The organism is Flavobacterium sp. ABG (assembly GCF_001027725.1).
GTDB classification, from domain to species: Bacteria; Bacteroidota; Bacteroidia; order Flavobacteriales; family Flavobacteriaceae; genus Flavobacterium; species Flavobacterium cupriresistens.
On the sequence record NZ_LEKS01000002.1, the window covers coordinates 1 to 57671 of the forward strand.

Consider the following 57671-nt stretch of genomic DNA (forward strand, 5'->3'; position numbering starts at 1 on the left):
TTATTATTGTTTTTTCATTTGACAGTTATTCTCAGCAGTCGGAAGTAAATTCCGGCGATAAAAAATACGATCATTATGCCTACGATGCCATAAAGACTCATGAACGTGTGGCCAAAAAAGGATACAAGTCTGAAGATATGTTTAAAAAACTAGGTAACTCCTATTATTTTAACTCTGAATTTGAAGGTGCGGCAAAATGGTACGGCGAATTATTTGCCATGAATACCAATGTAGAATCGGAGTATTATTACAGATATGCTCAATCTTTAAAGTCAACCGGACAAATAGATAAAGCAAACAAAATTTTGGATGAATTTGATTCAAAATTCAAAAATGACAGCAGAGGTAAACTTTATGCCGGAAATTTAAACTATCTGGATCAGATTAAAGAAAACTCCGGTCGTTATACCATTGAAAACGCAGGTATTAATTCAAAATATTCAGACTATGGAACTTTTGTACACAACAATAAAGTCTATTTTGCTTCGGCTAGAGACACCGGAAATTTTTCACAACGCAAACACAAATGGACAAATGAATATTTTACCAACATCTACATGGCCGATGTGGATTCTGTTAAAGTATCAAAAATAAAAAATGCGTTAAACACCAAATTTCATGAATCTTCACCGGTCTTTACCAAAGATGGTAAAACCATTTATTTTACAAGAAACAATTATCTAACAGGAAAAAAAGGAAAAGATGTCAATAAAACTACTTTAATAAAAATATACAAAGCGACTCTTGAAAATGGTAAATGGGCCAATGTAACACCATTATCTTTTGATAGTGACAATTACAGTACTGCTCATCCTGCTCTGAGTCCGGACGAAAAAACATTATACTTTGCTTCTGATATGCCCGGAACATTGGGACAGTCTGATATTTTCAAAGTAGCCATAAACAGTAACGGTGATTTCGGAACGCCTGAAAACTTAGGAAGGAGTATCAATACCGAGGGCAAGGAAACTTTCCCGTATGTGACCAATGAAGATGAAATCTATTTTGCCTCTGACGGGCATCCCGGACTTGGTGGTCTGGATGTTTTTGTGGGTGAAATTACAAAAGACGGAACCATCCGTAACATTCAAAACCTCGGAAATGATGTTAATTCACCAAAAGATGACTTTGCTTACATCATTGATCCTGTTTCGAGAAAAGGGTATTTTAGTTCCAATAAAGACGGCGGACAAGGTTCTGATGATATATATAAATTTCTGGAAACCAAAAGGCTAAGATGCATCCAAGAACTAAGCGGACTTATTACTGATGCTGAAACCGGAGTCATTTTACCCGGAGCAAAAGTAACTTTGTTTAACAATCAAATGGAAGCAGAAGGTACAACAATTGCAGATGCTAAGGGATCTTATAGTTTTCCTGTCGAATGTGGTAAAACTTATAATGTAAGAGCCGAAAAAACCGATTATACCACCAGAGAAGTAAGCATTACTATCGAAAAAACAACCGGAAAAACAACCTTATCTATTGCTCTTGAAAAATCTACCTGTAAAGTAACTGTGGGAGATGATTTAGGAAAATGTTTTGGTATAAAAATGATCTATTTCGACTTGGACAAATATAACATCCGTCCCGAAGCTGCTTTGGATTTAGAAAAAATACTGGCTACATTAAATGATTATCCAACAATGAAAATCGATATTCGTTCTCATACCGATAGTCGTGCCTCTTTTAAATACAATGAAGTTTTGTCAAACAACAGAGCTAAATCTACTATTAGCTGGTTAATTAAAAACGGTATTGCACCAAACCGATTAACCGGAAGAGGATATGGAGAAACAGAACTCGTAAACAAATGTGCTGATGACGTTCCTTGTACAGAAGAAGAACACCAACAAAACAGACGAAGTGAGTTTATTATTACGGCATTGTAATTTGAATTACAATAAGATGATCACGTTTCTAAAAGCTGTCTATTCGTTTAGACAGCTTTTTCTGTTTAAGAACTAGTCTTTTGCTTATTTCTTTTTAGAATTTTAGTACTAACTATTATTTTCAATTGTTTTGAAATTAAATAATAGATACCAACGAATACTAAAAACATGATTATTTTCGCCAACAAAGCTAAAACGAAATTTGAGGGAAAGATTTCAAGATCATTATACATTGTCCATGAACCAGGTAAATAATCTCGATGAAAAGTAACCGTTAATATTACAAATTTCTCAATTGATACTATCAGTAAAAAGCTAAATAGTATTCTCAATAAAACATTTTTTCTAACTCTTTTTATCCGAAGTAATTGTGTAACTGCAAACCATAAAATAGACTGCGTCCAAAATCCAAACCAATATTTCCCAAACATCCTATGTATCATTTGATTTTGTTCCTCCACATCGCCTACTGCATAAAAAAATATAATTCCAGTTACCCAAACGAGCAAATATAGTATACCAACAAACGAAATAAATTTTGAAGTTTCTTCGTCTAATGCAAATAAAATTGGTTTCTTGAAAAATATAGAAACTAATAGAAACAACAAAGAATACAACCCAAACGCTGTAAAAAAATCAACTGTAATTATTTGAAGTATAAGAATAATATTATTTTGCATTCATTCTGGATTAATTTTAAAAACGAGCATAAAAATTCTGCTAAAGTAAATCTTTCTCCCTTCAGAAAAGACAAAAAATGAGCGTAAATCTTCAAAATCTGTATTAGACTATAACCGTAATCTCGTTCTATCAAACCAAGAATAAAATGTATTTAATTGTTTGCGAGTTTCGTGTGCCCTTTCTAAGAAGGAGAAATCACATCCAATATTCCATGTAGTGTCTACTCAGCGTGTGTGATTTCTCCTTCGTCGAAAGGACAAAAATGAGCCTAAATCTACGTAAACCAAAGTCATTTTTAACAAAAAAAGCCGCTGCAACTTAGAGCTACAACGACTAACTAATCCAATTCAATACATTTATATTTTCGCGAATATATTCGTGTAATATTTATAACCTGTAGCGGAATCTGTCGAAACAGAAATCCCAAAGTGAGTAAAATTTCCTTCTATATTTTTCTTATGCCCTGGGCTTTCTAACCAGGCTTTTAGAGCAGCTTCAGAAGATTTGTAATTACGAGCTACATTCTCTCCAACATTTTTCGCTGCCAACGCTTTCATAATACTTTCTGATCTCGAAACAAAATCGTTATGATCCGCAACATTGTTCGCAATCATATACACATTGTGCTGTTCGCATTTATTCGAAATAAAATTTATTTTTTCTAATGCATTTAAACCAACACTTACACGATAGTTATTTATAAGTTGCATTAATTCCAACTCAGAAGGATTGTAGGTGTAGTTTGAAGTCAAGGCTTCAGCTGTAGTAGTATTATCTGCTTTACCGTCTGCGGTATCAGCAGAACATGAGTTCATTGCGATTACTATCACAACGAACATCATGCCGCGCAAAATCTTTTTCATAGTCATTAGCATTTTAGCGTCTTAAAGTAGATGTTGGGGCAAATCCTTTAAAATTATTTTAATAAAATAGTTATCACTTTATAGATCAAACATATTTAAAATATCGCTAAAAAGCAAAAATACTCGATGAAATACGCAATAAAATTTCAATTCATTGTAATTTTCTTACATTAAGAAGACAGTCTTTCTATTTTCCATGAGAAATCCGACTGAATTTTGTATCTAATTCTGTCGTGCAACCTGTTGGGTCTTCCTTGCCAAAATTCTACTTCCAAAGGAGTCACTAAAAAACCTCCCCAATTTTCAGGTCTTGGAATTGGCTTTCCTTCAAACTCTACTTCCAGTTTTTTGAGGTTTTCTTCCAAAAATACTCTTGACGGAATTACTTCACTTTGATTCGAAACAATAGCGCCCAATTTACTTCCGTCTGGTCGGGAATCAAAATAACCGTCAGAAATGTTTTCAGACGTCTTTTGCGCAATTCCTTTTATGATTACCTGTCTCTCCATCTCCTGCCAGAAAAACGACAAACAAACGTTTGGATTCGCCGCGATGGCCTTTCCTTTCTCAGAATTATAATTCGTATAAAAAATAAAGCCTTCCTCAGAAAATTTCTTCAGTAAAACAACTCTCGATTTCGGAAAACCATCTAAACCAATTGTAGAAACGGTCATGGCATTAACCTCCCCATTTGCTCCAAAATCTTCTACCTCATGAAACCATAGGTTAAAAAGATTAATCGGATCTTCGGGGATCGTGTTTTCAAGCAATTCGCTTTTTTCGTAAGATTTTCTATAATTACTTAAATCATTCATATTTTTTGATTTTAGATTGTGGATTGTAGATTTTAGATTGCTGAATTAGGGATGAATAATCAAAAATTAGGGTACACCTCCCCCGTAACTCATAACTTCCTTTAAAATTCAAAACTTCTTCCATCATCAGCAAGAAGTACATTGGGAAAAATTGTTTCGGCTTCTTCTTTAAAAACTGTAATATCGCCATAACGCGTAGAATAATGCCCCAAAACCAACTGTTTGACATTGGCTTTTAAAGCAATTGTCGCTGCTTCTTTGGCAGTACAATGAAGCGTTTTTCCCGCCAAGCTTTCTTCAGAATCCAAGAAAGTGGACTCATGGTATAAAACATCTACATTTTCTATTATTGGGATTACTGCCTCATGATAACCAGTGTCTGAACAGAACGCATAACTCATTGGCGGAATCGGATCAAATGATAACTTTTCGTTCTCAATAATAGTCCCATCCTCAAGTGTAACATTTCCACCACCTTTTATTTTCTGATAGTAACAGGTATCTATATTATAATTTTGAACAGCATCGACATTCAGTTTTCTGTCTCCCGGTTTCTCCTGGAATAAAAATCCATTGGTATAAACACGGTGTTTTAACGGAATTGTTTTTACAATAACCTTTTGATCTTCAAAAATAATTTCACTTTCTTTTGACTCCAGCTCATGAAAAAACAATTCATAAGTGGTCCACGAATTTGAAAGTCTTAATTGCAAAGTGATAATTTCTTTGATTCCTTTTGGTCCGTAGATGTGTAAATCTGTAGTACGTCCTAAAAGCGCAAAAGTCGAAATAGTACCAATTAATCCAAAAAAGTGATCCCCATGTAAATGCGAAATAAAAATGTGGTTGATTTTCGAGAATTTGATTTTATTCTTGCGCAGCTGAACCTGAGTTCCCTCTCCACAATCAATTAAAAACATTCTGTTTTTAATTTCTAAAACCTGTGAAGTAGGATTCGTAATTGTTCTTGGAGTGGCTGCATAACAGCCTAGTATGGTTAGTTTCATTTTAGATTGCAGATTGTTGATTTTAGATTTTAAATTGCCCATTAAGGCAATACTCAATCATAATTTATTCAAAATTAAATCTAAAAACCGAACTCTAAACTACCAAATCATTTTTATTTTGAAAATAACATTCTAAACTGTTGCTAAAAGATCAAGCCAAAAGTTGTGGAGTAATTTGTGTAGACCCTTTCCATTATTAGAATTAACAGATTTCGAGGTTTATTTTACCATTAGTTGGTAAGTTTTTTTTTTGATCTTTGGATGGGCATTATTTCTCGCAAAGACGCAGAGTCGCTAAGTTTTTTATTTTAAACTTAACGAAATAAATGCTTTATAAAAAATAGTGTTCTCTCCGATTTAAATCTAAAATCTGAACTCAAAAATCTAAAATCCCAAGTCTCTTTCGATTTCTTCCATTTCGATAATATCATGTGCTTCCAATAAAGAAGGAACCACAATTAACTTATCTGAAATAGCATTAAAGTCAAGATCAGAAACTACAATTACAAATGATTTTTTCGCCTTTTTTTGCTGTTTCGAAAGTGGTAAAAACAGCTTTACATCTTTTTCAGAAAGTTCGGTATCTGCGGATAAATCTATTATAATATTTTGTTTTTCAAAGGTTTTAAATTGTTGCGTTACTTTTTCCAGGAAAGAATTAAAATCTCCCTGAGTATCTTTAATTGTAACGGTATGTCCTTTTTGATCTACTTTCATTTTATATTTTATAGAGGCTTGTATAATAAAATAATAATCCTGACCGCTAAGGTACGAAGATTTTTTAGAGTTTTGTGAATTGTAAAATGTGAACTGTAACTGCCTGCTGAGACCGTAAACTAAAGCTTAAAGCTTAGACGCTAAAAGATAAATTACAGCCATTCTGATTGCAACCCCATTCTCTACCTGATTTAAAATCACAGATTGATTCGAATCTGCTACTTCACTGGTAATCTCTACTCCCCTGTTTATTGGACCCGGGTGCATGATGACAATTTCTTTGTTTAGCGAATCCAATAACGGCTTGTCAACTCCGTATTGCTGTGCATATTCTCTTGTAGAAGGGAAAAAGTTAACATCCATACGTTCGTTTTGTACCCGCAACATATTGGCCACATCACACCATTCTAATGCTTTTCTCAAATTGGGTTCGACTGTCACTCCAAGCGATTCGATATATCTCGGAATAAGTGTTTTGGGCCCACAAACTTTTACCTCAGCACCTTGCATTTGCAGAGCATATATATTCGATAATGCTACTCTGGAGTGCAAAACATCACCAACAATAACTACTTTTTTACCGGCAACGTCTCCTAATTTTTCTCTGATAGAATAACTGTCCAACAAAGCCTGAGTCGGGTGTTCGTGTGCTCCGTCTCCGGCATTCACAATACTTGCTTTGACATTTTTAGACAAAAAATAAGCCGCTCCGGGATTGGAGTGGCGCATTACGACCATATCCACTTTCATCGAAAGGATATTATTTACAGTATCAATCAGCGTCTCTCCTTTTTTTACAGAAGACTGGGCTGCAGAAAAACTAATGACATCGGCTGACAATCGTTTTTGAGCTAACTCAAAAGAAAGTTTGGTTCTGGTACTGTTTTCAAAAAAGATGTTGGCAATGGTAATATCTCGTAACGAAGGAACTTTTTTAATTGGTCGGTTGATGACTTCTTTAAAATGATCGGCAGTTTCAAAGATTAGGTTAATATCATTCTCATTGATATATTTAATTCCTAATAAATGATTTACGCTTAATTCTTTCATTTTGTTTCGATTATATTTTTTTAATTGTACTTTTTATAATGAAGAATAAACTAGCTCGTTATTAAATGAACAACATCTTCTCCCTCATTTTCTTTCCAGCTTACTTTTACTTTTTCACCATTAATGGCATCTACCTGACGACCTCGATAATCAGGCTGAATAGGTAAATTTCGGCTAAAACGCCTGTCGATTAACACTAACAATTCAATTTCTGACGGTCTACCAAAAGACTGAATGGCAGTTAAAGCCGCACGTATACTACGTCCGGTAAACAAAACATCATCTATAAAAATGACTTTTTTGTTTTCGACGATAAAATTGATTTGAGTTTTATTGGCTTCAAGCGGTTTATCAGTTCTGCGAAAGTCATCTCTAAAGAAAGTGATGTCTAAATATCCCAAAGGAATCTCGGGTGTTTTATACTCGTTTTCTAATAATTGTTTCAGACGTTCTGCTAAGAAAACACCTCTTGGTTGTATTCCAACCAAAATAGTATCCGAAAAGTCTAAGTGTTTTTCAATCAACTGACAAGCCAAACGATGGAGTATGATAGTAACTTCTTTTGAATTAAGTAATACTTTTTGGCTCATAGTAAAGTGTAATGTTTGGTTGGGCAAAAGTACAATAATTTTATGAATCTGTTGTTTTGATTATTTGAAAAATAAAAGATCACTTATCATTCTATTTAAATCACGTCTTTGATTTCGCATTTCAAGCAAAAAAAGCCCCTGCAATCGCAGAGGCTCTTAAACTTAAAAATCTTTATGTAAACCCTAATTAATTCACTACCAACTTAGCAGTAAACAATTTACGGGAATGTATTTTTAGAATGTAAACTCCTTTTGGCAAATCCTGATTTATTAAAGAAAATTGATTGTTGTTTACATTTTTTGTAGCGTACAATAATTTTCCCTCCATATTGTAAATTTCAATTTCGTCAATAGGATATTCCGATTGGATAAATGTTTCTCCATTACTACCCGTAGGATTTGGATATACTTTTAAACCATTATCAATTTTAAATTTATCGTTACCCAATTTCGTTTCGATTACTTCAAAAGAAACTCGGTTTGACACTTCGTTATAAGAATCATTTGTAAACATAACCAAAAAGTACTTTCCTTTTTCTGTCGGCAATTCAGGAGCTACAATGTTTTTAGTTCCTTGAGAAAGTCCTTCAAAATAAGTATAACTCACCAATGGTTTACTGTTTGGATTATCTCCGTCATGATAAATTCCTAACCAGTCTTTTACAATTCCCGGAGCGTCTGTCCAGGAAGCGGTGATTTGTTCTCCAAGATCATACACGGGTTTGTTGATCCATAATTCGGTAACAACAGCTCCAATTTTAAAGTACACTTTATTGCCAATAGCGTTAAAACCATCTTGCAAATAATACTCGGCATAATAATATCCTTTTGGCAAATTAGTGAATGATTTAGCGCCTGTAGCAGTTGTAACATATTGCCAGCTTGAAGCGGCAACGCCTGATCCCGGGTTAACTCCCATCTTGTATATTCCAATCCAATCTTTCGCTAATTCCGGTCCATTGCTGTAATTTACAACTACTGGAGTTCCAACAGAATATTCGGTCTTATCGGTCGTTAAGACCGGAACTGGTCCAACATAAAAATATTTACGTGGAGCAATTTCTGTGTAACCGCCATTGGAGAATATAACGGCATAATAACGTCCTTTATTCGCTAATCCTTTTGGGAAATTAATAAACCCACTTGGATTCCCGTCGGTATACTGCCAGCTTAACGAAGGCGTTATCGCTCCCGGTGTCTGCCCCTCTTTGTATAATCCTACCCAAGTTGATGTACTCGCCGGAGCATCTGTAAAATTAACTTTGATAGGGGCATTTTGTGAATAGGTTAAAGCATCAATAATTATCTCTGTATTTATAGTAGTACTTCCCGTAACAGTAAAGGTCTGCACATCACTCCAGGGAGACCATTCCAGATTGCGATCTCTGTATCTTAATTTCACATAATACTTTCCATTTGGAAGTGAATTAGAAGCCAAATTCATTTTGGTAATATCCACACCCAGATTTATATTAACCGTAGAGTCTTTTTTAGTACCATATTTACCGTACAAATTTTCGAAGTCACGGTACACTTCTTTCTTAACGATATCAAATGTCGGTGTTTGTGAAATTAAAAACTGACTGGTATTCAATAACTCATTTGTTGTGGTACTATAGGCTGAACCGGATATTGCTAATGGCAATGTCACATTTCCTGTAAAGGTATTCGTGATTGATGGTTTTACTGGAGCTGCTTTGTTTTTATATCTGTGGAACTCATCCATTAATTGGTTATTTTTCCATTTATCAACGCTTCCGATAGAATAACTTTCAATGTCCATTTTACCATTTGCCACATCGATGTCAACAATTTGATAAATCCAATTACAGATTGTTTTTTGTACATCATCAAAATCCTGTTCAGTCGAAGACCCCCAATATTGATCCCAGGCAGTACCTCCCGAAATGATATTATAGGTCGGTGTATTTTTTAATTGTCCTCTATGGTAAAGATGGTGATGTGCTCCAATATGCATCGAATATTTCGGTGAAGTCACCAACAAAGGAACTGCGGTATTACGAACCCAAGTAGAAATATCACCCACGTATTGCTCTGCCTGATACGGTCTGTGGCTCAAAGAAAAAATCCACTCTACCGTAGTATCCGTATTGGCAGCTGCCACAACCTTTTGTAACCACGCTAACTGCTCTGCTCCTGTATGTTCTGAACTTAAACTAATAAACAAAACATTACCTGCTTGTTGTGCATAATAATTCTCTGTCCCTGATGAAATTCCTTTATAAGAAAGCTCACTAATGTAAAAATGATCGTAATACGAATTCATTCCAAGTGTTCCGTAAGTCTCATGGTTTCCTACTGTTGTCTGAATAGGAATATTACCCGATAAACCTCTGTTCTTTTTAAAATGTACATTCTCATAATGATCCAAAGTACCAACATCGACCTGATCGCCCACCATAAATGTCATCGCAATATTATCGTCCGGAGATAGGGTTGCCCCCCATTTCTGTCTGATTTTCCTTTTGGCAGCCGACACTAAAGAATCGTAACGAGGTACTGCTTTCAATTGATTATCACCCATAATCAAAAAGCGAATATGACCATCTTTTGTAGCGGCTTGCCCCGGATTAGGCAGGGTTTTAAAAGAATAAACCGAAGACACTTCAGCTCCGGTTTTTATTCTGTAATAATATTTAGTATTAGGCGAAAGATTCATCAGCTTCGCACTGTGATAAAAATAATTCCCCGGATAACCTGAATCTGTAAAGACATTCGTATTACCCGTAACGGTTACATTAAGACTGGTTGCAGCCGTTCCGTACTCTACAATAGATTCGGGATTACTGTTGGTTTTCCAGTTAACATAAATAGAGGTCGGTGTTGCATTTTGCAAATAAGGAAATAGCGTTTGTGCGTGTGAAGCTAAACTTATTCCTAAAAATAGTAGTAGATAGTAAAGTTTTTTCATAAGTTGTTTTTCGTTGTTTAGACGACACAAAAGTATTCTACCAAAATGCAAATACTTTTAAGACAACATTACCCTTCTTTTATCTTTACTTCTCTTTATTGTAAAGTTAACTATTAAAATTACCGAAATCTATTCCAGTCAATACCAGCACAATTATGCTGAAACCGGCTTCTTTTCTTTCGCAAAAGAAAACCATGTAAGTTTGTGCCAAAGCGACTCCAATGGTCCTTGTCGGTGTGTTTTAAGCCACCACGTACAAAAACTCAATTGCAATAAAAACAAAACAATACCGATCAACAATCCAAATGTTGCTCCGGTATATTGGTAAAGCCCTAAACCAAAACGATAGTAGATAAAAGAGCCTAAAATAGATTGTGTAAAATAACAAGTCAAACTCATTTTTCCAAAAGGAATCAATTTTGTTAAAACCTTATTTACAGCTTCTTTTTGGTATAACAACACAAATGTGCTTACCAACACCACCATAAAAGTAACATTTGACCACGAAGTAAAAATAATTAATAAGCTGTTTACTAAATCCTTATTAGCAACAACATCCGGCAAAAAAGTTTTGAATCCAAAAATCGGAATAAACAATATTGAAGCATATAGTAATGCTTTTTTCCAAAACGCATTATTCGCCGGCGAGGCTACAAAAAGTTGTTTTCTTCCCACTATCATTCCAAACATGAATAGCGCCGGAGCTTGAAAAAATCTTCCATTTTCCCAAGACCAGAACACAGAAGCCCATCTGCCTATTGTTACATTACCTACCGCGTGATCCATAAACGAGCCGTCTCTTAAATACGTATACATATCGCCATAATAGGCATTTGACCTATTAGCAGGAAGTACATAATCAGGGTTATAAAGAATATTAAAAAAATTGTACCATTCTAAAGGCAATGTCATTAAAAAACTTGCTATAATCAATACATATTTCGTTTTCAGATTACAAACCGGAATCAAAATCAATCCTAAAACCGCATACATCATTAATATATCACCAGAAAAAAAGAGGGTATTTACCAGTCCAAAAACAAACAATATAACAAGTCTCCAGACAAACCTTACTCTAAAATCATTTCCTTTTTTAGCCTGATTATCATTTTGAATAAAAAAGCTAAATCCAAACAGTAGCGAAAAAATAGCATATGATTTTCCTGCAAAAAGAAAAAATAAAGTATCCCAAATCACCTTATCTAATCTTTTTATAGATTCGGGCAAATACTCCGGCAAATGATAAAAATCAAAATGTTCTAAATTATGAAGTAACATAATAGCCATGATGGCTAAACCACGTAAGGCATCTATCACTTCTATTCGAGGTGACTTTAAACTAAAAGCGTTTTCTGACATAGGATATAAAGGATTTAATTAAAGGTATATCTCTCAAAAATAATTTTATTTCATCAAAATCTACAATCTAAATCCTCAATTATCAAGCATTTATAAATCTAATTTTTAACTATTCTCAATTAAGTTTCATAAATAATAGAAATTAAATAATAAAACAATTTCGGAAAATTATGTAACACCTAATTTCATAACAGTCAGTAACTTCATGTTAGAATAATACTTGTTTTTTTAAAGAATTAAAATAATAAAATCATGAAAAACAAAACACTACAATTGACACTAGTATTCGTTATACTATTGACATTTACAAGCTGCGAAGTGATTGGAGATATTTTTAAAGCAGGAATGGGATTTGGTATTTTTCTAGTTGTTCTTATCATTGCCCTAGTTGTTTTTATAATCAGTAAATTCCTTGGTGGAAAATAAGCATAAAAAAACCTGTTCAACAACGGAACAGGTTTTATCTTTTTATAGTAGAAAGTCCTTCTTTTTTCAAGACGAACTCTTTTCAATTACAAATTGTACATTTTCTTTCTTTGTTCTTGAATTTTTTCATCATCCAAATACTCATCAAAAGTCATGTAACGGTCGATAACGCCATTTGGTGTTAACTCTACTACTCGGTTACCAACTGTTTGTGCAAACTCGTGGTCATGAGTGGTAAAAATCACCGAACCTTTAAAGTTTTTCAATGAGTTGTTAAAAGCAGTAATCGACTCCAAATCCAAGTGATTCGTTGGCTCATCCAGCATTAAGATATTGGCACGTTCCATCATCATTCTAGACAACATACAACGTACTTTTTCTCCTCCTGATAATACACGACTAGTTTTTAACGCTTCTTCTCCTGAGAAAATCATTTTCCCTAAGAATCCTCTAATAAATACTTCATCACGCTCTTCTTCTGTTTTTGCATATTGACGCAACCAGTCTACTAAACTTAAATCATTTTCAAAAAACGAATGATTTTCAGCCGGTAAATACGCTTGGTTGGTTGTAATTCCCCAATCAAAAGTTCCGGAATCTGCTTTTTGTTCATTGTTTAAGATTTCATAGAAAGCAGTGGTTGCACGTGAATCTTTAGAGAAAAGAACGATTTTATCGCCTTTTGCCATGTTCAAGTCCACATCTTTAAACAATAATTCTCCGTCTACAGAAGCGCTTAAATTTTCAACATTCAAAATTTGATCTCCTGCTTCACGATCCTGATCAAAAATAATAGCAGGGTAACGACGGCTTGAAGGTTTGATCTCTGAAATATTCAATTTACTAATCATTTTTTTACGAGATGTAGCTTGTTTAGATTTTGCTACGTTGGCGCTAAAACGACGGATAAATTCTTCTAATTCTTGTTTCTTTTCTTCTGCTTTTTTGTTTTGCTGTGCACGTTGTTTTGCAGCCAATTGGCTTGACTCGTACCAGAACGTATAATTTCCTGAATAATGGTTTATTTTTCCAAAATCAATATCAGAAATATGAGTACAAACGGCATCTAAAAAGTGACGGTCGTGAGATACTACAATTACAGTATTTTCATAATTTGCTAAGAAGTTTTCTAACCAAGCGATGGTTTCAAAATCCAAATCGTTGGTAGGCTCATCCATAATCAGCATATCCGGGTTTCCAAAAAGAGCCTGCGCCAAAAGCACACGAACTTTAATTTTTCCCTCAAGATCGCCCATTAAAGTATAATGATGCTCTTCATTGATTCCTAAGTTAGACAACATTGACGCTGCATCTGAATCGGCATTCCAACCGTTCATTTCTTCAAATTGAACTTGAAGCTCCCCTATTCTGTCTGCGTTTTTATCGTTGTAGTCTAAATAAAGTTCATCCATTTCTTTCTTAACAGCGTACAGCACTTTATTTCCCATCAAAACGGTTTCCAAAACAGTATGCTCATCGAACATGTTGTGATTCTGGTTTAAAACCGACATACGTTTTCCCGGCTCTAAATGAATATGGCCAGAAGTTGGATCGATATCACCTGAAATGATTTTAAGAAAAGTAGATTTCCCAGCACCATTGGCTCCAATAACTCCATAAATATTTCCGTGCGTGAAAGTGGTATTTACTTCGTCAAACAAAATTCGTTTGCCAAATTGAACTGATAAATTATTGACTGTTAACATGAATGTCTTTTTAATTAATTTTGTGCAAAAGTAAGGAAAAAGGTTCAGAGCTGCAAAGAAACTAAGAGGCTAAGTTTAGATATGTATTTTTTTAAACCATATAAGTTATAGAAGTCCATTTTAGCTAACCGTATCGTTTAACTTCTTGCTAAATTCTAGCTCTCGCAAAGGCGCTAAGTCGCTAATTTTTATATTTTCAATGCTTCTTTTTTTGGAAAAAAACTCAACCAAAACCTGAATTTAAATAAAAGTTATATTTTCTTAAATATGCTTTTTTTTAAACCATATAAGTTATATAAGTCCATTTTAGCCAACCGTATCGTTTAACTTCTTGCTAAATTCTAGCTCTCGCAAAGGCGCTAAGTCGCTAATTTTTATATTTTCAACACTTCTTATTTTGAAAAAAACTCAACTACAAGCTGAATTTAAACAAAACTTATATTTTCTTACATAACTTATATGGTTTAAAAAAATCACATTTTGCTCTCTTTCGCTAAAGCAACTTCCAAACTCTCATAATTCGAGACTACTTTTTTGATTAAACCCTCTTTATCGAGAATAAAATGGGTTGGAAAAGCATTTAATTCTAATGTTTCATTCATATAAATTTTCATATTCGGAACCACAGAATACGACAAAGGTCTCTTAGTCAAAAATGCTTTTAACTGCTGTGGATTATCTTCGGCCAAACTCACAAAAACAATATCTTTTCGGTCTTTGTATTTTGAAACTAATGCATTGACATGCGGAAATTCTTTAATACAGGCTGCACAATGAATATACCAACATTTAATGACAACTATTTTACCCTTCATTGTCTCATTTGAAACTATATTCCCGTCTAAATCTTTAAAAGAAAATTTTGGAAACGCGGTTCCCTCCATTTTTAAATTCTTGTCCGCATCAAAAGCCTCCTGAACGATTGTCGCTTTTATACTGGTATCCGAATCCGGTTTAATTTTAAACAACTTATAATTGTAAATAGCTTCTTCTGAAAGCAAACGTATCGGAATAAAATTTCCTTTTGTAAGCTCTTCCAGAAAAGCTTCTTTTGTCATTGTATTAGAAAGAGAATCAAGTGGTGTAAAATCTCTGGAGAGCATTATTTTTTTATTTTGATACGCCCACCAATCCGAAAATTTGCTTTGAATGGCTATAGGATCTACTTCAGGATTTCCGTATTTTGACTGCGCGAAGCAAGAAATAGAAATAAAAATTGCAGTAACAATACTAAGTAGTTTTTTCATGAAATTGTATAAAATAAATCGAATTCAAAAGTACTTAAAATTCTAAAAACTTTATTAGTACTTTTGAATACAATAGGATTCGCTATTATTTACATCTTCACTATTATAAGCCTTTTTTAAATGAAAAAATTATTTACTTCATTTCTAATCATAAACAGTTTGTTTGGCTTTTCACAAACGGAAAAACTTTTTTATTATACCGAAAAGGACAGTTTATTAGGAGTAAAAAATCAAAACGGAAAGATTATTATTCCCTCACAACCTTCCCATTTTGCAGATTCTTATCTTAATGGACAGGAAATAAAAACTAAGATTTTCAACCTGAATTTTCATCAATACTACAATCGAAAAGGAGATTTTTTATTTGATGTTTATTTAACTTCTGAAGGTCCGGATGATATTAATGAAGGTTTTATTCGGTATACTGAAAATAAAAAAAGTGGTTTATACAGTGATCAGGGCGAGAAAATTATTCCGGCCAAGTACGATTGGATTTCGCGAATAAAATTTGGCTTTGCTCAATTTTGCAACGGCTGTCATTTTGATTATTCAAAAGACCCTGAGCATCCGCAATTAGTTGGTGGAATCTGGGGATATGTTGGTAAAAACGGAGTTGAAATACAACCAACTGAGAAACGAAATCACCTTAAAGATTTTGAAATAGAAAACCATCTATTTATCCCATATCAATTTGAATACAATGAAAAGGAAAAACAGATAGTCGCTTTTTTTGAAAAAAGAAAAAAGCAAATCCTTCAAATAAATGGTTCTGACTGTAAGGCCACAGAAATCTATTTTGAAATTGTTGGAAAACCGTCTGAACTTGACCCTTTTTATAAGATAGCAACCTTTGAATTATGTGGTTCTTATCTCCACAGCTCTAATGAGAGCTATGATGATTTTAAGAATTTTAAAGTCTCTGAAGACGGGAAAAAATTCTACGCCGTTTACTTCGATTCTTTTCATAGTAAGGAATATCTGGAATATGTCGAAAAAAAAATCCTTGTAGACAAATGGATTAAAAAGAAAATTAAGCAGTAGAAATACTTAAGCGTTCAATCCGCTTTGTCCTTTAAGTTAATTCTTCATCGCAGGCAAAAAAGAAATATCCATATAGTATTTCTTTGGATTTTTTGGGTCAATCATAACCTTAATAGGTTCGGTTCCTATAAAATCGGTAGGGTCAAACCAAATGTTATCGCTTTTAAACACATACAATTCATTTGTATTTGTATCAAGCCACTGACTATAAATCAGAAAAGGGTTTCGACCATTTACGGCCAGTCCGTTATTAAACTTCACGTGAGCAAATTTTGTCGAAATACGTTTTCCATTTTCACGCAGGTATCGAATTTCTCTTTGTTTTAATTCATTACTTAGAACAATAAAAAAACCTATTAAAAAGAAAATTATCCCCAAAACCCCGCAGATTAAAGGGCCAAGCCATAAAGATGTAAATCCATTAATAGAAGCAGAATTGGGTTCGGCAGGATCGTATAACACTTCAACACTTTCTCCCACGCTATAACTTGGTGGACTAGTACTAAAAGAAGTAGTAAACTTCACTTCTTTACCTTCCTTTGTCTTAAATAAAACGAGCGGCTTATATACGATACTATTATCAGATGTTGACTCTAATAATTCAATAACTGTGCCTTGTGCTGTAACTGCTTTTTCCTGAAAAGCATGTTGCTTTTGGTAGAAATAAAGAGCTGCGGCGATTAAAGCTAAGCCAATAGTTAAAAAGGTATATTTAATAAATGATAGCGCTTTCATACTTCGTTGTTTCTTGATACTGTTACAAAATTATTCGAAAATAAATTACAATTATTACTTTCTCACTATTTTCCATAAAAAACCCGACAATACAATTGTCGGGTTCATAATGCATTCCTTCAGGCGAAAACCAAATAACAAATCACCTCAATTCGCAGCATTTATTCGAAATATAAAAACCAGATTAAAAAATAAATAACCAAACTCAATTTTAACCGTCCCAATTTTTTTATTTCTAAATTTTCCATTCTTTAGTTCTAAACCTTAGTTTAAAAAGTTCATCACTTTGAATGATTTTTTATTTCCTGCTCTGTCCGTTACTATAACGACAAACAATTGTTTAGTCGTAAAGTTTCTGTTCTGAATCAGGATTTCTTTATTATTTTGAATGTTTTTATGACTTACTAAAGGTTGTCCAATAGTATTAAATACATCCACCTGAGCAATATCTTCTGTTTCATTTGAAACTGACAAAGCATCATTTTTAAAATAAGCTACTGTACTGCTCTTCGCTTCAATTTTATCCAGAGATAACGTTTTTGCCGCTGCTTGTGAGGCAAAGTATGCTGCGTAAGCTTTAGATAATTCAGATGAATTACCGCAAGAAGAAGCATCCCAGTTTACAGACCAAGTCATTAAACCTCTTAAAGAAGGATAAGGTCCGCCTGGCTGCATCGTGTATGTTCTTCCTGTAAAAGTCGTTCCGGTTCTTAAATAATGCATCGCATTAATTCCTTCTGCCGGCGTTATAAAACCGCTACCTGCTGCACTTGGACAAGCGGGTAATGCAATAAGAACTTTTGAAGCCGGTAAACCATCAAAACGCATTCCGGTTCCAGCAATGTTATACCCTTTTATTATCATATCCGTTAGGGCAGTTACCATGTTTGCTCTTTTAGCTGAACCATAATATTGGCCATCTAATCCGTTTTCACCACCTGTATTATACAATTGTACAGCTAACAAATCCAATTCATTACGCAAGTTTTGAATGATTGGCAGGAAGGAACCAAAAGTATCATTATAGGTAGAATATCCTCCTTGTACGTATTGTGTTTCCGGAGCTGCAGTTAATAAGAATCCAGGGCCATAGTGCGCTTTTAATTCTTTGCAAGCATCTACTACGTTTTTCAATCTTGGATAAGCAGAAATACCCGCATAAGAAATATCTCTTAAACCTCCTGCATTAAAATTCATCGATCCGCCTTCAAAATCAATATCAACTCCATCAAATTGATACTCATCAATAATTGCTTTTAAACCATTAACAAAAATATTTTTTTGAGTTACATTGTCCAAAACAACATGACCATTTTGACCTCCAATAGAAACAATAACAGGAACGCCACTATCTCTTAAGGATTTTATATCGTTTTTCAACAATTGCTTATTGAAAACATTATTCGTCAAATATCTAGTATCATTTGTAGTTAATACTGGTGTATAACCATCACGGTTAACAGTTTCTACGAAAGCATAATCAACTACGTTAAACTTACTTCCCACCATTTGAGAAAAATATAAAAATGGAGCACCGGCATTTTCCCAAGAATGCGCATATCCTAAAATAACTTTTGGAGGAAGCGGAATAAATCTGTTGGTGCCTATTGGAGCAATTTTAACCGTATTGTTTAATGTAGTTACGGCAGATCTATTATCAGTTGCTTTGATTACAACCGGATAATCCTGATAAGCAGTAGGTGTAAAATTATACGTATAGGTATTATTTGCACTTGCCGTCATGTTAAACGTACCACCATTGATGGTAATAGTAACACCTGAAACCGATCCGTCACTATCAACCGCTGTAACCGAAATTGGCACAACTTGGAAAGTACTTTGGTATACAGTAGTATTCGATGGTGAACTCCAAGTAATTACAGGTAATTGATTTGGGCAGTTTGCGCCTGAACAAGTTAATGTAAAACTATATGTTTTTGAATCTGTTGTTCCGTTTGATGCAGTAGCCGTAACAGTTAAGGTATGACTAAGCGAAAACTGATTTGCTACTGGTGTCCAAATCGCTGTATAAGTTCCAGAAGAATTGGTAGCATTCAAGCTTTGCCCATCTAAACTAAATGCAACAGATGAGATTGTAGTAGCATCAGCAGCACTTAATCCAACACTAGCAACAAAATTAATCGCTGCTCCTAAATTTATAGCAATCGCCGAAGCTGTTGGCGCAGTAATAGCAACCACCGGTTTAGTCACAACCACCGCTTGTGTATTGAAATTATAAACTTGTGGCGTAGTTGGCATTGCGAAATTCACCAGATTATTTGGAAAATAAGCTACTTCCCCATTCTGCCAAGAGTTCAATTTTAAACTTAAAACCTGCGCATAACCAGCTACAACTGTATTATCATAGCTGAAGTTTCCTTGCGCATCTGTTGTGGCAAGAACACTTTTCCATCCGTGTGTATTGTCTGTCCAAGGCACAACCAATTCTACTTTAGCACCTGATACCGGAGTAGAACCATTTTTTACAGTACCACTAATTAAATTTGTACTGGCCAAACTTTGTGCAAAATCTACTGTTTTGTTACCTGACGTAGTTGTCAAAGCTGTTGAAGTTGGAACGAATGTCAAACCTGTTTTTACAGCTGTCACTTTATAATCTGATCCTAAAGCTAAATCTGAAAAAGTATAAGCTCCTTTAGAATCTGTCGTCGCAGTTAACGTTTTTGTACCCGAAACTGCCGAAATTACAGCACCTGAAACCGGAGTAGATCCGTTTAAAACTCTTCCATTTATCGCATAAGAAGCAACTTTAGCCGTCGCACTTGTATTAAAATTATATACCTGTGGCGTAGTCGGAACTGCAAAATTTGCTAAATTACTTGGTAAATAAGTAACTTCATTATTTTGCCATGAATTCAATTTCAAACTTGAAATAATTGCATATCCGTCTATAACAGAATTAGCAAAGCTGTAATTTCCTTGCGCATCTGTTGTGGCAAGAACACTTTTCCATCCGTGTGCATTATCGGTCCAAGGTACGATCAATTCTATTTTCGCTCCCGAAACCGGAACTGTACCGTTTTTAACTGTACCGCTAATTTTATTTGTTCCAACATTATACTCTGTAAAATTCAAAGTTTTGTTGGCTATCAAATTCGTATAAACTGTTGAAGCCGGAGTATATGTTTTTCCTGCTGAAGCAGCCGTTACCGTATAATCTGAACCAGATGGCAAAGAAATACTGTAAGCCCCACTTGCATTAGAAACTGCTGAAACAGGCGCTCCTGCAGAAGTTGCTGTAACCGTAACTCCCGCAGCCGGTGTAGTTCCATTTAAAATAGTACCACTTACTGTGTAATATACGATTGCCGAACCTTGTGAGAAATTTAATGTTTGATTAGCACTTATTGCATTATAAACCGTTGAAGCCGGAGTATAAGGAAAACCTGTTTTAGCAGCTGTAACTGTAAAGTTAAGTCCAGCTGTTAAACCTGTAATGCTATAAGTACCCGTTGCACTGGAAACCGCTGTTAAAACTGTTGTGCCAGAAGTTGCTGTAACCGTAACTCCGGAAACCGGTGTAGTGGTAGTTCCTACTACTACAGTTCCGCTTACCGTATATAAAGGTTGTGTTCCCTGAATAACTACTCCCGTTTGATTAACCGTTACATTTGTTAAAACTACAGGTGTAAAGTTATAGGCCGCTTTTGTAGCAGTAAGCGTATAATTTTGACCCGAAACTAAATTATTGAATGTAAAATTACCTGTTACGGAAACTACATTATCTACCACCACATTACTTGAATTTTTTACTTCTATGGCAACATTAGGTACTAAAGCTGTTCCGCTTTTTACAGAACCCGCTATGCTTACTGTTCCCGGAACAATGCTTCCAAATGAAGTATCTACCTGAGTCAGTAAAGAGTTTGGTATTGCACCTCTGGTATCTTGAGATAGTTCCCAAACCATACCACCGGCAAGGTTTCTCGATTTAATATACTGCACTTTTAAATCCATCGATTGTTTATCTTCATAGGTGATAAACTGTTTTAAAGCAGCATTGTATAAATAAGGAACTTTGGTAGTATTATCAAAATATCTAACCCACCCTGCAGCTGCTGCAGTTGGCGTAACCATCATGGTATTAGGATCCAGATAAGGGTGTGAGTTTGTAACCGGATTTCCAACTAAATCACAAATCTCTATACTTCCTGATTTTTCACAGGCTGCAGGACCATCCCAAGTTCCTGCCGGTGGTTGTGGATTAGCACATCCGGAAGTAGCATCTCTCGGTGCTGCAACAAATAAACCCGGGAAATTAGGCGTAGTTCCATTATTAGCAACATTCTTAAAAATCTTACCGTAATAAGGCAATCCCATGATCAATTTGTTGGCAGGGAAACCGATCACATTCAAATACTGATTGGTTAACTCATCTAATGATTCAGATTGGCTTGCACCGTACAAAGGATCGTTTGGATTTCCACTTGCATACAAAGGAGCGTTGTAACACGTTTTATCGTACCAGTTTCCACCAAAATCATATCCAAAATAAGTAATGTAATCACAATAAGTCGAAATATCTTCAGTCATTCCGTATTGCCCTCTGTTCAAAGGTCCTAAATACTGAGAAACAACATTTCTAACGTTATTTCCTGCTGCGATAGTAACTAATTTATTTGGCATTGCCTGGCGCATTGCTTTCAATAAATAAACTAAGTTTTTATTGTCGTCAGGACTGTGCTTTTGTGGAGGAATAGGAGCTCCGTTAATTACTTCAGTTCCGTCTGTTCCTCCTATAACCGGATATTCCCAGTCAATATCAAATCCATCAATAAATGGATACGTTACAATGAAGTTTGCCATATCTGCAGCTAAAGCAGCTCTTGCCACCGGACTTGCGGCAATTGGAGAAAGATCCTGACCTTTAGTCCATCCTCCAACAGAAATTAATATTTTCAAATGCGGATACTTTTCTTTTAACTTTTTCAAGTCATAAAAATTCCCTTTTACAGGAGCATCCCATGGAATTCCACCTTCCGTATGCTCAAAGTCAGCATAGGTATCCAAACATTTTAACTTTGTATTCTCCGGACGGGCAGGATCAAAAGTAGTCCCGTAAAAAGAATAATTTAAATGGGTTAATTTGCTCCCGTCTATCTTGGGAACGTTATAATCCCGGGCATAAATGGCCCATTGTGCATAGTACCCTACTACTTTTTTACCGTGAGCTGGTTGGGCTAACGCAAGTAAGGGAAACAACAAGAACAAAAACAGTAATCTGTAATAATGTTTCATAATTAATAAATATTGGTTAATAGAAAGTAAATATTCCAATCGCAATACATCAGCTACTGAAAATCAGCATCTGACAAACAACAATCAGGGTTCAATCAACTGCAAATAGAAAACATTGCAATCGTTGTACTTTAATTCGATTCATTTCTATAAATAAATATTACTATTACTGATTTCGACCATAATCATTAGCGAATAGCATTGATTGATATTTATGTATAACTTCTTTTTAAAAAAAATTGTAATAAATAAAATGGATAAATTTGGGGGGGGGTAATTCATCAATCTAAAATTCTACTTTTTGTCATGTTTTGTTATATTCTCTTATTTGGTTTTAAATGTAAATACTTATTTGGTTACTCTTATTAATTCTTTAACGGATTAGCTCAGCAGTTTACCAAAATTATCTCCACCAGAAAACTTCTGGCAGAGACAGGAACAATCTTGGTAACTTAAACTAAACTTACTAACTCCTAATTCAAATCAAAATTTTGCATTAATTTTTTCAAACTTTTAAAAACTGCCAATTCAACATCGGCATGATCTTTAGCATCACATTGTTCGATCAGATTTTTCAATTCTTCTGCTTTTAAAGTTGATTTATTATCTAAAACAAGTACTAATTGTTCTGATGCATCGCTCAATTTCTTAGCTAAAGGCAAAATGGGTTGAACTAAAGGTGCATTTGCACTCAATTCATTTAATGCTTTATTCACTGCAATCCATTTATTTAAAAATGCAGTTACTTTTATTTTATTTTCCAGTGATTTATTTCCCAAATACTGATCTACTGTAGCATCAAAAGCTAAAGCATCTTTGGCATCCGGAGTACAAGCATCTGCAAAAAGTGTAAACGGAGAATACATCTGATATTCTGTTCCGCCTTTATTTCTTTTATATCCTTTTAATGGTTCACAAACATTACTAAAATCATTCAATGCTTCTACATTCTGATTGTTAGCTATATTTCTTAAAATAACATCTTTATTGCGAATGTGTGTCAATCCAAGTTCTTCCAGTCTGAATGAAACCACTTCAAGACGCTTGCGCATATTGGCTACGTCTGTAATATTCTCTGATGACCAAAGTCTTTCTGCAATTGCAGCTGTTCTAGGCCAAACTCTTGAATCTATAGTTGTTGGTGTTGCAAGTTCGGACCACATTGTAGCTTCGCCTCCTAACACTCTTGCTTTTTCTTCTGCTGATAAATTCGCTCCTTTTGGCATCGGATCATTCAAATAATGACTTTCGATTGGGTACATCAAATCGATATAAAAACCATTTGACATAACTGATTTATACCCTTTTTTTACTGCGTCTATTAAAGACTGACCTGCCACAACTCCTTCATTAGGACCTCTCCAGGCATGTATAATAGCTTCTTTTGACATGTTTTTAGTCAAAATCTCTTCCCAACCCATTAATTGCTTACCGTGTTTTTTAAGCATCGGTATCAATTTCATAGTAAAATAAGTTTGTAACTCGTGGTTGGTGGCTAAGTTATTTTTCTTTTTAAATTCTTGAATTTTAGGATTTGAGTCCCAGTCTTTCCCTTCGTTTTCATCTCCCCCGATATGAAAATAAGACCCGGGAAATAGGGGACATACTTCGTCAAACAATTCACTTAGTAATTGATAGGTTTTAGGATTTGTAGGGTCTAATGTTGGTGAAAAAATACCCGCATTTCTCTCAATTCCATAGGTTGCAATAGCAGTTCCCTGAATATTTTTTTCTGTAGTTCCACCAGTCAGCGTTATCAATTTACTGCCAATTTCGGGGTAAGCAGTTAAAATGGCTGATCCGTGGCCCGGAACATCGATTTCCGGAACTATTAAAATACCGCGCTCATCAGCATATTTAACGATATTTTTTATTTCCTCTTGTGTGTAATACATCCCATCTGAAGCTAATTCTATTAACTTTGGGTGTTTTTTCATTTCAATTCTCCATCCTTGATCGTCTACTAAATGCCAGTGAAAAACATTCATTTTCATAGCGGCCAATCCATCTAAATTTCTTTTCACAACATCTACCGGTTGGAAATGTCTTGAAACGTCCAACATTAAACCTCTCCATGTAAATCTTGGAAAATCTGAAATTTGAGCATTTGGAAAAAAGAACGAAGTGTTATTATTCTGCATGATTTGCAATAACGTTTCAAGGCCATGTAAAGCCCCTAAATCGCTGGTTGCATTAATTGTAATTTTGCCTTTTTTAATATCTAAATGATAACTTTCATCTTCGTACAAACCAATTTTACCACTTTTATCACAATTGATCTGTAATTCGGCAGTAGGAAATTCATTTAGTTTTGTAATAAAACCTTGTTCAAAAAAAATGCCTGTTCTACCATCTAAGCGACGCAAGAAACGAGTGACACCACCAAAAATTCTTGGATTTGGATTTCCGGTAATGTTTACTTTAAAATTTTTAGTTAAAGTAAAACTTCCATCGTTTAATACGATACTCTGAGGCCACGGCATAAGATTTAGTTGCTCTTTTTGAACTTGAGCACTAGAAGTTAAACCCGCTAATAGTAGGGCAAATAAATATTTCATTTGAATGTTTTTGAAAGATGTTATCCTGAGATAACATTAATAAATAGATAAAAGAGACAAAACTCAGAAGGACTTCAATTGAACCTCACTAATTGCAATAAAATCAATCTGAATTTTGCCATTTGATTCGCTCTAACCGAATCTTAAAAAAACAACACTAATAATCAAAACGTTTAAAGGCTTCAATTGCTTCGTATTCAGCCAAACCTAAATCGTCATAAAGGACAGCTGTATTTTTGTTGCGGTCTTCTGCCCTAACCCAAAATTCTCTAGAGTCATTTCCTTGAAACATAACTCTATCTTTTTGTGATTGATGGTATAAAATCGCATGACGTTTTAATAATACTTCTGATGGACTCAACGGAACGGCCATGTCAATTTCGTGAATGTCCCATTCGTGCCATGCTCCCCTGTACAGCCATAACCAACAATCATCCATATAAGCTTGTGGTTTTAAGGCTGCCATTGCAGCAAAAATAGCATTCAGACAAACTTCATGTGTCCCATGCGGGTCCGCTAGGTCACCTGCTGCAAAAACCTGGTGTGGTTTTATCTTGGCGATGATATCCTTTACGATCGCAATATCATCAGGTCCCAATGGATTTTTCTTAACTTGTCCTGTTTCGTAAAAAGGAAGGTCTAAGAAATGCGTGTTTTCGTCTTTTAAACCGATGTATCTTGTGGCAGCATAAGACTCTCTTCTTCTGATAAGTCCCTTTAATTTTCGAACTTCTAACGAATCGATTTGATTTTCTGATTTATTGTTCAAAAATTCAATTACTGATTTAAAGTTGATATCTGCTGCTCCGGCACCAATAAAATCACTGCCTACTTCTGCAAATTTCAAAGCTTCATCATCTGTAACTGCAATATTTCCTGAGGTTTGATATACAACATGTACATCATGTCCTTGTTTTATCAATTTTGAAAAAGTCCCTCCCATTGAAATGACATCATCATCAGGGTGCGGACTAAAAAGAATCACTCTTTTTTTAGCCGGATTGGCTCTTTCCGGACGGTGCGAATCATCCGTGTTGGGTTTTCCACCTGGCCATCCTGTAATGGTATGCTGCAAAACATTAAACATATTGATGTTCAAGTCATAAGCAGAACCTTCTTGCGCCAAAAGATCTGACATACCGTTATTGTTGTAATCACGGTCTGTTAATTTTAATATGGATTGTTTTGTTTTTTGGCACAACCAAACAATCGCTTTACTTTTTAATTCTTGTGTCCAAATACATTCTCCTACTAACCAAGGTGTTTTGAAACGTGTCAGCTCTGAAGCTGCGGATTGGTCTAATACGAAAGTCGCATTAGGGTGATTTTGTAAAAAGGTTGCCGGAACTTCTGAAGAAATATCTCCTTGAACTGTTCTTTTTATGATGTCAGCTTTGTTCTGACCCCACGCCATTAATACAATTCTTTTAGATCTCATAATGGTAGAAACTCCCATGGTAATAGCTCTTTTTGGAACATTATCTATACCATTAAAATCAGACGAAGCATCTACTCTTGTAATGTGATCCAGTGTAATAATACGAGTACCAGAGTTGATATGGGATCCCGGTTCGTTGAAACCTACGTGACCTGTACGACCGATACCTAATAATTGAAAATCAAGACCGCCTGCATTTTTAATATTCATTTCATAATCAATACAGTATTGATTTAATTCATCAATAGCGATTGTACCGTCAGGAATATTAACATTATCAGGATTGATATCAATATGATTAAAAAGATGCTGATGCATAAAATGATGATAGCTCTGATTGTTCTCTTTGGTCATCGGATAATATTCATCCAGATTAAAAGTGATTACATTGCTAAAACTGAGCCCCTCTTCTCTGTGCATTCTTACTAATTCCTCATATACTTTTATAGGAGAAGAACCTGTCGCTAAACCTAAAACACAAGATTTATCTTTCTCTTGTTTAGATCGGATTAATTGAGCGATTTCCTGGGCTACAATTAAGGAAGCTTCGGTAGAATTTTTGAAGATTTCGTTGTGAATTTTTTCAAATCTTGTCTCTTCAAATTTCCCTGCGCTTTTATAGCTGATATCAGGTTTTATTTCTAAAGCACTTTTCATTTCTTTATCTTTTATACTATTTATCATTTTGGTTTTTGAAATGGTATGAGCAACTTTCATTACCCATACCATTTACTAACCAAACTTAATATTCTCTTTTTTTTAGCTTTTATTAGAAGTTAGGTGCATCAACATCCCACCAAAGTCTGGTTCCACCATTATCTGGTCCGCCTAATTTAGCTACACCAGTTGCTACACCTCCACTATTTCCAGCTTTCTCTGCCACAACAAAGTTGATTCTTCTTACACCAAGTTCTGTAGAAATTGTACCTCCACTGTAATTTTTAAGCACTTTGAAAAGTTTAGGATATCCGGTTCTTCTGTAATCAGACCATGCTTCCTGACCTTCCGGGAAACCGGAAATCCATTTTTGAGTAATAATTTTTTGTAATTTTACCTCATTAGTGGCCGCCGCATCCCAAGCAACAGTAACATTATTTAATGCTGTTGCATTATTCACCGGAAACTTAGGATCAACATAGTCTATAGCTGTATCTGTATTATTTGAAGTATAGGCCGCCGCACCAGAAACTCCTCTTTGGTCAAATGAAGCTGCAATTCCTAATTCATATAATGATTTTGCGTCTCCGCCCATGTTCCATCCTCTCAAAGCTCCTTCAGCTCTTAGAAAATAAGCTTCTGCTGTAGTCATCAGAGTTATTTCTTTCGTCTTAATAACTGATCCAACTCGAGAAAAATTCTCATGATCACTTTTTGAAGCCATAGCTATACCTGTACGAATACCTTTATATTGACCTGGGAATTCCGTTGAAGTATCAAAATAAACAGGCAACCTAGGATCATTATATCCCTTTAAAATAGATTCCATATCAGCAGACATCGCAATATCTCCCCATCCAACACTTATAGTTTGAATTGGATTAGTGTAAACAGGAGATACAATTTTGAACAAATCTGCATTTACTGTCATCACTCCAAATTTATGTGCCACAGCTTTTTCAGCCTGAGCCTTTGCTAAAGCAGGTTTTACTTTTACCACACGCATGGCTAATCTCAAACGCAAAGTGTTAGCAAATTTTACCCAAGCTTTATAATCACCTTTATAACCCGATTCATCAGTCGATACAAAAACACTAACTTCACCAGCATCAACTCTTTTAGTTAATTCTGCAACTGCAATATCTAACTCACTAAACATTTGAGTGTAAACTTCTTCTTGTGAATCATAACCAATAGTAGTATCCAGAGTACCAAATTTAGAATAAATGATAGGTCCAAAAATATCTGTAAGCCTGTGCATACCTTCTACTTTTAGTATCAATGATAAAGCATAAAACTGATCGTATTTGCCTTTAGCTTTATTCCCAATATCATTGGCGTTGTACATTATATTTTTATAGGCAGTTTCCCAACAAGTACCATTCCAGTTATCAAGAAGATAGTAAGTTGTATTATTTAAATTCCCAAAAGGATGAGGAGTTGCCATATAACCAGACCATACATCACTATTTAATCCTTGTTGTAATTGATATAAATCTGGTGGGGTTAAAATCTGGATATTATTAAACATCGGAGAAAATCCTCCTTTAATATGATTAAAATCCTGCTCAAAAAGCCCTGGTGTAATACCATTTGGATTAGTGTTTATTTCCTCAAAATTATCTGTACAAGCAACTACAGTAAGCAAAGAAGCACATATAGTTGTTGTTTTTATTATTTTATTTAGTTTCATCTTTTTAAAATTTTAGAAAGTTACATTTAAGTTAAGACCTACACTTCTGGTAGAAGGCAGACCATAAATATCAACACCTTGTAAACCCTGACCTGTACTTAATGCAATGTTTGGATCAAAAGGAGCGTCTTTGTATATAAAGAATAAGTTTCTCGCAATTAATGAAACACTAGCTGATTGAAGGAAAGGCAATGTTTTAGGATTAAAAGTATATCCGATTGAAACCTCTCTAACACTCACATTTGTTGCGTCATAAATATATTCTCCACTAATCCCTTGTCTACCTCCAACTTGTTTGTAGTAGGACTCTGCACTCATACTAGTCACAGGAGTACCATCAACTTTTACTGCATTTATAGCAACTCCTCCAGCATTTCTAGCATCTCCTGACGCTCTTGAAACTCCATTAATATCATTTATTGCTTCAGTTAAACTCATTACATCTCCTCCGAAACGACCATCAATTAATACACTTGCAAAGAAAGATCCATATTTGAATGAATTAGAAAGACCTAACATAAAATCAGGATTAGAATTTCCAACTTCTTCAAAACCAGTTTTTTGAAAAGTGCCATCATTATTTAATATAGCTCTACCTTGCGCATCTTTCTTGAAATTGATTCCTTCAATAACTCCAAATGGTCTTCCTTCAATTAAAGCATATCTATAGCTATTTACACCAGCATTTGTTAAGTTAATACGACCTCCTAATTCAGCAGGAATTTCCTTTACTAAATTTTTATTTTGAGAATAATTCACCGATGCATCCCAAGAGAATTTATCTCCCTTAACAATACCTGCGTTTAATACAACTTCAAAACCTTTATTCTCTATACTTCCTGCGTTGATTGCATAAAAATCAACCCCTTGTACATTTCCAATTGGGGCTACAACTTGTAGGTATTGATTCTTAGTTTCTGAATGATAATAAGAGAACTCAAATCCTAATCTGTTATTAAACATTCTCCATTCTGTACCTAGTTCGTATTCTGTTTTTAATTCAGGTTTCAAACTTGTCCCTGTTTTAGGCGCAACTATTGGATTGTATTTTGTTCCGCTCCCTTGTGGATAATAATTTGTAGGAGATGTTATAAAAGGAGCAACATCGTTACCTGCATTAGCGTAAGCTGCACGAACTTTACCATAGTTAATGAATTCAGGTAAAGCTACCATCTCACTAATTAAAGCAGTCAAACCAACTGATGGATAAAAATATCCGCCTTCTTCTGTATTTACTAATGTTGAAGACCAGTCTTTTCTACCAGTAAGATCTAAGTATAACATATCTTTATAACCAAATGTAGTAGCTGCAAATATGGATTGAATTTCTTTATTAGAATCAATTGTCTGATAATTTTCGGCATTGTTATTAAAATTATGCAATGTAAACCAGTTTGCATATTTTAAACCTCCACCAACTCCAGAATCCAGGATCGTTCTTTGATTGATCAATGTATTTCTTACACTGGTTCCAATATTTGCATTGAATGAGAAATCTGAACCGATTTTTGTATTTATGGTTGCTATTAAATCGGCATAACGTTGTGTACTTAAAGTCTCTTCATTATAATATCTACCATTGATATGAGATAAGGCTCCCTGAGTAGTTGCATAGATAAATTTATCAAACTTACTTGATACTCTGTTATAACTATATCTACCGGCAATACTTAACCAATTATTTGCTTTATAAGTTAAAGCTAAAGATCCATTAAAAAAATCATTCTTATCTTCTGATTGATTTCTGTTTATTACCCAAAATGGATTTTGCATAAAATCTACATTTGATACCCAATTTTGAGCCATTAAATTTCTTGATGGATCAAAAACTTCATAATTGTCTTTATAAAAATTAAAGTCATTTCCTCTTGGCATTAAATAAACACCAGTAAGCGCATTGAAATAAAGACCATTTACTGGTTTATTTGCAATTGACTGAGAAGTATAATTTGCATTTGCTGCAAAAGTCAATTTATCTCCGAAAAACTTAGCTGTTTGACGAATTCCAAAATTATTTTTCTTTAAACTATTACCCGGTGTAATTCCCGAAGAAGATGTGTTAGCATAAGAAAATGCAGTAGACGAATTTTCATTAGCATTCGAGTAACCTAATGACGTAATTTGAGTAACTCCTGTATTAAAGAAATCCTCAACATAATCATTCGTTTTTTGTTTTGCCCCCCATGTATCTGCTGCTCCCTTAGATGCAACGTAATCTGATTGAAACTTAGGTAAATAAGCTGCTGTTTCAAAAGTAGTTACTGAAGAAGCGGTAATATTTGCTTTCCCTGCTTTAGCTTTTTTAGAAGAAAGTAAAATTACTCCATTTGCCCCTTGACTACCGTACAATACAGAAGCCGCAGCACCTTTAAGTACAGTCATCCCATCGTAATCGTCAGGATTAACTAAAGAAACAACATCACCACCGTCACGATTACCTCCTGACAAACTACCAAATGACTCAGTTGGCTGTCCAGAACCAGCATTTAATATCGGAATACCATCAATAACATATAATGGCTGGCTATTCACAACAGATGAATTTCCACGGATAACTACTTTTGTAGAACCACCTGTACCGCCAGAACTTTTTGTTACAGCTACACCGGCAATTTTACCTGCGATTGTATTGATAACGTTAGCATCTCTTACACGAGTTAACTCTTCGCCTTTAAGCTCTTGAGCTGCATAAGTTAAAGATTTTCTAGTTTTCTTGATACCTAATGAAGTTACAACAACTTCGGTAAGCGCATTCGATGCTGCTGTTTGCATTTTTACATTAATTGTAGTAGCATCTCCTACAACTATTGCTTGTGTTTCCAGACCAACATAAGTAAAAAGCAATGTTTGTCCTTTTTGTACTTCAATTGCATACAATCCGTCAAAATCGGTTGTAGCACCTTTTTGACTTCCTTGTACCGCAACAGATGCCCCTGGTAATGGCATCCCGTCAGAATCTGTAATCACACCTTTGACACTTTTTACCTGAGCAAGGGAAACTTGCGCGGTAAAAGCCATCATAAAGATTAAGAAAATTTTTTTCATGTTTATTTATTTTGTTAGTTATGATGTAAATTTATTCTTAACGTATTGTTAAAAAAAATAAATTATACAAACGGTACAAAATTTTAAACAAACGACATTAAACATTCAATAATGTGCTTCTCGAAAACGTTTTCCTATCACTATAGTACATCATTTTTAAGATATAATTATATAATACCTAATTATTTAGCTCATTTATTACACATAATAATATTTAAAACAAAACTCAATAAAATGACTCAACACGATCATAATAAGCGTTTTACACTGAATTCGACTCAAATTCAATAAAACAAGACAACCATATTTATCCTAAATTTATCTAAACAATTGTGCAACTCATTCACAAGGATTTTAATTGCTAAATAATCCTGTAGTTGCAACTTTTAAAACTATATACCTTCTTTCAATCCATTATACCTATATTAATGTAACATCAAAAGAATCCATTACCAACTCTCAAATCGTTATACCTTCGGTATTAAGAAATGCGTATTCAATTTTTCTCCCAAAACCTCTCGTACAAAATATTTCATTTTCTTAGATTATATATTAAAGAAGCTTACACTCCTTATTCGTTTCATAAGCCTTCGACTTCGCTCAGGATGACACTTCGACCTAGCTCAGGATGACAGTTGTAAAATGATTTAGTTTACATGAAAAAGATTTTATTGTTGATTCTTGTTTTTTTACATTTTACTTTTAAAATCTCACTCTTAACATTTCACTTATATCATTTTACTTTTAATACCTCACTCCTATACTTTCACTCAAAAACAAACATTAAAAAATATTACAGATTTTGTTTTACGAAAACGTTCTTCATCAAAAACAAAGCGCTACTTTTCTTTTTTTTGAAAATTTTATTTAAAAGAATTGTGTTTTAACAACTAATTGTTTAAAGTTGCAGAATATTTATTCAAAAGGATAAATACCATTAATCTTTTAAAAATAAAGTTGAACGAAATCCGAAAATTAAAATTCGATATTAAACTTCAAAATCATGTTTGGTTTTGGGGAAGCTATTTTACTCTTAATTTTTTAAGATGGGGTGCTTATTTCAATGATTATCCTTATTCATTCAAATCGAATCTTATTGAGTTCTCCTTACACATTCCTCTGGTTTATTTTAATCTGTTTGTTTTAGTGCCGAGATTTGTATTAAAACAGAAATACATTCAATTCACCTTATCCTTAATAGTAAGTCTTCTCGGAATTTATTTAATAAAAACTGCCCTTACCTATTATATTATATCTGAAAATATCTGGCCGGAAGCCAACCGCGAGTACCATCCTTTTGACATCAATCACATTCTGGCAGTTTGTATTGGCGAATTGTATGTCGTGGCCATGGCTTCTTCTGTCTATCTTACTTTGACCTGGTTGCGAGAGCGGGAAAGAAACCGCTCATTGAGAGAAAATCAATTCAAAATCAAGTTAAAATACCTTGAAAACCAGATCCAGCCTCATTTTTTCTTTAACACCTTAAATAATTTATACGCCTTATCCTTAGAATCCTCCGACAAAGTTCCGGATGTAATTATCAAATTGTCTCATTTGATGGAATATGTATTGTACGATGTAAAAGGAACCAAATCTGTTCCACTAATAAAGGAAATAGACTATATTCAAAATTATATTGAAATCGAAAAGCTACGTTTTGAGAATGTAGAAGTCACCATAAATCTGGAATCTAACATAGAAGATATTATAGTCCCGCCGTTAATATTTATTTCGTTGGTAGAAAACGCCTTTAAACATGGTGGTTTAAACAATCGCAACTTAAAAATAAAGATCAACTGCAAAGTTATTGATGGCAAAAAGTTAGATTTTGAAATCTTAAATAATTTTGTAATTTCACAAAATCTAAATTCAAAAGGTGGAATTGGATTAACAAATACCAAAAAGAGATTAAAATTAATTTATAAAAACGATTTTAGTCTAACACATGCAACTAAACTGAATTACTATATAATCCGTTTGCAAATACCTATTCATAATGAAAATTAAATGCGTGTTGATTGATGATGAACCATTAGCAATCAAAGTGCTGCAAAATTATTTCGCTAATTTTACAGACTTTGAAGTTATCGGTACATTCACTAACTCTTTGGAAGCACTGGATTTTATAAACAGCACTTCTGTTGACGCTATCTTTTTGGATATCAACATGCCAATGATGACCGGTTTTGAATTAATCAGTCTGCTTGAAAATAAAACCAAGGTCATTATTACCACTGCCTTTAGAGAATTTGCTGCCGAAAGTTATGATCTTGATGTATTAGATTATTTAGTAAAACCAATTCCATTACCCCGCTTCATAAAATGCATTAACAAAATCACAACCGAATACAATTTAAAAAACAATATTAAAGTAGAAACCACCAAAGGGGACTCTCATATTTTTATTAAAGTCGATAAAAAAATGATGAAAATTAATATTGAGGAAATTTTATTTGTAGAAGGCATGAAAGAATACATCAAAGTAGTCACTCCCGATAAAACCTATATCACACATAAATCTTTGACTTCTTTATCTGAAGAATTACCTTCCGATCGCTTTCTACGCATTCATAAATCGTATGTTATTGCTTTGAATAAAGTAAAATCTATTGAAGGAAATCGCATTCAGATCCAATCCTACACCATTCCAATTGGCCGAAACTATAGTAAAGAGGTTAAAAACAAGATTTTAGAATAAAAATAGTCTTAGAAAGGTCATTTTTCAAAAACATAAAAATTAACACTTTGTTGAAAAAATAGTGTTGTTGGTTTAAATTTAACATTATTTGTGTCATTTTATTTTTTTTTGATTTACTTAACAAATATATTTACGGTCTTCAAAAAACATAAATAAAAAAATTAACCTTTACTACTATTATGAGTTCAGAAAATGTACAAACCAAATGGGGGCAATTTATCTCTCTGATAATCGTCTTCTTTTTTTGGGGTTTTGTCGGATCAGCAAATGACATCCTCATCCCAGTATTCAAAAAAGTATTTACCTTATCACAAGTTCAATCACAATTAGTGGCTTGGGCATTTTATGCTGCCTATTTTGTAGGATCAATGATTTTCTTTTTAATCTCTTTAAAATCAGATGTTTTACAAAAATTTGGCTATAAAAAAACACTTTCTGCAGGATTAATTCTTTCGGCAGTGGGTTCTTTTTTATTCGTTCCGGCGGCCACAATGGAAAGTTTCCCTTTCTTCTTAACTGCTTTGTTTACGGTAGGTTTAGGTTTTTCTATTCAACAAATTGTAGCAAACCCATTGGCAATTAAAATGGGAAGCCCGACAACCGGAGCACACCGTTTGACTCTGGCTGGAGGCGTAAACTCTTTCGGAACCACTATTGGCGCGATTCTATTAGGAATTGCTCTTTTTGGAATGGGAGACAACAAAAAAACAAACCTTTCTCTAGAAGATATCAAATTACCTTTTATCATACTAGGACTTGCTTTTATTATAGTGGCTATTTTCATGTATTTCTCTAAAATCGAAGATCCGGCAAAAGCAAATGAAGAAGAGGCTAAAATCGAACATAAACATGCTTCATTCAGCATTTTAGACTACCCTCAATTGTATTTAGGAATGTTGGGTATCTTTATTTACGTTGGTACTGAAGTTACGATCATTAGTAACCTTCCGGCACTTTTACACACCCATGAGTTTGGTAACATACTGGAAGATGCCATTTCTCCTTTTATCGCACTTTATTGGGGTAGTTTAATGATTGGTCGTTGGAATGGTGGAGTTAATGTTTTCAACACCTCAAATCTTATAAACACCGCTCTTAAATTTATCGTTCCTGCTTTGGCTTTTGGTGTAATTATCGGAGCGAATGTATTTGCTGCACATGATGTTTCTTCTTTCTACATCTACCCTCTTTGGATTTTACTATTCATCGCCGTAAGTTTTGTAGGTGGTAAAAACGCAGGTAAAACATTAATGCTTTTCGGACTGTCAGGTATCGCAATGATGTTTGCGGGATTAGTTTGCCCGGATACCGATATTGCTAAATTTTTCTTTATCTCGGGTGGATTGTTCTTATCTATCATGTGGCCGTCTATTTTCGATTTAGCGATTGCAGGTTTAGGAAAAAACACAGGAAAAGCATCCTCTTTCTTAATCATGATGATTTTGGGTGGTGGGGTAATTCCATTGATACAAGGAAGCATCTGTGATTTAGACTTAACAAATCCAAATGGAATATTCGGAATTACATACACACACTTCTCTTATATCGTACCACTACTTGGTTTTGCTTACTTAGCATTTTATGGTTTCTATTGCCCTAAAATACTAAAAAGACAAGGTGTTAGTCATGTGGCAAGTGAAGGAGGAGGTCATTAAGGTCTTCTGAAAATCACATAAAAAAAGTCCCGTTTTACAAAATGTAAAACGGGACTTTTTTTATGAAACAGCTACATTATTTCGCCGCTATAATATTACTCAGATTCTTTTTAAAAACTGCCTTGCTTTTATCTGACAAAGTATAAACCACATCTTTGTCCGCATGAACAATAACCTTGACAATATCAAGCGCTAAAAGCCCTTTAGGATCTTTTATCTTTAGCGTACAAGCACCATCAAAAAAGCCATCATCTTCGATCACTTTTTTTGCTTGCATTACAGTTCCATCGCTTAATACTGCCGAAATAGTCATTTCCTTATTTAATGTTTTCGAATAAAAGCCATCCATCACCAACATCAGGCGATAGGAGTTTTTCATTTCCGGGCCTTTAAATTCGTGGCGTGTAATATTGTAGCGCAACCCTTTTGCCAGCATCTGAAACTTTTCAGAACAATCCAGTTCAAACGTTGCTACATCACCCGCATCGTTTACACTTGTCAATACTTTAGCCTGCGCATTTATTTGCGAACTTGCTATTAAAAACACTAAAACTGCCATTAATTTTTTCATAAATAGATATTTTAAGGTAGCTAAATATAAAAAAAATCGCTGTCTTTCTAATGAAAAACAGCGATTTATAACTATTATTTAGTAAAAAACTATTTATTACCTTTCTCAAAATCAGCAACAAACTGTGCCAATCCAATGTCAGTTAATGGGTGTTTTAATAAACCGTAAATTGCAGAAAGTGGTCCTGTCATAACGTCTGCACCGATTTTAGCACAGTTTACAATATGCATTGTGTGACGTACCGAAGCCGCTAAAATCTGAGTCTCATACCCGTAGTTATCATAGATTTCTCTAATCTCTTCAATAAGATTCAAACCATCTGTAGAAACATCATCTAAACGACCAATAAACGGAGATACATAAGTTGCTCCCGCTTTTGCAGCCAATAAAGCCTGACCAGCAGAAAACACCAAAGTAACATTTGTTTTAATTCCTTTATCAGAGAAATATTTGGCAGCCATAACACCTTCTTTTGTCATTGGCAATTTTACTACGATCTGATCGTGTAATTCAGCCAACTCCTCACCTTCTTTAACCATTCCGTCAAAATCAAGTGCATTTACTTCAGCACTTACATCCCCTTCAACAAGGTTACAGATGTCAACGTAATGTTTCAAAATATTGTTTTTTCCGGTAATACCTTCTTTCGCCATCAATGACGGATTTGTAGTTACACCATCTAAAACTCCTAAAGCCTGCGCTTCTTTAATCTGAGCTAAATTAGCTGTATCGATAAAAAATTTCATATTTATTTAAATTTAATTGTGTTCGTTATGTGGGATAGTCCCATTAAAAAATATATTCCGGAAATCCTCAATTGGCTCCTTATAGAAATCGAATCAGCCAATCTGATCCTACTTGCAACAGAATCTTCCTTCATGCAAAATATCAAAAAACTACAACATAAAATTGCAGATTACAACCATCAGAAGACAGCGTTTGACAATTCTTATAATTGCTTGGTAAAAGTAAAGGTTTAAATTTTTAATTCAAAATAAAAGCAGCTTTGTAAAGACTTCACAAGACAACAGAATACAACTAATCTTAATAATTCTATCTTTACAACTAAAAACTACTTCCGGAAGAAACAGCATATGGACAGAACTGAAAAAAAAGACATCTCACTTATTAAAAATGAAGGGCTAAACAAAACGCAATTACTTCAAAAATTAAAAGAAGAACAAATCGGACTTAACGAATATGCCTATACGTTATTTAATAGTGACTTATTTCAGCCATCACTTTTGAGTTCTGAAGTCAATTTAATAGAATTATCAATGTCTGAGATCGGTCTTAAAAACGGAGGGAATTTTGAAGACATAAAAAAACACCTAAAAGCACTCAACTTATCCCATTGCCCCTTAGAAATAGCCATTTATGTTAGACTAAAATTCAAGGATCAATTAGAATCTGACGAAAAAAAATCCAACAAAACCCCACCCGGATCCATAACCTTTTTCTCAAAACCATTAAGTGAAGAGGACGATTTTCCAAAAGGTTTTTACATAAAAAACACCAATGGCACACTTTGGCTAAGGGGATACATTTGTTCAGAAGATTATATTTGGGAACCCAATGATCGTATGATTTTTAAAGTGAATAAAAAATAATTCGTTGTCATAGTAAAAATTTGAAAAGACAATACATAGATTTATGAAACAAACTAATACACTCCAAATGCCTTCCTTTACATTCGAAAACAACCTATTAAGACTCAAAGTTAAAAAATCGCCATTCGTCATTAGAGCAATATTATTTATAGTTGCTTTTGCCTCATTCATTTTTCCAACAACAGGCATGGTGATTTCAATTACCTCCGGCCACGGCTTACATTTTGGTTTTCTAATAGGAATCGGAATATTTTCTCTTTTAGGATTTTATCTACTACGAATTGCACTATGGAATACTTATGGAGAAGAACTTATACTATTCTCTAAAGAAGAAATCATTTACGAAGCAAATTATGGCTGGTTTAAAGATGCCCGAACAATAATTGAAAATAAAAATATCAATTACGTCATTTCTCCAATTGGTTACGAAGAAGACAACGAAGGAGTGTTACTTATAGACAATCAAAAAAATCAAATAGAATGTGCTGTTAAAATGCCGCTACAACAAATTGAAGAATTGATTATACTTTGCAAAAACAAAGTAAATGCATAAACCAAAAACTCCCGAAGATCTCGAAAACGAAATATATAGTTCGGTTAACAAACTATCTCAAATTGGCAATTTAAGAGTTAGACAACTAATCAAAGTCATATCAGATACAAACGATGAGATAATCATTGAGGGAATATTAAAAGTCTTTGAAGGCAAAAACAACAGAACTACCATTTACGAAGATCAAAAGAATGCCGGGTTGATACTTAAAACATTAAATCCAAAAACTAAAATGAGTGCAGAATCAATACTGCACCGAGTTCTTGAGAACTGGAATAAAAGTGTTGAAGAACTCCCGTTTTGGCTTAGAGAAAATTATGGTAATGAGACTTTAAAAAGAACAATCATAGCAATCGAAAATCAGAAACTATCAACAATAGAAGAGGATAAATTACAAACACTTAAATGGTGGCTGGGAATAAAAATATAGTTTAGTTTATTGCTCTGTAATTTTTATATTCCAGTTTATCTTCCATTAAATCTAATTTTAAGCTAGAATTAAATACCTTAAAAACCAAATCTGACAGGTTTTAAAAACCTGTCAGATTTAATTCACGAGTTTTCTACTTCTCTACAACTTATAATGATTCATCAACATCTTCTCATAAACCGTATCGGGAAGAATTCGTTTTAATACAATTGAAAATTTCTGCATAAAAACTACTTTTAAAAACTAGGGACTTTCACATTCGTAAAGTGTTATATTTGGTAAAGGGAGTAATCAACACATACACCTTCACCAAGAGACATAACACATAGCCTGAACTATTATATAAAACCCGGTATTGGAGTAAATTATGGAGTCACCAAAAACAAAAAGACTATTTGAAATTATAACTATGAAATATAAAATTATTATCGCGTGTATGTGTTTGTTTTCATGCGGCCCTACTTATGATTGTGATGCTTCAGCAGAAGATTTAAAGAGAGATGAATGTCTTTTGATTGTTAAAAAATTAACAGATAAATATAGCCGATTTGATTACAAAGGTATTAATCCATTCACTAAAAAAGAATGTGACTGTAATTCCGAGACGAGTGACAGATGGTGGGTGAATTATAAAGAACATATTAAAATTGGTGATACTCTTATTAAACAGAAAGGAGAACTTGTTTTCAGTATTCATAAAAAAGATACAATTCTAAGATTTAATTTTGAATGTGATGGTAAAATTTATAAATAATTTTGAATAGGCTAATTAAGCTATCAAGACAAAGACAACAACGGCGCTGTAAATACTGCCGAAATTGTTCAGGAGAGCAATTATTATGCTTTTGGATTGACTCAAAAAGGGTACAACGGTATCGTAAATGGGACAGATAATAAATATAAGTACAACGGAAAAGAACTGCAGGATGATGATGTTGCGGGTAATAAATTAAACTTCTATGACTATGGGGCAAGGAACTATGATCCTGCACTTGGTCGTTGGATGAATATTGATCCATTGGCAGAAATGTCAAGAAGATATACACCATACGCTTATGCTTTGAATAATCCAGTTTATTTTATTGATCCCGATGGAATGAAAGCCAAAGAAGCATACGTTCATAACAGTGGCAATATAAATGGTAGACATCAAATGTGGTCAGATAGGAATCCAGACGGAACCCCACCAGGTGAAAAAGCTATGCTCTCATTTTACAAATTAAAAGCGACTAGCTATATAAGAGGAACAAAAAATGGGGCTTTAGTAATGGCTCCAAATGGCAAATATTATAATGTTAAATCAAAAGTTAATGCATATACCTATTCAAATGGAGAAATTATAAATGATCAACAGAAAGCTAAAGGAGTTTGGAGTATTTCAACTAAGCAAGGTCAATTGCTATGGAATAATCCAGCAGGGAAATATGTATTGAATACCTCAGATAGAGGCGGCGCAGAAAATTCATTCCCAGGATTAGGTAAAGTTGGTACTACTTATGCAGGAGGTGATAATCCCAAAAATGCAATTACTGGGGATGATGATTATTCTCAGCCACCACAGAATATTGCAGATTTTGCTGGATTAGTTCACGATAAGGAGTTTGATAAAGGAGGTTTAAAAGGATTAGATGGCACACTTTCTAAAGAATCATCAGCCGCAAATGAACATTTAATCTCTCTTACAACTCAAATTATTAGTATGTATAATCGAAAAATAATTGATCCGTTTACAGGCGCACCAGTATCAAAGGCAACAATGCAAATTGCTGTAAATATGATTACAGCATTTAATATAATTGAAGCATCAAAATAATGAAAAAAATAATTTTAATATTTTCAATACTATTTTTATTCAGTTGTGAAAATAAAACAGCTGGAACTCTAGGTAGAGGCAATAAATATCTATTTAGTTGTAGTGCAAAGAATTTAAACTTATGTTTAGATAATTTTTCTAAAACGACAAAACAATTAAAAGTTCCTAACAAATGGAAAAGATATGATAATTGGAAAGAAAAAGGGTATAATTTTCTCGATGGAAAAATCTTCTATTTTAAAAATGATGATAAATCTATCGAAGAGATGTATTATGTGTCAATCATTGACGCCTATCCGAAAAATAACCATGAATCGAATGTCGCTATTAGAGCAGTCTTTAGATTCATAGAAAACAAACCTAGATGGCTATACTTTGATGATTTGGATGAAAAGGAGTCTGAAAAAATCGAAGATAGATTTCAAAAATTAGTACTAAATAAAATGACTAATAACCTATGTAATTGCAGAAATTATAAAATTATAACCCGATAGGTACTGCTTAAGAATTATTGGGTAATGTATCAATTGCGCAGTTTTGTTTTTATAAACTAAAAGGCATTGATAATCAATCTTTATTAAATATATTTTAATTTAAAGGAATGAGCATTGTATTCACCCCCAACTCTCCTAAGAATTCTTATAAATAGCTAAAAATGTCTCCTGACTTCGCACCAGCAACGACAAACACACAGAAATAAAAACAAGAAAGCCCAAGTAGATCTACTCGGGCTTTTGTATGTTTTATAATAAAATAAGCCCCCCTTTCACTAAAGTATACTAAAAGTCTTCGAAGGCAAAAATAACAAGATTACTATCTATGAAGATCAAAAAAATACCGGGTTGATACTTAGAACATTACATCCAAAAACTAAGGCACCTGCAAGAATTAAATACCTTAAAAAACCAAAGCTGACTGGTTTTAAAAACCTGTCAGCTTTAATTCACGAGATTTTTACATCCCTACAACTTATAATGATTCATCAACATCCTCTCATAAACCGTATCGGGAAGAATTCGTTTTAGTACAATTGAAAATTTCTGCATAAAAACCCCCACTTTGTAGTGCACATTAGGCTTTTTAGTCAGTATGATTTTGTAAATAGCTTCCGCCATTTCGTTAGGGTTACTTCCTGCATCAACATGTTCATTCATCGTTGAAAGCGTTTCACCATAGACTTTTTCATAGGCAGATCCCTTAATTACAGGTGCATGATAACGACCGGCAGCAATATTAGTCGCAAAATCACCCGGTGCCACATTCGTGATGTTGATACCAAACGATTTCACTTCCATACGCAAGGCCTCCGTGATAAGCTCCAACGCCCCTTTTGAGGCCGAATAAACGCTTCTGTAAGGCAAACCCATATAACCGGCAATCGAAGTAATATTAATTATCAAACCTGCCTTTTGTTCCCTCATTTGGGGTAAAACAGCTTTCATGACCTCAATAGGTCCAAAAAAATTAGTTTCGAAATTGTTCTTAATTTCTTCCATCGGAATTTCTTCTAAAGGTCCCGTAATTCCAACTCCTGCATTATTAATTACAACATCCAAACGGCCGGTTGTCGCAATAATACTGCTTACCGCATTCTTTATCGACGTCACATCCCGAACATCTAAAGCTACAAGTGGAAAAACAGAATTTACTACTTTTTCTGGATTTCGACTGGTTCCGTACACTATAAAACCTTTGTGGTGTAAAAATTCACCAATAGATTTTCCAATTCCTGATGATCCTCCGGTAATTAAAACGACTTTACTCATTGCTTTTTTTGTGAAATGTTTATTTGTGAAATGTAAGATGTTGGTTGTGAAATGTTAACTGCGAGATGTGAAATGTTAATTGTAATATGTTAATCGTAAAATATTGTAGGCTTTCTAAGTTAAATGATATTCATTAATCCTTCTGCATCTTGTGAACACATTTTACTTATCACATATTACATTTCCCAGTTCCCTAAGGTCCAAAAATAAAAAAATCCTCCATAAGGAAGACTACTTTTGTATTAATTCTAAAAAAGAAAGGCGATAAAATAAAAAATGGCAAGCGACCTACATCGCACCGCTCAACCACGTACCCTTGCTATGTTCCCATCCTGGGGGAGTCTGCAGGAGCTGGTCGTGTAGGACTTGCCGGTGCAAATATACAATCTTTTTATATTTTTGCAAGAGTTTTGTTGCTATAAAATTATCGTTGTATATTGGCTTATTCAAATTTTAAACTATGAAAAAACATAACTTCCTAGCTGTCATTTTATTAGGAATTACATTAATTGGATGTAACGGGATAAAAAAAGATGAAAATTCTTTATTTACTATTGATGATGCTGCTTTTCCAGCCCATTTTACGTCAAAAGAAGCGGTTTCGATTGCTATTTTAAACCCAAATTTAAAAAAAATCGATAGCATTGTTTACTTTGTAAACGACAAAAAAGTGGGTAACACTAAAAGTGCTGAAAAATTCAAATTTGAATTAAAAGATCAAAAATTAGGGTACCAATACTTAAAAGCTACCATTTATTTTGGCGGAGATTCTTCGGACGCTACTAAAAGAATTGAAATAGTTTCTAATGTTGAACCAAAAGCACTAAACTATAAGATCATAAACACCTATCCGCACGATACTGCTGCCTTTACTGAAGGCCTAGAGTTTCATGATGGTACTTTATACGAAAGCACCGGACAAAAAGGAGACTCTTATTTTAGAGCGCTGGATTATAAAACCGGAAAAGTAATCAAACAAATTGCTCTTCCTAGTGAGTATTTTGGAGAAGGAATTACTTTCATTAACGGGAAATTGTTTCAATTGACCTGGCAGGAAAAAACCGGTTTCATTTATGATGCTAAAACTTTAAAACTGGAGAAAACTTTTGAATTCGACAAAGAAATTGAAGGCTGGGGAATGACAAATGACGGAAAATACATTTATCAATCGGATGGAACGGAGAAAATCTGGAAGATGGATCCTATTACTCAAAAAATGATCGACTATATTAATGTATACTCCGGAACTTCAAAAATCAAAGCTATTAATGAATTGGAATTAATCAACGGAAAATTATATGCAAATATCTTCCTAAAAGATGCTATTGCTGTTGTAGACCCCGCAACTGGTGCAGTTGAAGGAATCCTGAACATGTCTGGTCTTCGTAAATTAGTGAACGTTAAAACAGATGATGTTTTAAACGGTATTGCCTACAACCCTGCAACAAAAACTATTTTTGTAACGGGTAAAAATTGGAACAAAATGTTCGAAATAACCGTTACTGAATAAAAACAGATGATAACACTAATTACCAACATAAAAGAGCTGCTTCAGGTTCGTGAAACTTCAATTACTAAAGTATCCGGAGCGGAGATGGCTGTTCTTCCCACAATCAAAAATGCCTTTTTGATTTTAGAATACGGTTTAATCACCGATTTCGGAGAAATGGAATTACTTCCTAAAATCAAAGCTGACAAAATTATTGACGCAACGGGACGCATCGTTTTACCTTCTTGGTGTGACAGCCACACCCATATTGTGTACGCAGGTAACCGCGAACAAGAGTTCGTAGACCGTATCAACGGGTTTTCTTATGAAGAAATCGCAAATCGTGGTGGCGGAATTTTAAATTCAGCTAAAAAACTCAACGAAACTTCAGAAGACGAGATCTACAATCAATCTAAAGTTCGCTTAGAAGAAGTAATGCATTTGGGAACCGGAGCCGTAGAAATCAAATCGGGTTACGGTCTAACTATTGAAGGCGAATTAAAAATGCTTCGCGTTATTAAAAAACTGGCAGAAAATTATCCTATCACGATAAAATCGACTTTCTTAGGTGCTCATGCATTTCCATTACATTACAAAGAAAACAAAGCGGGTTATATTGAAGAGATCATAACGAAGATGCTACCGCAAATTGCACAAAACAAACTGGCCGATTATGTCGATGTTTTTTGCGAAACGGGTTATTTTTCTGTTGAAGAAACCGAAAAAATCATGGAAGCAGGAATACAACATGGTTTAATTCCGAAGATCCATGTGAATCAATTTAATTCGATAGGCGGAATTCAGGCCGGAATCAAATTTAAGGCTCTTTCAGTTGATCATCTTGAAATTATGAACCCGGAAGACATTGAGGCTTTAAAAGACACCGAAACAATGCCTGTAGCTTTGCCATCTTGTTCTTATTTCCTTAGCATCCCCTACACGCCGGCACGTGAAATGATAAAAGCAGGTTTACCGTTGGCTTTAGCTACCGATTTCAACCCGGGCTCTACTCCATCCGGAAACATGAATTTTGTTGTAGCTACAGCCTGCATCAAAATGAAAATGACTCCTGAAGAAGCCATCAATGCCGCTACGATAAACGGTGCTTACGCGATGGGACTTTCAGAAAGCCACGGAAGTATCACAAAAGGCAAGAAAGCCAATTTAATCCTCACAAAGCCTATTTCATCTTACTACCAGATTCCTTATGCTTTTGGAAGCAATTTGATCGAAAGTGTATTTCTGGATGGTAAAATTCTAGTTTAAAAAAAATCTTATCCATAAAAAAAGGTCTGTGAAATTTCACAGACCTTTTTTTTATTCAATAAACTGAATTGTCTTATCTCAAGCTAAAACTTGTTTTAGAAACCAATTCGTCATTATCAAAAACATTGATAAAGTAAGTTCCTTTTTCAAAATTCTTACCTGGCAAATCTTCAACAACATTTACCGATTTGTTTTCGTATTGAACTGTTGTTTTAAAACTGTAAGTCAATGATTTATCTCCAAAACTTTCTGTTTTTTTATCTCCTAAAACATTGTTTTTACTGTCAATAACCTGTACATAATACGTTTTATCTCCAGATTTAGCAATTTGATTCTCAGCAATAGTAAAACTTACTTTCAAAACATCTGCACGACTTGCTTTATCAGTTTCAATTTGTTTACCTGAGCTTCTCAATTTGTAAGCTGCCGTTTTTGTATTCAGAACTGATAATTTAGAACCTCTTTCAACTGTTTTAGACAGTTCTTCGTTCTGACCAACTAATACTTCATTGAATTTTTTTGATTCACCTAAAACTACAATAGTACTGTCTCTCTGAACTGTCAAAACACCATTTTGTTTTTTCAATTCATCGTTTTCAGCAACTAAAGTCTTCATTTTAGTCTGCATCCCCTGTACTTGATTTCTGTATTTAGATACATCTCCTTTAGATTTATTTAAATCATCCATCAAAGCTACTACTTTATCTCTTTCCTGAATTAATTCATCAGACATTGAAGTATTTTCCGCAATTGCAGCATCATAGGTTGCTTTCAATTCCTGTAAATCTTTCATAACAGATTCTTTCTCTGTTAAAGTGCTTGTAAGCTCCGTTTTAACCACCTCTGTATCAGAAGATAATTTAAAAATATACACTAAGCTACCTATCAGTAGGACTGCTAAAACTGCGATTACCGCCTTTAGACTTGAGTTGTTGTTCTTTGGGTTTTCCATATTTAATAATTTTCTTTAAAAACAAATTTAAGAATTAATATATCGTAATAACGTAAGTTAATACAATTATATTATTTTTGAACAATATTTTTTTTTATGGAGAAATTAATACCATTTACAATAAACGATTTAGCTAAAGTCACCAATCATAGAAGTGGCGAAATCAAATTTGGAGAAAAAATGATTATCATTCCTAAGGGAGCTGATAAAATTAATTTCCTAAAAGAGAGCGAGGCTAAGTATGTCCTTCTGGGAATCCCCGAAGATATCGGCATCCGTGCTAATTATGGCAGACCCGGTGCGGCATCGGCTTGGGAAAGTGCGATAAAAAGCATCGCCAATATTCAGCACAATCGTTTCGCAAAAGGCAGTCAGATTATTGTTTTGGGCCAAATCAATGTTACGGAGGAAATGCGTGACGTAGAACATCTGGATTTTAATGATATTGACGATCGTTCGAAATTAAGCCAGCTGGTAGAAAAAATTGATAAAGAAGTTTCTCACATCATCTTTAATATTGTTAAAGCCGGAAAAATACCTATTATCATTGGCGGAGGCCACAATAATGCCTACGGAAATATAAAGGGTTCTGCTCTAGCCAAAGGAAAACCGGTAAACGCGATTAATTTTGATGCGCACTCAGATTTTAGAATCCTGGAAGGGCGTCACAGCGGAAATGGATTCTCTTATGCTTATGAAGAAGGTTTCCTGAAAAAGTATTTTATTTTTGGATTACACGAGAATTACACTTCCAAAAGTGTCTTGGATATCATCAAAAAGATAGAAGACCGTGTGCGTTATAACACCTATGACAGTGTTAACATCCGAAAAGAAAAAGAGTTCTACAAAGAGATGATTTATGCTTTGGATTTTGTAAAATCGGATCCTTTTGGAATTGAAATTGATCTCGACGCCATCCCTAACATTGCCAGCAGTGCTATGACTATTAGTGGATTTTCGATAGAAGAATTGCGTCAGTTTATTTCCTTTTTCGGAGAACATAAAAACGCTACTTATTTGCATATCTGCGAAGGAGCACCGGACTTAGATCAATCTCCAAACAATCATTTAATTGGAAAATTAATCGGATACCTGATCACCGATTTCATCAAAGCCAACAACGAGAATATTTAATTTAAAAAGACCCGAGCAGCTGAAAATTAAACCATTTACCAAATAAAACCCGATTCAAATAAACGATTGACTGAATAAAGCTATCTTTGCACAGAATTTTAGTACTTAAAACTAAAATCTTAATACCTAAGATATGTTATTCGAAGATTTATCACTTTCAAAAAGTATACAAAAAGCCGTATTTGAAGAAGGCTACCTAAATCCTACTCCTATCCAGGAACAATCTATTCCGATTGTTTTGGCCGGAAGAGATTTGATTGGTTGTGCCCAAACCGGTACCGGAAAAACAGCTGCATTTGCTATTCCTATCATACATCAGTTACACCGAATTGTTGGTTCTTCTAAAAAAGCCAAACAAATTCGTGCGCTTATAGTTACTCCTACCCGTGAACTTGCGGTTCAGATTGGACAAAGTTTTGACACTTATGCAAAATATACCAATCTGACACAATTAACAATTTTTGGTGGAGTTTCACAAAATCCACAAGTGGATGCCTTAAAAAAAGGAATCGATATATTGGTTGCTACTCCGGGAAGATTATTGGATTTACAAAAACAAGGTTTTCTTGACTTAGACCATTTGCACACTTTGGTTTTGGATGAAGCGGATCAGATGTTGGATATGGGTTTTATTAACGATGTAAAAAAAATCGTAAAACTTACCCCTAAAAACCGTCAAACCTTATTATTTTCTGCTACGATGCCGATTGCCATTCGCGAATTGGCCGAAATGTTTTTACAAGATCCTGCAAAGGTTGAAGTTTCACCAGTTTCATCTACTGCTGAAAATGTAGAACAACGTATTTATTTTGTGGAGAAAACAGAGAAAAGAAATTTACTTTATCATTTAATAAAAAACGAAAATTTATCAAACGTATTGGTTTTTTCAAGAACCAAACACGGTGCTGATAATGTCGTAAAAGCATTACGCAAAAAAGAAATCCCTGCAGAAGCCATTCACGGAGATAAATCGCAGAATGCCAGACAACGTGTTTTGGATGCTTTTAAAAACAAAGAAGTGGGTGTTCTTGTTGCTACTGATATTGCTGCAAGAGGAATTGACATTGATCAATTACCATTCGTAATTAACTTTGATTTACCAAATATCCCTGAAACCTACGTACACCGAATTGGACGTACAGGGCGTGCAGGAAACGGCGGAATTGCCATCTCTTTTTGCAGTAAAGATGAAGAGCCTTATTGGAAAGACATCAAAAAACTGATAAAAGTAGATGTAAACATTGTTACCGATCATCCGTACCCTTGGCATTCAGGAACTCCGGACGCAACGGCAGAGAAACCTAAAAATTCAAACCGAAGCGGTGGTGCTCATAAATCAAGAAAGTCAAATGCTTCTAAACAAAATAAAAAGCGTTGGTATTAACAACCAACGCTTTTTGTTTCACTAACTAAGTAATTGATTATTTTGAACAATTTAACGGGTTCAAACGGCTTAATAATAATATCATTCATTCCCGAAGAAATTGCTTCGTCTGTTATTTCGTCTTTATCAAAAGCAGTCAGTGCTACAATAGGCGTTTTGATCCCCAATTGACGAATTCTTTTCGTAGTCTCAAAACCGTTCATTAACGGCATGTTAATATCCATCAAAATAAGGTCAAAATATTCGTTGTCCAGTATTTGAAGAGCCCCAAAACCATCATCAACTACTTTACAGATGTAATTATTCTTCTCAATAATTTTCTTTGTAACAAGTTGATTTATCGCATTATCCTCAACAACTAAAATTTTAAAAACTTCATTAGAGGTCAGGTCAACCTGAATTTCATCTATAATACGTTTCGTTTTCTCGGGATCGTATTCAAAAGGGATTGTAAAGGTAAATAAAGTCCCTTCGCCTATCTTACTTTTCAAATCGATCGTAGTATTAAAGAGCCCTAACAGTCTTTTTACAATACTCAACCCAAGTCCAGTACCTTGATAATCTTCATCCTTTCTTCCGACCTGAACAAACTTTTCGAAAATTTTCGTCTGATCTATTGCTGCAATTCCCACTCCGTTATCCTTTATTCGGAATTCTAAAAAGTGCATTTTTCCTTCTACTTTTACCAGATTGATTATAATTTCAACCTCCCCTTCTTTGGTAAATTTCAATGCGTTACTCACCAGATTCATCAGGATTTGTGCCAGCCTTAATTTATCACCAATCAAATACTCCGGAATAGCATCATCAATAATTGTAGAAATTTTATTGTTGTTCTTTTGTGATAAAAAAGAAAGCGAATTTTTGATCATCGCAATTTCATCAGAGATATTGAATGTTAAACTTTCCAATACCACTTTATTTTCTTCAATTTTATTAATCTGAAGAATATCATTTACCAATGACAACAAATATCTGGCAGAAAATTTTAATGAACTCAAATGCTGACTATTTGACAATTCTTTATGTTCCTCAAGTAACATATTGGTTATCCCCACAACACCATAGAGTGGAGTACGCAATTCGTGGCTTATAGTCGAAATAAATTGCGTTTTAAGTAGCGAGGCCTCCTCGGCTATTTCTTTTGCCTCTAAGAGCTCTAAATTGTGTTTCTTTTTAAATCTGATATTTTTAACCAGTGTAATGATTAACAACAAAAGAACAAAGGAAGTCATCACAAACAAAACCACAATAATTCTTGACTTTTTAAGACTTTGATATTGGGAATCTTTTTCAATCTCAATTTTATCTATTTGCCTTTTATACTCGTCTAATTCCAAATTAAAACCTGCTATAGAAGCACTTTTAATCTTTTCATCATTGTAAATCTGTTCTGTTATTTTATTGTATGCATCTAAATTAACATACGCTTCTTTATACCTGCCGTTTGCACTCAAAAATTTCGAGTATTCCAGATGTGCATTTGACAAATCTGTTTTTTCTATATAATTTCTTCCTAACCGTATCGCATTATTAAAATAGTCATCTGCTTTTTGAATGTCTCCCTGATGACTGCAGTACATTCCGTTTAACATATTTGTAATAACAATGGTATCATCAAACTGAAACTTCTTCTGATTCGCATTGATAAACTGCAAATAAGGATATCCATTCTTAAACTGACCCACATCAAAATACGACCACGCAATATTCACATAAGTAAAATAAATCTGCGTTGAATCCTTAATTTTTAAACTTAGTTCAATTGATTTTTTGTAAAATTCAACACCACGGCTATATTCTTTCTTTTCAAAACAATAGATATTACCCAGATTATTATACAACATATTCTTAAAGCTATCATTTTTAGCTTTGTAAGCATATAGCAGGCTTTTTTTATAAAAGAAAATCGCTTTATCAAGTTCTCCTAATTCATTGTAATTGGCTGCTATAATATTATAAGAACGGGCAATAAAATAATCGTTTTTGGTTTTCGTGGAATGATCCAGCGCAACTCTTGAATGAATTAATGATTTTTCAAAATTAGATTCTCTTAAATCAGACAGTGCTTCCAGTATAAGTTTATCAATCTGAACTGATGACAAATCGCTTTGCCCCAATGCATTGAATGAAAAAAAAATAAACACCAAAAAACATGATAAAAAGATTCGAAATCGAAACATAATTTGAAAATATTTATTCAAATATACATTATTAAAACAGAAAATAATATCTTGATTTTTACAACATTAATTTGGTCCGGAATGATCTTATTTCTTTCACTTTTTAAACTATCTACAATAGTATTTTTCAGTTTAAGGCCTCTTTTTTTCCATCTTTTAAAATCAAAAACAAATAAAGATCATACGAACAAAACCAAGGCTTTACGATATTTTAGCTAGCAAAAACACATTTTATTAAAAAATAATCAGTAATTTAAGATAATAAATGAAAAATAATTTTATCTTTAACAAACCTTACAAACACAAGCCCCAAGTGTTTTTATAAGATTGGGGCATTTAAAACCAAAAAAAACATGATAGAAAATTTTTTAAAACTGAACGAGATTGAAAAACTAAGTAAAGCAGAACAAAAAACAATTCTAGGCGGAGATATCCCAGATCCCGAAGAAGGCAGAAAAGGAAAAGTTGCTGCATAAGTTCTTCTAAGGTTTACTTTACGATATACCAACTTCAAAGAAAACCGGAGAAAACTAAAACATACAAAAAAAGCCGTAATAAGTGATTATTACGGCTTTTTAAATTATAACTATTTTCGTTTATTTTTTAATTCTCTAACGGAGTTTCAGCCTCTTTATCATTTTCCCATTTTCCAACCACTGATGTTGCCAAAGCATTCCCTAAAACATTAGTAGCACTTCTAAACATATCACAGAAGTGATCAATTGGCAATATTAACGCGATCCCTGCAGCAGGAATATCAAACATTCCACAAGTAGCTGCCACAACAACCAAACTTGCTCTTGGAACACCTGCAATACCCTTACTGGTTAACATTAAAACCAAAAGCATTACCATTTGAGTTCCTAAATCTAAAGGTATACCATAAGCTTGTGCGATAAAAATACTCGCAAATGTCATATACATCATACTTCCGTCAAGGTTAAACGAATAACCAAGTGGCAACATAAACGATACTACTTTATCTTTTACTCCAAAATTCTCTAATTCTTCTGTTAATTTAGGAAAAACTGCTTCACTACTAGTTGTTCCAAAAGCAATTACTAATGGCCCAATAATGCGTTTTAACAACTCGTTCATTCTTCCTTTTAAGAAAATATAACCCACAACAATCAATACAACCCATAAGGTGCTGATTCCAATTAAAAATGATCCGAAGAATTTGAAATAGAAAACAGCTAATTCTTGAAAATCTTTCACAGCAAAAACTCCCGCAATAGCTCCAAAAACTCCTATTGGCGCAAAGTTCATTACATAGTTAACCATTTTTAAAACAATATGAGAAATCTTATCCAAAGCGTTTACAACCGGCTTTACCGTATCTCCTAATGATGCAGCAGCCAAACCGAAGAAAATAGAAAAGATTACAATCTGTAAAATTTCATTGGTTGCCATTGCTTCCACAACACTTTTAGGAACGATATGTACGATAAAATTCTCAAAAGTAATCGATTGCGTTTTATCTGTTACCTCGTGAGCAGTTGCTAAATCAACATGTCCCAAATTCAAACCTAATCCAGGCTCTAAAAGATTCACATAAAACAATCCAATTAACAGAGAAATAAAAGAAGCTGTAAAAAACCAGCCTAAAGCTTTTCCTCCAATTCTTCCAACTGCCTTTATATCACCCAATTTAGCAATTCCAACCACAAGTGTTGTAAAAACTAAAGGAGAAATAATCATTTGCACCAAACGGATGAAAATGGTTGCAAGCATATTTATTTTTACACTAAATGATTTCGCAGCCTCAGGCGAAATATAATTGTGTAAAATAATCCCTAAAACTGCTCCAAGAATCATTGCAATTAAAATCTGCCCTGTTAATCCTGAAAGAAATGATTTTTTTTTGGTTTCTGTACTTTGCATTAATTTATTTTTTGTTTATAATTAAAACATAAGGCCCTCACTGCCTTACAATTTATTAATATGTTTTGTTGATTAAATAAAAATCAGCCAAAACAATCGCCGCCATTGCTTCCACAATTGGCACTGCGCGAGGTACTACACACGGATCATGACGTCCTTTTCCGGTCATTGGTGTAATGTTTCCTTTATTATCTAATGAGTCCTGAGTCTGCATGATAGTCGCAACAGGTTTGAAAGCTACTCTGAAGTAAATATCCATTCCGTTACTGATCCCACCTTGAATACCACCTGAACGATTTGTCTGAGTAGTTCCGTCAGGATTGTATAAATCGTTATGTGCACTACCTTTCATTTCTGATCCTGAAAAACCGCTTCCGTATTCAAAACCTTTTACAGCATTGATAGAAAGCATTGCTTTCCCTAATTCTGCGTGTAGTTTATCAAAAACAGGTTCTCCCAAACCAACTGGTACATTCTGAATTACGCAGGAAACAATACCTCCTACGGTATCTCCTTGCTTGCGAATATCACGAATGTATTCTTCCATTATTGCCGCTGCTTTTTCGTCAGGACAACGTACGGGATTGCTTTCTATTTTCGAAAAATCCAATTCCTGATAAGGAGTATCTAAGTGAATTGGCCCTACAGAAGAAACGTAAGCATTAATTTTAATTTCCGGCAACATTTGTTTTGCAATTGCTCCGGCTACTACCCTGCTAGCTGTTTCACGAGCAGAACTTCTTCCTCCTCCACGATAATCGCGAAAACCATACTTCTGATCGTATACGTAATCAGCATGGCTTGGTCTGTAGTTGTCTTTTATATGAGAGTAATCGTCTGATTTTTGGTTGGTGTTCGGAATAATAAAACCAATCGGAGTCCCGGTTGTTTTACCTTCAAATATTCCGGATAAAAACTGAACGCTATCCGGTTCTTTTCTTTGTGTTACGATTGCGGACTGTCCTGGTTTTCTGCGGGACATTTCAACTTCAATTGCTTCCAGATCAAGTTCTATTCCAGATGGACAACCGTCGATAATTCCACCTAAAGCTTCACCATGGGATTCCCCAAAAGTGGTAACTTTATATAAGGTGCCGTAGCTATTTCCTGCCATTGTAATTAGTTTTGAGCAAATGTAAGTTTTAAGAATTAAATTAAAAAATTTAAAATTGGTAATATTAAATAAAGACTAAGTTGTTTAAAAATCACAATTTGTTAAAATTGAGGTCGAATTGATAACCTTTCCATAAAACAAAATCGATTTGAGTTTGCTTCATTTGTAAAACTTCAAATCAAGAAAAATTGAAAAAAAGAAATGTTGAATTGGTCATTATTTCAGATGTCCACTTAGGAACATACGGTAGCCACGCCAAAGAACTAAACAACTATTTATCAAGCATAAAGCCCAAAATATTAGTCTTAAATGGTGACATTATAGACGCCTGGCAATTTAGAAAATCTTATTTTCCAAAAAATCATTTAAGGGTTATCCAAAGAATAATCGGAATGGCTTCTAAAGGCACTAAGGTGTATTACATTACCGGAAACCACGATGAAATTCTCAGAAAATTCAGCGACATGAACATGGGGAATTTTGCCTTGGTCGATAAATTAATTTTAGAACTTGACGGTAAAAAGGCCTGGATTTTCCATGGAGACGTTTTTGATGCTTCCGTACAACACTCTAAATGGATCGCAAAACTAGGTGGTTTAGGATATGATTACCTCATTCTCATGAACCGTTTTGTCAATTGGTTTTTATCTAAACTCGGAAAAGAACCTTATTCTTTTTCTAAAAAAATAAAAGCCAGTGTCAAAAAAGCAGTAAAATTTATTTCGGATTTCGAAACAACAGCCACCGATTTGGCCATCGAAAAAAAATACGATTATGTGATCTGCGGACATATTCACGAGCCCAAAATAATTGAAAAAGAAAACAAACACGGCTCTACTTTATACCTAAATTCCGGGGACTGGGTCGAAAATTTAACGGCTTTAGAATACCATAAAAAACGCTGGAAATTATTCTCCTACTCCGAAAGTAATTTTGCAGAAGAGGAAAACCTTTTTGAAATGGAAGACAACTTAAGCAATCATTTGATTACTTCAATTCTAAAAACCAAATAAACAGCCCTCCGGAAATATTTTTCTTATTATAAAGTGCAAAGCTTTAAAGCTGTAAAAGGACAAAGGTACAAAGGTGCAAAGCCCACCATAATGTCAGGCTGAGCGAAGTCGAAGCTCTTTTTTACCTAACCAGCCTTCGACTTCGCTCAGGGTGACAATAGTACAAAATAGAAAATCTATAAAGACAGCACTAACACTGACCAAAGTCTACTATTTAACTAGAAAAAAATTGCAAAGCTTTTTTCTAAGCCCTCAAACCTTTGCTCCTCTGCCTCTCTGAGCTTCAAAAAAAAAGCCCAAATGTGAATTATATAACAATTCGCAATAATCTTATACTTCTTAGCCTAAACAATACTTGTAAGTTTGAAAAAATTAATAACCTTTTTATGAAAAAAATTATTTTATCAGCCATTATGCTATTAGGCTTAGCATTTACGGCTCAATCTCAGGAAATCGCCAAAAATGCAATTGGTGTTCGTTTAGGAGATAACAACGGATTTGGAGGAGAAGTATCCTACCAACGCGGTTTATTTAAAAACAACAGATTAGAATTTGATTTAGGTTGGAGAAACAGCGACAACGTAGATGCTGTTAAGGCCGTAGCTCTTTATCAATGGGTTTGGAACATTGAGGGTGGTTTTAACTGGTATGCCGGTGTTGGTGGTGGTTTAGCTGCCTGGGAATATGATTACCGTTATTACAATTCAAGATACAACGATAGTGGTACTTATGTTTTTGCAGCCGGAGATGTTGGTATAGAATATGGTTTTGATAAAGTGCCTATTTTACTGTCTTTAGATGTAAGACCGGAAATTGGTTCAGGATATTATGACGATGATAACTTTGGTTTTGACGTAGGTTTAGCAGTTAAATTTAAGTTCTAATAAAACGAAATTTTTATAGACTAAAAGCCTGTAAGGCCGAATTTAAAAAAAAACGCCACAGATTAAATTGATTCTCACAGATTATTTAATCCTCTAAATCCTTTAATCTGTGGCAAAAATATTTTTAGAGGGTACAATAAAATACCTAAAAACATCGCTCAAACTTTTATTTGAGCCCCTAAAAAAAATTGTAAAAAACAAAACCTGTCTCTTCAAAAGGACAGGTTTTTTTATGGCAATCAAAAAAGGAATTTATTTGATGATAATTTCTTTCTTCGAATGAATTTTAACCACTGTATACGGATACGTAATAACCTGCGCGGTCATAGCATCCGGAGCCGGGCTATTTTCTTTTACGGTTATAATAATGTTTTTATCGGTTTCTTCTACTTTTTCAACTCCAATAGAGTAACCTCCTGTATTTTTTTCACCCATATTCAGAATAATATAATTAGAAGTATTAATATCATCCTGTTTCATTTTATCTTTCAAAAGCGGATCATTTTCAAGCATTTTGATTTCGTTGGGCTCCGTCAAAATTTCAAAGAATTTAATATTTCCACCACCATCAGATTGCGCTGTCAAAATTTCAAATAGCGCTTTCGAATCTGTTGTTTTTGTTGTTCCGCACGAAATCAGAACAAAAACGGTTACAATTGAAATTACTTTTTTCATCTAAGGTTACTTTTAAGATTAGTGTCTCTAATTTTTATAATCGTTTATCGCTTTTTGATACAACGCTTCATATACTGGTAATATATTTTTGATATCAAACTTTTTCGCCACCTCTAAAGCATTTGCTTTAAACTGATTCAAAGTTGCATCATCTTTTAGAATTTTCAGCGCATTGGCAGCCATTTCTTCTACATTACCTACATTGCTCAAATAACCCGAAACGCCATCAAAATTCACCTCCGGCAAACCTCCTGAATTACTTGAAATTACAGGAACTCCGCAAGACATTGCTTCTAGTGCTGCCAAACCGAAACTTTCTGTTTCAGATGGAAGTAAAAACAAATCGGTCATGCACAAAATCTTATCAATTTCATTACTGTTTCCAAAGAAGATTACTTTGTCCAAAATTCCTAATTCCTGACACAAAATCTCGGCTTTTTCTTTTTCCGGTCCATCACCAACCATCATTAGTTTGGCAGGGATTTCTTTCTGAATGTTATAGAAAATCTTAATGATATCCGGAATACGTTTTACCTTTCTGAAGTTACTGATATGGGTAATGATTCGTTCGTCTTCCTTAGCCATCACATAACGATGACAAGGCGCTTGCGGATCTTTTATCATTTTATCCAACTCAATAAAATTCGGAATCACCTTTATTTTATTCTTGATTTTGAATAATTTTAAGGTATCGTCTTTCAAACTTTGAGAAACCGAAGTCACATAATCGGATTTATCGATACTAAAAGTCACCGCCGGCTTGTAAAACGGATGATTTCCAACTAAGGTAATATCTGTTCCGTGAAGTGTCGTAATCATTGGCAAATTAATCCCTTCGTTTTTCAGCATTTGTTTCGCCATATAGCCCGCATAAGCATGTGGG

At 34.2% G+C, this 57671-nt stretch carries 46 protein-coding genes, 1 other RNA gene and 1 pseudogene (1 of these 48 running past the window's edge); 20 read left to right on the top strand and 28 right to left on the bottom strand.

Annotated elements, in window-relative coordinates; genetic code table 11:
• Positions 1-2 precede the first annotated feature (2 nt).
• Complete coding sequence (locus AB674_RS01615) at positions 3-1892, top strand: OmpA family protein (RefSeq protein ID WP_047773296.1); 1890 nt, start codon at positions 3-5, stop codon at positions 1890-1892.
• Positions 1893-1957: 65 nt separating this feature from the next.
• On the opposite strand, the gene AB674_RS01620 is transcribed toward AB674_RS01615, so the two are convergent.
• From AB674_RS01620 to AB674_RS01660, 9 genes are all read right to left on the bottom strand, one after another.
• Positions 1958-2572 (bottom strand): hypothetical protein, encoded by a 615-nt coding sequence (locus AB674_RS01620; RefSeq protein WP_047773299.1) that lies wholly within the window; start codon positions 2570-2572, stop codon positions 1958-1960.
• 357 nt (positions 2573-2929) lie between these two features.
• Positions 2930-3436 (bottom strand): CAP domain-containing protein, encoded by a 507-nt coding sequence (locus tag AB674_RS01625; RefSeq protein WP_047773741.1) that lies wholly within the window; start codon positions 3434-3436, stop codon positions 2930-2932.
• A 170-nt stretch (positions 3437-3606) separates the two neighbouring features.
• Positions 3607-4251, bottom strand: a complete 645-nt coding sequence (gene pdxH / locus AB674_RS01630; RefSeq protein ID WP_047773301.1) for a pyridoxamine 5'-phosphate oxidase — start codon at positions 4249-4251, stop codon at positions 3607-3609.
• A 101-nt stretch (positions 4252-4352) separates the two neighbouring features.
• On the bottom strand, positions 4353-5258 hold the full coding sequence (locus AB674_RS01635) for a ribonuclease Z (RefSeq protein ID WP_047773743.1): 906 nt from the start codon (positions 5256-5258) through the stop codon (positions 4353-4355).
• A 384-nt stretch (positions 5259-5642) separates the two neighbouring features.
• Positions 5643-5975, bottom strand: coding sequence for a hypothetical protein (locus AB674_RS01640; protein WP_047773303.1), 333 nt, complete (start codon positions 5973-5975; stop codon positions 5643-5645).
• Between the two features lie 126 nt (positions 5976-6101).
• The gene (locus AB674_RS01645; RefSeq protein WP_047773305.1) at positions 6102-7025 is read right to left on the bottom strand and encodes an aspartate carbamoyltransferase catalytic subunit; all 924 of its coding nucleotides are present in this window, start codon (positions 7023-7025) and stop codon (positions 6102-6104) included.
• A 50-nt stretch (positions 7026-7075) separates the two neighbouring features.
• A complete protein-coding gene (gene pyrR, locus AB674_RS01650; protein WP_047773308.1) occupies positions 7076-7615 on the bottom strand; it encodes a bifunctional pyr operon transcriptional regulator/uracil phosphoribosyltransferase PyrR in 540 nt (179 codons plus the stop codon).
• Between the two features lie 187 nt (positions 7616-7802).
• Positions 7803-10547 (bottom strand): fibronectin type III domain-containing protein, encoded by a 2745-nt coding sequence (locus tag AB674_RS01655; RefSeq protein WP_047773310.1) that lies wholly within the window; start codon positions 10545-10547, stop codon positions 7803-7805.
• A gap of 153 nt (positions 10548-10700) precedes the next feature.
• Entirely contained in the window at positions 10701-11906 is a 1206-nt protein-coding gene (locus AB674_RS01660; RefSeq protein WP_047773311.1) for a DUF418 domain-containing protein, read from the bottom strand.
• Positions 11907-12158: 252 nt separating this feature from the next.
• Between AB674_RS01660 and AB674_RS22730 the strand changes: the two genes are divergently transcribed.
• Complete coding sequence (locus tag AB674_RS22730) at positions 12159-12332, top strand: hypothetical protein (RefSeq protein WP_165579342.1); 174 nt, start codon at positions 12159-12161, stop codon at positions 12330-12332.
• 86 nt (positions 12333-12418) lie between these two features.
• Here the strand turns inward: AB674_RS22730 and AB674_RS01665 are convergent, their stop codons facing one another.
• Together AB674_RS01665 and AB674_RS01670 are read right to left on the bottom strand one after the other, a co-directional pair.
• Positions 12419-14038 carry an ABC-F family ATP-binding cassette domain-containing protein gene (locus AB674_RS01665; RefSeq protein ID WP_047773313.1) on the bottom strand — a complete coding sequence of 540 codons (1620 nt, stop codon included), beginning with the start codon at positions 14036-14038 and terminating at the stop codon, positions 12419-12421.
• 473 nt (positions 14039-14511) lie between these two features.
• Complete coding sequence (locus tag AB674_RS01670) at positions 14512-15285, bottom strand: TlpA disulfide reductase family protein (RefSeq protein WP_047773316.1); 774 nt, start codon at positions 15283-15285, stop codon at positions 14512-14514.
• Between the two features lie 120 nt (positions 15286-15405).
• Here AB674_RS01670 and AB674_RS01675 point away from each other — a divergent pair, with 120 nt between their 5' ends.
• Positions 15406-16326, top strand: a complete 921-nt coding sequence (locus AB674_RS01675; protein WP_047773318.1) for a hypothetical protein — start codon at positions 15406-15408, stop codon at positions 16324-16326.
• 36 nt (positions 16327-16362) lie between these two features.
• On the opposite strand, the gene AB674_RS01680 is transcribed toward AB674_RS01675, so the two are convergent.
• The 6 genes from AB674_RS01680 to AB674_RS01705 form a co-directional block, all read right to left on the bottom strand.
• Positions 16363-17061 carry a DUF3592 domain-containing protein gene (locus tag AB674_RS01680; RefSeq protein ID WP_047773320.1) on the bottom strand — a complete coding sequence of 233 codons (699 nt, stop codon included), beginning with the start codon at positions 17059-17061 and terminating at the stop codon, positions 16363-16365.
• Positions 17062-17325: 264 nt separating this feature from the next.
• Positions 17326-22320, bottom strand: a complete 4995-nt coding sequence (locus AB674_RS01685) for a glycosyl hydrolase family 18 protein (protein ID WP_047773323.1) — start codon at positions 22318-22320, stop codon at positions 17326-17328.
• Positions 22321-22793: 473 nt separating this feature from the next.
• Positions 22794-24878, bottom strand: coding sequence for a beta-N-acetylhexosaminidase (locus AB674_RS01690; protein ID WP_047773325.1), 2085 nt, complete (start codon positions 24876-24878; stop codon positions 22794-22796).
• 157 nt (positions 24879-25035) lie between these two features.
• Positions 25036-26973, bottom strand: a complete 1938-nt coding sequence (gene nagB / locus AB674_RS01695; protein WP_047773744.1) for a glucosamine-6-phosphate deaminase — start codon at positions 26971-26973, stop codon at positions 25036-25038.
• Between the two features lie 112 nt (positions 26974-27085).
• Complete coding sequence (locus AB674_RS01700; RefSeq protein WP_047773327.1) at positions 27086-28666, bottom strand: RagB/SusD family nutrient uptake outer membrane protein; 1581 nt, start codon at positions 28664-28666, stop codon at positions 27086-27088.
• Between the two features lie 12 nt (positions 28667-28678).
• Complete coding sequence (locus AB674_RS01705) at positions 28679-31711, bottom strand: SusC/RagA family TonB-linked outer membrane protein (RefSeq protein ID WP_047773329.1); 3033 nt, start codon at positions 31709-31711, stop codon at positions 28679-28681.
• Between the two features lie 957 nt (positions 31712-32668).
• Here AB674_RS01705 and AB674_RS01710 point away from each other — a divergent pair.
• The 3 genes from AB674_RS01710 to AB674_RS01720 all read left to right on the top strand — a co-directional run bounded on the left by AB674_RS01710 (position 32669) and on the right by AB674_RS01720 (position 36067).
• Positions 32669-33721 (top strand): sensor histidine kinase, encoded by a 1053-nt coding sequence (locus AB674_RS01710; RefSeq protein ID WP_047773746.1) that lies wholly within the window; start codon positions 32669-32671, stop codon positions 33719-33721.
• Positions 33711-34412, top strand: coding sequence for a LytR/AlgR family response regulator transcription factor (locus AB674_RS01715; protein ID WP_047773330.1), 702 nt, complete (start codon positions 33711-33713; stop codon positions 34410-34412). The genes AB674_RS01710 and AB674_RS01715 overlap by 11 nt, the downstream gene beginning before the upstream one ends.
• Positions 34413-34591: 179 nt before the next feature.
• A complete protein-coding gene (locus AB674_RS01720) occupies positions 34592-36067 on the top strand; it encodes an MFS transporter (RefSeq protein WP_047773332.1) in 1476 nt (491 codons plus the stop codon).
• A gap of 76 nt (positions 36068-36143) precedes the next feature.
• On the opposite strand, the gene AB674_RS01725 is transcribed toward AB674_RS01720, so the two are convergent.
• Together AB674_RS01725 and fsa are read right to left on the bottom strand one after the other, a co-directional pair.
• Entirely contained in the window at positions 36144-36638 is a 495-nt protein-coding gene (locus AB674_RS01725; RefSeq protein ID WP_047773335.1) for a hypothetical protein, read from the bottom strand.
• Between the two features lie 89 nt (positions 36639-36727).
• Complete coding sequence (gene fsa / locus AB674_RS01730; protein ID WP_047773337.1) at positions 36728-37384, bottom strand: fructose-6-phosphate aldolase; 657 nt, start codon at positions 37382-37384, stop codon at positions 36728-36730.
• A 27-nt stretch (positions 37385-37411) separates the two neighbouring features.
• On the opposite strand from fsa, the gene AB674_RS01735 reads away from it, so the two are divergent.
• From AB674_RS01735 to AB674_RS01750, 4 genes are all read left to right on the top strand, one after another.
• Positions 37412-37618, top strand: a complete 207-nt coding sequence (locus tag AB674_RS01735) for a hypothetical protein (protein WP_047773339.1) — start codon at positions 37412-37414, stop codon at positions 37616-37618.
• 114 nt (positions 37619-37732) lie between these two features.
• A complete protein-coding gene (locus tag AB674_RS01740) occupies positions 37733-38248 on the top strand; it encodes a hypothetical protein (protein ID WP_047773341.1) in 516 nt (171 codons plus the stop codon).
• Between the two features lie 43 nt (positions 38249-38291).
• Complete coding sequence (locus AB674_RS01745; protein ID WP_053004170.1) at positions 38292-38801, top strand: hypothetical protein; 510 nt, start codon at positions 38292-38294, stop codon at positions 38799-38801.
• On the top strand, positions 38794-39231 hold the full coding sequence (locus AB674_RS01750) for a hypothetical protein (RefSeq protein WP_047773344.1): 438 nt from the start codon (positions 38794-38796) through the stop codon (positions 39229-39231). Before AB674_RS01745 ends, AB674_RS01750 begins: the two co-directional genes overlap by 8 nt.
• A gap of 141 nt (positions 39232-39372) precedes the next feature.
• On the opposite strand, the pseudogene AB674_RS23015 reads toward AB674_RS01750, so the two are convergent.
• Positions 39373-39459: pseudogene (locus AB674_RS23015) on the bottom strand (short-chain dehydrogenase/reductase); the annotation flags it as partial.
• Between the two features lie 181 nt (positions 39460-39640).
• On the opposite strand from AB674_RS23015, the gene AB674_RS01755 reads away from it, so the two are divergent.
• From AB674_RS01755 to AB674_RS01765, 3 genes are all read left to right on the top strand, one after another.
• Entirely contained in the window at positions 39641-39985 is a 345-nt protein-coding gene (locus AB674_RS01755; RefSeq protein WP_047773346.1) for a hypothetical protein, read from the top strand.
• Positions 39986-40048: 63 nt separating this feature from the next.
• Complete coding sequence (locus tag AB674_RS21810) at positions 40049-41044, top strand: RHS repeat-associated core domain-containing protein (protein ID WP_082210576.1); 996 nt, start codon at positions 40049-40051, stop codon at positions 41042-41044.
• Positions 41044-41538 carry a hypothetical protein gene (locus AB674_RS01765; protein WP_053004172.1) on the top strand — a complete coding sequence of 165 codons (495 nt, stop codon included), beginning with the start codon at positions 41044-41046 and terminating at the stop codon, positions 41536-41538. The genes AB674_RS21810 and AB674_RS01765 overlap by 1 nt, the downstream gene beginning before the upstream one ends.
• Positions 41539-42006: 468 nt before the next feature.
• On the opposite strand, the gene AB674_RS01770 is transcribed toward AB674_RS01765, so the two are convergent.
• Both AB674_RS01770 and ffs read right to left on the bottom strand, forming a co-directional pair.
• Complete coding sequence (locus AB674_RS01770; RefSeq protein WP_047773348.1) at positions 42007-42810, bottom strand: SDR family oxidoreductase; 804 nt, start codon at positions 42808-42810, stop codon at positions 42007-42009.
• 274 nt (positions 42811-43084) lie between these two features.
• Positions 43085-43182: signal recognition particle sRNA small type (ffs, locus tag AB674_RS22080), an RNA gene on the bottom strand.
• A gap of 88 nt (positions 43183-43270) precedes the next feature.
• Here ffs and AB674_RS01775 point away from each other — a divergent pair.
• Together AB674_RS01775 and hutI are read left to right on the top strand one after the other, a co-directional pair.
• A complete protein-coding gene (locus tag AB674_RS01775; RefSeq protein ID WP_047773350.1) occupies positions 43271-44320 on the top strand; it encodes a glutaminyl-peptide cyclotransferase in 1050 nt (349 codons plus the stop codon).
• Positions 44321-44326: 6 nt separating this feature from the next.
• Positions 44327-45565 (top strand): imidazolonepropionase, encoded by a 1239-nt coding sequence (gene hutI, locus AB674_RS01780; RefSeq protein ID WP_047773351.1) that lies wholly within the window; start codon positions 44327-44329, stop codon positions 45563-45565.
• 73 nt (positions 45566-45638) lie between these two features.
• On the opposite strand, the gene AB674_RS01785 is transcribed toward hutI, so the two are convergent.
• Positions 45639-46517, bottom strand: coding sequence for a hypothetical protein (locus AB674_RS01785; protein WP_047773353.1), 879 nt, complete (start codon positions 46515-46517; stop codon positions 45639-45641).
• A 96-nt stretch (positions 46518-46613) separates the two neighbouring features.
• Between AB674_RS01785 and AB674_RS01790 the strand changes: the two genes are divergently transcribed.
• Together AB674_RS01790 and AB674_RS01795 are read left to right on the top strand one after the other, a co-directional pair.
• Complete coding sequence (locus AB674_RS01790) at positions 46614-47651, top strand: formimidoylglutamase (protein WP_047773355.1); 1038 nt, start codon at positions 46614-46616, stop codon at positions 47649-47651.
• Between the two features lie 133 nt (positions 47652-47784).
• Entirely contained in the window at positions 47785-49035 is a 1251-nt protein-coding gene (locus AB674_RS01795) for a DEAD/DEAH box helicase (RefSeq protein WP_047773358.1), read from the top strand.
• Here the strand turns inward: AB674_RS01795 and AB674_RS01800 are convergent.
• Complete coding sequence (locus AB674_RS01800) at positions 49032-51182, bottom strand: response regulator (RefSeq protein ID WP_240478056.1); 2151 nt, start codon at positions 51180-51182, stop codon at positions 49032-49034. The two genes, AB674_RS01795 and AB674_RS01800, sit on opposite strands and share 4 nt — an antisense overlap.
• A gap of 389 nt (positions 51183-51571) precedes the next feature.
• Here AB674_RS01800 and AB674_RS23140 point away from each other — a divergent pair, with 389 nt between their 5' ends.
• Positions 51572-51694 carry a hypothetical protein gene (locus AB674_RS23140; protein WP_262487182.1) on the top strand — a complete coding sequence of 41 codons (123 nt, stop codon included), beginning with the start codon at positions 51572-51574 and terminating at the stop codon, positions 51692-51694.
• A 127-nt stretch (positions 51695-51821) separates the two neighbouring features.
• Here the strand turns inward: AB674_RS23140 and AB674_RS01805 are convergent, their stop codons facing one another.
• Positions 51822-53102, bottom strand: a complete 1281-nt coding sequence (locus AB674_RS01805) for a dicarboxylate/amino acid:cation symporter (protein WP_047773362.1) — start codon at positions 53100-53102, stop codon at positions 51822-51824.
• A 55-nt stretch (positions 53103-53157) separates the two neighbouring features.
• Positions 53158-54216 carry a chorismate synthase gene (aroC, locus tag AB674_RS01810; protein WP_047773363.1) on the bottom strand — a complete coding sequence of 353 codons (1059 nt, stop codon included), beginning with the start codon at positions 54214-54216 and terminating at the stop codon, positions 53158-53160.
• A 188-nt stretch (positions 54217-54404) separates the two neighbouring features.
• Between aroC and AB674_RS01815 the strand changes: the two genes are divergently transcribed.
• Together AB674_RS01815 and AB674_RS01820 are read left to right on the top strand one after the other, a co-directional pair.
• On the top strand, positions 54405-55229 hold the full coding sequence (locus AB674_RS01815) for a UDP-2,3-diacylglucosamine diphosphatase (RefSeq protein WP_047773365.1): 825 nt from the start codon (positions 54405-54407) through the stop codon (positions 55227-55229).
• Between the two features lie 386 nt (positions 55230-55615).
• Positions 55616-56113, top strand: a complete 498-nt coding sequence (locus AB674_RS01820) for a hypothetical protein (protein WP_047773368.1) — start codon at positions 55616-55618, stop codon at positions 56111-56113.
• A gap of 252 nt (positions 56114-56365) precedes the next feature.
• On the opposite strand, the gene AB674_RS01825 is transcribed toward AB674_RS01820, so the two are convergent.
• Both AB674_RS01825 and bshA read right to left on the bottom strand, forming a co-directional pair.
• A complete protein-coding gene (locus AB674_RS01825) occupies positions 56366-56788 on the bottom strand; it encodes a protease complex subunit PrcB family protein (protein ID WP_047773369.1) in 423 nt (140 codons plus the stop codon).
• A 27-nt stretch (positions 56789-56815) separates the two neighbouring features.
• A protein-coding gene (gene bshA, locus AB674_RS01830; protein ID WP_047773371.1) for an N-acetyl-alpha-D-glucosaminyl L-malate synthase BshA crosses the window boundary here: on the bottom strand, positions 56816-57671 show its 3' portion. The gene runs 281 nt beyond the window's last position; only the last 856 of its 1137 coding nucleotides appear in the window; the start codon falls outside the window, past its right edge — the gene reads right to left on this strand; the stop codon is at positions 56816-56818.

Coding starts and splice junctions, on each gene's coding strand:
- AB674_RS01620 (WP_047773299.1), bottom strand. CDS start 2,572: ATGCAAAATAATATTATTCTTATACTTCAAATAATTACAGTTGATTTT.
- AB674_RS01625 (WP_047773741.1), bottom strand. CDS start 3,436: ATGAAAAAGATTTTGCGCGGCATGATGTTCGTTGTGATAGTAATCGCA.
- pdxH (WP_047773301.1), bottom strand. CDS start 4,251: ATGAATGATTTAAGTAATTATAGAAAATCTTACGAAAAAAGCGAATTG.
- AB674_RS01635 (WP_047773743.1), bottom strand. CDS start 5,258: ATGAAACTAACCATACTAGGCTGTTATGCAGCCACTCCAAGAACAATT.
- AB674_RS01640 (WP_047773303.1), bottom strand. CDS start 5,975: ATGAAAGTAGATCAAAAAGGACATACCGTTACAATTAAAGATACTCAG.
- AB674_RS01645 (WP_047773305.1), bottom strand. CDS start 7,025: ATGAAAGAATTAAGCGTAAATCATTTATTAGGAATTAAATATATCAAT.
- pyrR (WP_047773308.1), bottom strand. CDS start 7,615: ATGAGCCAAAAAGTATTACTTAATTCAAAAGAAGTTACTATCATACTC.
- AB674_RS01655 (WP_047773310.1), bottom strand. CDS start 10,547: ATGAAAAAACTTTACTATCTACTACTATTTTTAGGAATAAGTTTAGCT.
- AB674_RS01660 (WP_047773311.1), bottom strand. CDS start 11,906: ATGTCAGAAAACGCTTTTAGTTTAAAGTCACCTCGAATAGAAGTGATA.
- AB674_RS22730 (WP_165579342.1), top strand. CDS start 12,159: ATGAAAAACAAAACACTACAATTGACACTAGTATTCGTTATACTATTG.
- AB674_RS01665 (WP_047773313.1), bottom strand. CDS start 14,038: ATGTTAACAGTCAATAATTTATCAGTTCAATTTGGCAAACGAATTTTG.
- AB674_RS01670 (WP_047773316.1), bottom strand. CDS start 15,285: ATGAAAAAACTACTTAGTATTGTTACTGCAATTTTTATTTCTATTTCT.
- AB674_RS01675 (WP_047773318.1), top strand. CDS start 15,406: ATGAAAAAATTATTTACTTCATTTCTAATCATAAACAGTTTGTTTGGC.
- AB674_RS01680 (WP_047773320.1), bottom strand. CDS start 17,061: ATGAAAGCGCTATCATTTATTAAATATACCTTTTTAACTATTGGCTTA.
- AB674_RS01685 (WP_047773323.1), bottom strand. CDS start 22,320: ATGAAACATTATTACAGATTACTGTTTTTGTTCTTGTTGTTTCCCTTA.
- AB674_RS01690 (WP_047773325.1), bottom strand. CDS start 24,878: ATGAAATATTTATTTGCCCTACTATTAGCGGGTTTAACTTCTAGTGCT.
- nagB (WP_047773744.1), bottom strand. CDS start 26,973: ATGAAAAGTGCTTTAGAAATAAAACCTGATATCAGCTATAAAAGCGCA.
- AB674_RS01700 (WP_047773327.1), bottom strand. CDS start 28,666: ATGAAACTAAATAAAATAATAAAAACAACAACTATATGTGCTTCTTTG.
- AB674_RS01705 (WP_047773329.1), bottom strand. CDS start 31,711: ATGAAAAAAATTTTCTTAATCTTTATGATGGCTTTTACCGCGCAAGTT.
- AB674_RS01715 (WP_047773330.1), top strand. CDS start 33,711: ATGAAAATTAAATGCGTGTTGATTGATGATGAACCATTAGCAATCAAA.
- AB674_RS01720 (WP_047773332.1), top strand. CDS start 34,592: ATGAGTTCAGAAAATGTACAAACCAAATGGGGGCAATTTATCTCTCTG.
- AB674_RS01725 (WP_047773335.1), bottom strand. CDS start 36,638: ATGAAAAAATTAATGGCAGTTTTAGTGTTTTTAATAGCAAGTTCGCAA.
- fsa (WP_047773337.1), bottom strand. CDS start 37,384: ATGAAATTTTTTATCGATACAGCTAATTTAGCTCAGATTAAAGAAGCG.
- AB674_RS01735 (WP_047773339.1), top strand. CDS start 37,412: ATGTGGGATAGTCCCATTAAAAAATATATTCCGGAAATCCTCAATTGG.
- AB674_RS01740 (WP_047773341.1), top strand. CDS start 37,733: ATGGACAGAACTGAAAAAAAAGACATCTCACTTATTAAAAATGAAGGG.
- AB674_RS01745 (WP_053004170.1), top strand. CDS start 38,292: ATGAAACAAACTAATACACTCCAAATGCCTTCCTTTACATTCGAAAAC.
- AB674_RS01750 (WP_047773344.1), top strand. CDS start 38,794: ATGCATAAACCAAAAACTCCCGAAGATCTCGAAAACGAAATATATAGT.
- AB674_RS01755 (WP_047773346.1), top strand. CDS start 39,641: ATGAAATATAAAATTATTATCGCGTGTATGTGTTTGTTTTCATGCGGC.
- AB674_RS01765 (WP_053004172.1), top strand. CDS start 41,044: ATGAAAAAAATAATTTTAATATTTTCAATACTATTTTTATTCAGTTGT.
- AB674_RS01770 (WP_047773348.1), bottom strand. CDS start 42,810: ATGAGTAAAGTCGTTTTAATTACCGGAGGATCATCAGGAATTGGAAAA.
- AB674_RS01775 (WP_047773350.1), top strand. CDS start 43,271: ATGAAAAAACATAACTTCCTAGCTGTCATTTTATTAGGAATTACATTA.
- hutI (WP_047773351.1), top strand. CDS start 44,327: ATGATAACACTAATTACCAACATAAAAGAGCTGCTTCAGGTTCGTGAA.
- AB674_RS01785 (WP_047773353.1), bottom strand. CDS start 46,517: ATGGAAAACCCAAAGAACAACAACTCAAGTCTAAAGGCGGTAATCGCA.
- AB674_RS01790 (WP_047773355.1), top strand. CDS start 46,614: ATGGAGAAATTAATACCATTTACAATAAACGATTTAGCTAAAGTCACC.
- AB674_RS01795 (WP_047773358.1), top strand. CDS start 47,785: ATGTTATTCGAAGATTTATCACTTTCAAAAAGTATACAAAAAGCCGTA.
- AB674_RS23140 (WP_262487182.1), top strand. CDS start 51,572: ATGATAGAAAATTTTTTAAAACTGAACGAGATTGAAAAACTAAGTAAA.
- AB674_RS01805 (WP_047773362.1), bottom strand. CDS start 53,102: ATGCAAAGTACAGAAACCAAAAAAAAATCATTTCTTTCAGGATTAACA.
- aroC (WP_047773363.1), bottom strand. CDS start 54,216: ATGGCAGGAAATAGCTACGGCACCTTATATAAAGTTACCACTTTTGGG.
- AB674_RS01820 (WP_047773368.1), top strand. CDS start 55,616: ATGAAAAAAATTATTTTATCAGCCATTATGCTATTAGGCTTAGCATTT.
- AB674_RS01825 (WP_047773369.1), bottom strand. CDS start 56,788: ATGAAAAAAGTAATTTCAATTGTAACCGTTTTTGTTCTGATTTCGTGC.